This is a genomic window from Comamonas sp. (assembly GCF_036643215.1).
Lineage (GTDB): Bacteria > Pseudomonadota > Gammaproteobacteria > Burkholderiales > Burkholderiaceae_C > Comamonas.
Genome location: NZ_JAVXSJ010000003.1, coordinates 230,686 through 273,731, shown reverse-complemented (window position 1 = coordinate 273,731; position 43,046 = coordinate 230,686). Strand labels below are relative to the sequence as shown.

Below are 43,046 nucleotides of genomic sequence, written 5' to 3'. Positions count from 1 at the left end.
GCTTACAAGGCGGGTGCTCTACCAACTGAGCTAAACCGGCGAAGACTGAATTCTAACGTAGAAAAACAGACCTAAAAGAAGAAACCCGAAAAATCTTGAATTTGGCTGCAAAAACTAGAAATTCCGGATCTCACACATTCCTTTACTTCACACGCGTCAGCGTGGGGCGACCACCTGCGGGTGGAGGGGTACGAGGCGTGTCATCGCCGTCCGCCCCATCGGCATCCACCTTGACGGGAACCAGCTGCACCACACGTTCATCAGCTGCGTGCTCTTCGGCAGACTCCGTGATCTGCTCGGCATCTTGTGCCGAAGCATCTGTGACTTCTGCATCCGCATCATCTTCCAGCTCATCACCTTCGGGCTGGAAAGCCATGCCTTGGCCGGTCTCGCGTGCATAGATGGCCATCACGTTCGCTACGGGAACCATGATGTCTCTGGGCTTGCCACCAAAGCGTGCCTTGAATTCCACGTATTCGTTGCCGATCAGCATGCCGCTGGTGGCGTCATAGCTGATATTGAGCACGATTTGTCCGTCGCGCACAAACTCCATGGGTACCTGGGTCGTGCGATCCACGCGCACGGCAATGTGCGGTGTGAGTCCATTGTCGTTACACCACTCGAACAGGGCCCGCAGCAGATACGGACGGGTTGAAGTCGTTTCAGGGGCTGTCATATCGTTTCCTGACGAGTCAATTCCAAAAGATTGCGAAGACAAAAAAGCGGGCAGATGAAGGAGTTCCTTCAGCATGCCCGCTCGGCGCTCATGTGCAATTACTTGCGCATGACCTTTTCAGAAGGTGTCAGCGCTTCAATGTAAGCGGGACGCGAGAAGATGCGCTCGGCGTACTTGAGCAGAGGGGCAGCGTTCTTGGACAGCTCGATACCGTAGTAATCCAGGCGCCACAGCAGAGGTGCGATGGCCACGTCCAGCATGGAGAAGTTCTCGCCCATGATGAACTTGTTCTTCAAGAAGATAGGGGCCATCTGAGTCAGGCGGTCACGGATATGGGCGCGAGCCTTCTCCAGAGCCTTTTCATTGCCCTTGACGTTGCGCTCTTCCAGTGTGTTCACGTGAACGAACAGCTCTTTTTCAAAGTTCAGCAGGAACAGGCGCACGCGGGCACGGTCCACTGGGTCACCAGGCATCAGCTGAGGATGTGGGAAGCGCTCGTCAATGTACTCATTGATGATGTTGGACTCGTACAAAATCAGGTCGCGTTCGACCAGAATTGGCACTTGACCATAGGGGTTCATCACGGCGATTTCTTCGGGCTTGCTGAACAAGTCCACATCGCGGATCTCGAAATCCATGCCTTTTTCAAACAGCACAAAGCGGCAGCGGTGTGAGAAGGGGCAAGTCGTTCCCGAATAAAGCACCATCATGGTGGAGACTCCTAAAAATCAAAAAGAGTGGGTTGCCCACGGCACCCCACTCTGCACTAACACGGTTTGGTGCAGATGGTATCTGCACGGCAGCAAAACTTACTTCACGTCTTTCCAGAACGCGGCATTCAGGCGCCAGGCCACAAAGATGAAGAGGCCCAAGAAAATCAGAACACCCACGCCGATACGGGTACGAGTGTTCTGGGCTGGTTCTCCCATCCATTGCAGGTAATTGACCAGATCGCCAACGGCCTGATCGTACTGCACTGCGCTCATCTTGCCAGGGGACACCTGCTCCCAACCCTTAAAGACTTGGGTCTTAGTGCCATGGTCGTCATGCTCTTCAAAGATGGCGCGGCGCTCGCCTTGCAGCTCCCACAAGGCATGCGGCATGCCTACGCTTGGAAAGGCGAGATTATTCCAGCCTGTGGCCTTGGTGTCATCTTTATAGAAAGTACGCAAGAAGGTGTACAGGTAATCAGCACCTGAACCACCCGAGCCAGCACGCGAGCGCGCAATCACGGTCAGATCAGGCGGATTGGCACCAAACCACTCCTTGGCTTCCTTGGGATCAATCGCAGCCTTCATGGTTTCGCCCACTTTGGTGGTCGTAAACAGAAGGTTGTCCTTGATTTCCTGTTCGGTCAGGCCAATGTCCTTCAGGCGGTTAAAGCGCATGAAGGCGGCAGAGTGACAGCTCAGGCAATAGTTGACAAAGATCTTGGCACCATTTTGCAAAGACGCCATGTCGGTGGTGTTGACCGGAGCCTTGTCCCAGTGAATGCCGCCCTCGGAGGCGTGAGCGCCCCCCACGATACCCAGAGCCGCAACCAGGGTCAGAATCAGTTTCTTCATTCTTGTTCTCTCCCGCTTCAGTGTGGCTTGAAAGTCACGCGATCAGGCACCGGCTTGGGTTCACCCAAGCGGCTCCACCAGGGCATGAGCAGGAAGAAGCCAAAGTAGAACAGTGTTCCGACCTGAGACACCTTCTCGCCAATGGGCGATGGAGGCTGAACACCCAGGTAAGCCAGGACCACAAAGTTCACCACAAACACTGCGTACACATACTTGTGCCAGCTTGGACGGTAGCGAATCGACTTGACCGGGCTGCAATCGAGCCATGGCAAGGCAAACAAGATGATGACCGCACCACCCATGACCACGACACCCCAGAACTTGGCATCAATGGACAGCATCATCGCAATCGCGCCCAGCGCAACCACGGCAACAGCGCCCTTGGCAAAGCCTGGCAGACGCGACTTCAGCACACCGAAGCCAGCACCCAGAACCACGCAAGCGATCAAAACGTACATCATCTCGCCAGTAATGGCACGCAACATCGAGTAGAAGGGCGTGAAGTACCAGACAGGCGCAATGTGGTTAGGCGTCTTGAGCGAGTCGGCGGGGATGAAGTTGTTGTACTCCAGGAAGTAACCGCCGAACTCAGGCGCAAAGAACACCACGGCCGAGAACAGGAACAGGAACACAGTCACGCCGAAAATGTCGTGCACGGTGTAGTAGGGATGGAAAGGAATGCCATCCAGCGGGTTGCCCTTGGCATCCTTGGGCGCGTTGGGGCCCTTGATTTCAATGCCATCAGGGTTGTTGGAGCCCACATCGTGCAGCGCCAGCAAGTGCGCAACCACCAGACCCAGCAGCACCAGAGGCACAGCAATCACGTGGAAGCTGAAGAAGCGGTTCAGCGTCGCATCACCCACCACATAGTCACCGCGGATCAGCAAAGCCAGGTCAGGGCCAACGAATGGAATGGCCGAGAACAGGTTCACGATCACCTGGGCACCCCAGTACGACATCTGACCCCATGGCAGCAGGTAACCCATGAAGGCTTCAGCCATCAGCACCAGGAAGATGGCGCAGCCAAAGATCCAGACCAGCTCTCGCGGTTTGCGATAAGAACCGTACAGAAGACCGCGGAACATGTGCAGATAGACAACGACAAAGAACGCTGAAGCGCCTGTCGAATGCATATATCGAATCAGCCAGCCCCAGGGCACATCACGCATGATGTACTCAACCGAAGCGAACGCTTTATCAGCGTCTGGCTTGTAGTGCATCACCAGAAAGATCCCGGTGACGATCTGGATCACCAGCACCAGCAAAGCCAGCGAGCCGAAGATGTACCAGAAGTTGAAGTTTTTAGGAGCGTAGTACTCCGACATGTGGACGCGGTAGGCGTCGAACGCTGTCGGAAAACGGTTCTCCATCCAGTTCATAGCCTTCGCTCCAGTGGTGGAGTTCGGGTCAATTTGCTTGAATTCGTGGGCCATTGTTCTTGTCTCCCTCAGGCTGCCTTGGTGTCTTCACCAATCAGCAGCTTGGTGTCGGACAGATACATATGCGGCGGCACTTGCAGGTTGTCAGGTGCTGGCTTGTTCTTGAACACCCGGCCGGCCATGTCGAAAGTCGAGCCATGGCAGGGGCACAGGAAGCCGCCCTTCCAGTCAGCTGGCAGCGATGGCTGAGGGCCGGCTACAAACTTATCGGTCGGAGAGCAACCCAGATGGGTGCAGATGCCCACCACAACCAGAACTTCTGGCTTGATGGAGCGCGCGCCATTCATCGCATAAGGCGGAGTGAACTCCTCAGGGTGACGAGCGGAGGCCGGGTCGGCCAGCTCAGCATCCAGAGTCGGCAGCTCCTTGAGCTGCTCGGGTGTGCGCTTGATGATCCACACCGGCTTGCCTCGCCACTCAACGGTGAGCTTCTCACCGTCCTTGAGGTTAGAGATATCAACCTCTACAGCGGCGCCTGCCGCTTTGGCTTTTTCAGAAGGCTGAAAGGAGCTCACAAAAGGGACGGCTGTCGCCACACCGCCCACGGCACCAGCACATGCTGACGTGATGATCCACGTGCGCTTGCTGGAGTCGACTGGAGAGTCACTCATGGATTTCCTCGAAGTACATCGCTTGATTTGGGGTCAACTGGGAATTCTAGCGGCGGGGTCATGGTTATTCCAGCCCCAGTCCGACGTTGACAAGTGCCAAAGTCACGCAATACTGCGCTATCTCAAACTCTCAGTGACTGGAACTGCTTATGGGCATGATGCAAGAATTCCGCGAATTCGCAATCAAGGGAAACGTGATGGACTTGGCAGTCGGCGTGATCATCGGCGGCGCATTCGGCAAGATTGTTGATTCCGTGGTCGCCGACCTCATCATGCCTCTGGTGGGCCTGATCTTTGGCAAGCTGGACTTCTCCAACCTGTTCGTCGTGCTGGGCACGATTCCGGATGGAATTCCGCGCACCCTGGACGCTCTCAAGAAGGCCGGAGTCCCTGTATTTGCCTATGGCAACTTCATCACCGTGGCTGTCAACTTCATCATTCTGGCCTTCATCATCTTCATGATGATCAAGCAAATGAACCGCCTCAAGCGCGAAGCACCTGCCGCTGCAGAGGAAGCGCCCGCTACGCCTGAAGACATTCAACTGCTGCGCGAAATCCGCGACAGCCTGAATCGCAAGCAATAAACGCCAGCGCCCATGAAAAAAGCCTGCCGGAGTCCCTTCGGCAGGCTTTTTTCATATTCTTTGCGATCTGAAACCGCCTGAAAACGGCTGATCCACTAGCGGCTAAGGCTGCGCGCCATGTGCACGGCTTCGAGCAAACTGGCTTCATCGGCCACACCCTGCCCGGCAATATCAAAGGCCGTTCCGTGGTCTGGACTGGTGCGAACCAGCGGCAATCCGAGGGTGACGTTGACCCCTTTTTCCACACCCAAATATTTGACTGGGATCAACCCTTGGTCGTGGTACATCGCCAACACAACGTCGAATTCACTGGGTTTGGCAGCGGTGCTGCGGGCTCGCATGAACACGGTATCGGGGGCAAAGGGGCCAGCAACGTTCATGCCTTCAGCCTGCGCCTGCGCAATGGCCGGGGCGATGATCTCGATTTCTTCTCGGCCAAAAATACCGCCCTCGCCTGCGTGCGGGTTGAGCCCGGCCACCGCAATGCGAGGAGCGCGGCCCAGACTTTTGCTCAGCGCCTGATGCGTGATGCGCAGAGTTTGCAGAACCTGCGGCTGGGTGACCGCATTGATGGCATCGCGCAGCGACACATGAATGCTGACCAGCACGGTGCGCAGCTCATCGTTGGCCAGCATCATGCGCACGGGCATCTGCTCAAGGCCCACGCCCGCATGGGCTGCCGCCTCGGCCTGCAGCAGCTCGGTGTGGCCGGGGAAGGTCACGCCCGCCAGATGCAGCGCCTCCTTGTGCAAAGGCGCTGTCACTAGCGCTGCAATCTCCCCCCGCAAAGCCGCTTGTGCGGCCCAGACCACGCATTGCGCCGCCGCCTGCCCTGCCTCGGCTGAGATCTGACCATAAGGCTGCGGCCCAGCCAGCCCCGGCAGGTTCAGCAAAGGGATCGTGCCTTCGGGTACGGACCAGACATCGGCCGGTGCATCAATCACCGCGACGGGCTGGGCCATACCCGACTCGCCGTCGGCAGCTCTGGCCGCCAGTGCCGTGGCGCGGCGCAGCGTCTGCAACTCGCCCACCACAAAGCAGCCGCGCATGGAATGCGGTGCTGTCTTGAAGGCCTTGGCAATGATTTCCGGGCCAATGCCTGCGCAGTCACCTTGGGTGATGGCGATGGCTTTGGCAGTTGTTGATTCAGAAGCAGACATATAGATCAAAATTGCTTGCAGCCCATTATGGATAAGCGCAAGCAGCTATCAAAAATGATGAGAAACCGTGCTTATGCAGGGTTGTCAATTTCAATGAACTGGTGCTCCAGCCCGCACTCGCTGGCCACATGCGCGACCACAGCCGGTGCCCCATAGCGCTCCGTAGCGTGGTGGCCTGCGGCGATAAAGCTCACGCCCATCTCTCGGGCCAGATGCATCTGGGGCTCTGAAATTTCGCCCGTTATGTAGGCATCCGCTCCCGCTGCAATGGCGGATTCAAAAAAGCCTTGCGCCCCACCCGTGCACCAGGCCAGCTTGCGAACAGGCTTTTGCACATCACCACTCACCAGGGTGGCCTTGCGCCCCAGCACGGTCTGCACATGCTCAGTCAGCGCTGTGGCATTGGCAAAGTCCACATCAGCGAGCCAGCCAAGATTTTGATCACCAAATGCGGCTTGACCTTGCACGCCGAGCTTTACGCCCAATTGCGCGTTATTGCCCAGTTCAGGGTGCGCATCCAGCGGCAAGTGATAGGCAAACAGATTGATGTCATGCGCCATCAACAGGCGGATGCGTTCTTTGAGCCAGCCAGTGATGCGCCCGTCCATGCCCTTCCAGAACAGGCCGTGGTGCACAAAGATAGCGTCTGCCTTGGCATCAATCGCCGCCTCGATCAAGGCACGGCTGGCCGTCACACCGCTGACGATGCGGCGAATTTCGCTCTTGCCTTCAACCTGCAGGCCGTTGGGCCCGTAGTCTTTGAAGCGCTCGGGCTGCAGCAGCCCATTGAAGACGGATAGCAGGTGGTTTCGCTCAATACTCATGCTGCAATTGTGACCGACACAGTATGGCCCTGAGTGCACTCAACCAAGCACAAAAAAGGGCAGCCAAAGCTGCCCTCTTGCAAGTTTCCGTACGGCTTATGCCTTCTTGGCTTGCCAGCCCTTGCAGGCCAGCGGCCAGAAGGCCATGAGCATACCCAGCACGCCCATGGCTGCCACGTAGTGCGCAGGAGCCATCACATCACGTTGCTGCCACACAGACACCAGCATGGGAGTCAGGCCACCAAACACGGCATAGGCCATGTTGTAGGCGAAAGACAGACCGGTAAAGCGCACATCTGCAGGGAAGGCGCGCACGCCCACCACGGGCAGCAGCGAGATGGAGCCGACAAAGAAGCCCACGGTGGCATAGGTGCAGATCAGCGAGGCTTCAGTACCGGGCAGGTTCAGATAGAACAGATAGGCAGTGGCCGTCATGCCGCCCCATCCCAAAATCATAGTGAGCTTGGTGCCCAGCTTGTCGGACAGCCAGCCCCAGAACACGCAGCCAATGGTCAGCGTCACGGTGGCCACGGCATTGGCCTTGAGCGCCATTGCCGGGTCAATATGGAAGTTCTTTTGCAGATAACCGGGGGTCATCAGAACCACCACCACCACAGCAGTGGAAAGAATCCAGGTCATCAGTGCAACGACGACGCAGGCTTCGCGGTGGTCGCGCAAGATGGTTTTGAGGGGCAGCTCGCGGTCAGCCGCCTTGCGCGCCTGCAACTCCTTAAAGATAGGCGTTTCATGCAGAAACTTACGCATGTAGACCGAGACCAGACCAAACACACCACCCAGAATGAAGGGAATGCGCCAAGCCCAATCATGGATTTCGCTCTGGCTATAGGTGCTGTTGAGCCACACACCGATGATGGAGCCTAGGAAAATGCCGCCGGTGATGCCAGACGTCAGCGCGCCAATCGCAAAGCCGTAGCGCTTTTCAGGTGCGTGCTCGGCCACAAAAATCCAGGCGCCAGGCATTTCGCCGCCAATGGCCGCGCCCTGCAGCACGCGCATGAGCAGCAGCAAAATAGGAGCGGCAATGCCAATAGAGGCATAGGTGGGCAGCAGACCAATGATGAGCGTAGGCACGGCCATCAGGAAAACGGACAGCGTGAACATCTTCTTGCGGCCCAGAACGTCGCCATAGTGGGCAATCAAAATGCCGCCAATGGGACGAGCCAGATAGCCGGCCGCAAAAATGCCCAACGTCTGTAGCTGGCGCATCCATTCCGGCATTTCAGCCGGAAAGAACAGACGGCCAATCACGTTGGCAAAAAAGACGAACACCACGAAGTCATAAAACTCCAGCGTTCCGCCCAAAGCTGATAGGCCCAGGGTCTTGTAGTCCTCCCGGTTCAGGGGACGATTCGTCGCAGCAGCCGGCGCGGTAGCCGGTGCAGCGTGGTCAAGCGTAGTCATGGTGTTTCCTAGATCGAACAGCAGGACAGCACAGATAAGGCCGCAAATCACGGGTCAACGTGCAGAGGCAAACCGATTGAGGTGGATTCCTGATGCGGAGCCACACCCATCTGGCACGAGAGCCTTGTGGGCAATCACTTCAGAAAACGGCGACGTAAGCGCAGTCGAAATTCATTCTAGGGTTTACGCGCATAGCTATCGCTGACTCAATACTTTAGGCAACAGTCACCCTATGTCCCTGCTTCGTGCAGCACCTGACGCTTTGGAGTAAGCAAATCAACAAGTTCAAGCGGAATCGCTGCACTGTTACGACTTGACATGCCGCACAATGAGAACCTATTCCCTCACTCTCCAGACCCATTACATGAAACGCACCTGGTTGCTGTTTTCGCAGGTAGTCACCGCACTGGTTGCTATCTATTTTGTAGTAGCCACCCTGCAGCCCAGCTGGCTTCAGCGGGGAAGCATCCGTAGCAATGCTGGCATTGCGCTGCTGCAGGCTCCATCGCCCCCGGCAGGTGAAGTCGCGCCCGGCAGCTTCGCGCCTGCTGCACGCAAGGCATCGCCGGCCGTTGTCAGCATCAATACCAGTAAGGCGGTGCGGCACCCGCGCGCCAACGATCCATGGTTCCAGTTCTTCTTTGGCGAGCAAGGCCCACAGGAGCAATCTGGTTTGGGTAGCGGCGTCATCATTAGTCAAGATGGCTATATCCTCACCAACAACCATGTGGTGGAAGGTGCAGACGATATTGAAGTCACGCTGACCGACAGCCGCCAGGCCAAGGCCAAGGTGATTGGCACCGATCCAGAAACCGATCTGGCCATTCTCAAAATCGAGCTGGAAAAGCTGCCCGTCATCGTTCTGGGCAACTCCGACCAAGTCGCCGTGGGCGACCGCGTTCTGGCTATCGGCAACCCCTTTGGCGTGGGCCAGACAGTGACCAGCGGCATCATCAGCGCGCTGGGTCGCAGCCAGCTGGGCATCAACACGTTTGAGAACTTCATTCAGACCGATGCCGCCATCAACCCCGGCAACTCCGGCGGCGCGCTGGTGGATGCCAACGGCAATCTGCTGGGCATCAACACAGCCATCTATTCACGCTCGGGCGGCAGCATGGGCATTGGCTTTGCCATCCCTGTCTCCACCGCCAAGATGGTGCTGGACGGCATCGTCAAAGACGGCAAGGTCACCCGCGGCTGGATTGGTGTGGAGCCCAATGAACTCTCACCCGAGCTGGCTGAGACCTTTGGCGTCAAGGCCGATGCGGGCGTCATCATTACCGGCGTACTGCAAGCCGGTCCCGCCGCTCAGGCAGGTATGCGTCCCGGCGACGTGATTGTGAAAGTGGGCGAGACGGCCACCCGCAATGTCTCTGAGCTGCTGACCGCAGTCGCCTCCCTCAAGCCCGGCGAAGCCGCCAAGTTTGATGTGCGCCGTGCCGACAGCGAAGTCGTGCTGGAGATCACCCCCGGCATCCGCCCTGCGGCCAACACGCTGCAGCAGCAAGGTCGCCGCCGCTAAGCGACTGCCTCACAACGATAAAAAGCCAGCATCCTTCGCTGGCTTTTTTCATTGAATCTTCATGCATCAAATATGCCTCTAGTGCTTATGCATAAAGCGCTATTAGCTATCAAAACAAAAGCCCTTGAATTGCTTCAAGGGCTTTTTTCATGAGTATTCGAAGAGTGTTCGAAAACGATCAATTGCCGTCTGTGGGCTTATCGGCTGCAGCGCCTGCTTCACCTTCAGCCTCTGGTGCACGCGATGCCTTGCTGAACCAGCCCGCACCCAGAATGCCAATCTCATAGAGCAGACACATGGGAATCGCCAGCGCCAGCTGAGAGATCACATCGGGTGGCGTAATGATGGCGGCAATCACAAAGGACAGCACCACAAAGTAGCCGCGGAAGGCCTTGAGCTTTTCAATCTCGACCAGACCCAGTCGCACCAGCAGCATCACCACAATCGGCACCTGGAAGGCTGCAGCAAAGGCGATGTACAGCGACAGGATGGCTTCGACATACGAAGCAATATCAGGCGTAGCCGCCACGCTGGCAGGCGTGAAGTGCTGGATGAACTTGAACATATTGCCAAGCACAAAGAACTGCACAAAGCCAATGCCGACATAGGCCAGCAAGCTGCCAAACAGAATCAGCGGCAGGGCAAACTTCTTCTCGTGGCTATACAGACCGGGGGCTACAAAGGCCCAGACCTGATACATGAGCCAAGGCAGCGCCATCAGCACAGCCACCATCATCAGCACCTTGAGCGGCACAAAGAATGGCGAGAAAACGCCCACCGCAATCAGCTTTGCACCGGGGGGCATGTGTTCTTTGATGGGGATGGCGATGAAGTCGATCAGGCCATCCGGACCGGGCCAGAACATCAGCAGTGCAACACAGATCAGAACGCCATAGAGGCTGTAGAGCACGCGATCGCGCAGCTCCATCAAGTGCTGCACAAATGGCTGCTCCGTGCCTGAGAGTTCGTCTTCTTTAGAGGGTTCGGACATGGTGCAAAACCGCGCCAGAGCCTGAACAGCTCTGCACGCTTGAAACAACAACGCCCGCAGACACGGGCAAGGGGCTACATACCAGAGGCAAACCTGCGCCCAAGATGGGCAACGGCCTCATGGCCGGCAGGCTGCAGCTGAGCATGCTCAATGGAACTTCTTGGGGCGAAAACGCGCCACACGCGCCGCACCCGACTGAACTTTGCTACGCACTCCAGCGCGAGCCTTGTACCACTGGGGCACGGCACCGCGCTTGAGGCGCCAGTTCTTGCGCGGATGGCTATAGCTGGGCACCACGGCGCTATTCGTATCAAAACCGGTATAGCCGCCGTCCGAGTCATAGGAGTCAAACGACGAAGCCGAAGTCATGTGCGCATCGTCACGCAGATCCTTGGTCGCATCGCCCCAGTCCTTTTCAAGGTCCGAGGCCTGATTGCGAACGCCGGATTCCACATCGCGTGCCGCAGTCTCGACCGTTTCCTTCATCTTGCGCAGCTCATCCAGCTCCATGGAGCGGTTGACTTCTGCCTTGACGTCGGACACATAACGCTGCGCCCGCCCAAGCATGGTTCCCACCATACGTGCCACGCGCGGCAGTTTCTCGGGGCCGATGACCACCAGGGCCACGGCACCGATCAGCGCCATTTTGGACAGGCCAATATCAAACATCTAGATGTCAGTCCTGCAGCGTTCAGCTTTTTTGCTTGGCTTCCACGTCAATGGTGGCCTTGTCTGTGGCTTGCTGGTTGGCCACTTGGCCTGCGGCAGAGCTGGAATCAGCGTTCGTGCCGCCTTCCTTCATGCCGTCTTTAAAGCCCTTGACGGCGCCGCCCAGGTCGGAGCCGATGTTCTTGAGCTTCTTGGTGCCAAACACCAGAACCACGATGAGCAGCACGATCGCCCAGTGCCAGATAGAAAAAGAGCCCATGAGAATCTCCTAAGAATTGCAAACCATTTTAGACGGGGCTTTTGACAGATTCGTCACAATCACCCAAAAAGCCTGCTGCTGGCAACTCTATAGCCACCCGGATCGCATCGTCCAAGATGCGAAAGTTACGCAGTTTCTCAGCCTTTGAGCCAGGGGCGCGCACCGCCCATGACATGCAGGTGCAGGTGATGCACTTCTTGGCCGCCCTCAGCGCCGGTATTGACCACGATGCGAAAGCCTCCATCAGGATAGGGATTGCAGCCTTGCTCTAGCGCCAGCCTGGGGGCCAGCGCCATCATGCGGCCCAGCAAAGGCGAGTCTTCAGCGCTCAGGTGCGCCATCGAGGCAATGTGCTTTTTCGGGATCATCAAAAAATGCACAGGCGCTGCAGGATTGATGTCGTGGAAGGCGAACACTTCTTCGTCTTCATAAACCTTGCGCGAAGGGATTTCGCCCTTGGCGATACGGCAAAAAATGCAGCTGGAGTCGTAATCGTGGTTATGCATGATCAATCTTGTATTCAGTATCGGAACACCTGCACAGCAAGCAGCTCATACTCTCGCAGCGAGGTGTCATCCCCTTGGAGGAAGGCGCAAGGCGCCTCAGGGGGTTATCCTACATTTTCGGTGAAGCGCATCGTCTGCTTCACACCCAGATGCTCGCGGTTCTCCTGCAGCCACTGCTGGCCACGCTCACGTCCCAGATCAAACAGCTTGCGCACCATGACCATGTCTGCACGCACCTTGCTGGATGCGCCAAAGGGCTTGAGCACCTCACCACCATCAATGCGGTGCATAAGCACATGCTTGTAGCGGTCGGCATCCAACCGCTTTTGCTCCAGCAAGCGCACCACAAACCCGATGGCCCGCAGCTCGGCCAGCAGGCAGGCATTGAAGGTGATTTCGTTCATGCGATCCATGATGTCGCGGGCCGTGTCGGGCGACACATCAGACTCTTTGGGATTGATCTGCACCAGCAAGATATCGCGGCTTTTGGTCTCGTAGATCAGCGGGTACAGGGCCGGGTTGCCTGAAAAACCGCCATCCCAGTAGCGCTCGCCATTAATCTCCACCGCTTTGAACATCTGCGGCAGGCAGGCCGAGGCCATGATGGCGTCTGCCGTCACCTCCTCGCCCGAGAAAATTTTGCCCCGGCCCGTGCGCACATTGGTGGCGCAAACAAAGAGCTTGGGCACCGCCGTGGGATGCGCGGGGTTAGCCAGCGTCTCAAAATCCACCAACCCGGTCAGCAACTGGCGCAGCGGGTTGATATTGAGCGGATTGGTCTGATAGGGCGACAAAAACTGATTGAGGATGCCCAGAAACTGCTTGCTGCCAGGCAGCGGTGCTGCCCAGAACATCTTGCCCACGCTGCCCATGGTACCCACGCCTTCCCAGAGCTGCTTCAGGGCCTGGCGAGCCAGTTGGCGACCCAAGTGGCGGGCGTCATCCACCTTCTTTTCCTGCGCGGCGGCCTGTGCAAAGCCGTGGGCCAGTACCACGGCGTTCATCGCGCCGGCGCTGGTGCCGCTGATGCCCTCGAAGATCAGGTCATCGTCTTCCAGCAACGCATCCAGAATCCCCCAGGTCAACGCGCCATGCGAGCCGCCTCCCTGCAAAGCGAGGTTGATAGTGTGAGAGGTTTCTGAAGCCATTGAACAATCCTGTGAAGCGTTGATTACCGATGTCGCGAGCTTATTCAGCCTCTGTAGCATCGCATAGACGCGGGCGGCCTATCTGCATGTCAGTCTGAATCTGTTGCAGTGCAGCAAAATTCTCTGAAAAAACAAAAAAACCCCTGCCAGAAAGCAGGGGCTTGGTATTGAATCAGCGCCAATCAGGGCTGAATAGCGCGATTTTTGTTCATGGCGATCATGCCGCTGACAATGCGGTAGAGGAACCAGATGGACACCACCACCCATGCCGGGTTGAAGATAAACAGCCCCAGCAGGAAGAACGGGAAGGTGATGGCATACAGCACCGCTGCCCAGACCACGCTGCGCAGGCGCCAGGAAAAGTGGCTCTCCTGCCAGGTGCCGCGCGCATCACTGCGCTTGACCAGATCAATGATGACCGCAACGATCAGTAAAAACACACTGACCTGCGCGCCCGGCAGAACGGCGGCCACGGCCACCACCAGATGCAGAAAATAGCTGACCCAGCCCCAGGCCTTGAGGCCTTCAATCTCGGCAGAGCTGCTGCTGTGTACGTCAATGATGTCGCGATCGTCAGTCATCAGGTGTTTCCTTTCTCCTGCGCGGCGCGTTCGGTCGCCTTGCGCAAGGCTTTCTCTTCCAGACCGCTGGTGCCTTCACGGCGCTCCAGCTCGGCCACCACTTCGGCGGGCGTCAGCCCATAGTGCGACAGCGCAATCATGGTGTGAAACCACAAGTCCGCAACCTCGTAGAGGATTTTGCCCTTGTCGGCCCCTGCATCCACATCCTTGGCGGCCATGACGACTTCGGTCGCCTCCTCGCCAATTTTCTTCAAAAAGGCGTCCGGGCCTTTGTGCAGCAGGCGGGCGACATAGCTTTTCTCGGGGTCGCCACCATTGATGGCTTTGCGGCTTTCGATGACAGCGGCCAGACGGGCCAGTGCGCCTTCAACCGAGGCGGTGTTTTTTTCAGACATGGCTTTATTTGTAGATGGAAGCGGGATCTTTCAAGACCGGATCAACAGCAAGCCATTGCCCATCCTTGAAAACGCTGTAGAAGCACGAGTGGCGACCGGTATGGCAGGCAATTCCGGGGTCATGCCCCTCTTGCGTAATTTTGAGCAAAACCACGTCGTTGTCGCAGTCGATGCGGATCTCATGCACGGTCTGCACATGGCCAGACTCTTCGCCCTTGAACCACAGCTTGTTGCGTGAGCGGCTGAAGTACACAGCGCGCTTGAGCTCCGCAGTCTTCTCCAGCGCCTCGCGGTTCATCCAGGCAAACATGACGACATCGCCGCTGCCCTGCTCCTGTGCAATCACGGGCACCAGCCCTTGCGCATCCCATTTGACTTGATCGAGCCAGCTCATAGCAGACCTTTGTTTTGTATAGCTGCCAGCGCAGGCCAGCAGCCAACCTTAAACACAAAACATATCAAAAGCCGCTAGTAACCTGCGCAAGCCGCTCTCAAAATTGATTTACAGGCGCACGGGAATACCGCGTGCGCGCATGCATTCCTTGGCCTGCTGCACCGTGTATTCACCGTAGTGGAAGATACTGGCAGCCAGCACCGCATCTGCGCCGCCAATGGTCACGCCATCGGCCAGATCTTCCAGGTTGCCCACGCCGCCCGATGCAATCACGGGCACACCCACGGCATCGGCCACGGCACGGGTAAGTTTCAGATCAAAACCACTTTTAGTGCCATCGCGGTCCATGCTGGTCAGCAAAATCTCGCCCGCACCACGTTGTGCCATTTCAGCGGCCCAGCGCACCACATCCAGACCCACATTCTTGCGGCCACCGTGGCTGTACACATCCCAGCCCGGGCCCATGGGCGTGCCGCCCGGGCCCATGCGCTGCTCGTCTTCAGGCGTGCGGCGCTTGGCATCAATGGCCACCACAATGCACTGCGCCCCGTATTTGTCGTTGCAGGCGTTGATGGTCTCGGGGTTGGCAATGGCTGCGGAATTAAAGCTGGTCTTGTCCGCACCGGCATTGAGAAGGCGGCGCACATCTTCCACCGTGCGCACACCGCCGCCCACCGTCAGCGGGATAAAGACTTGCGAAGCCACGGCTTCGATGATGGGCAAGATCAGGTCGCGGCCATCGCTGGTAGCGGTGATATCCAGAAACGTCAGCTCGTCCGCGCCCTGCGCGTTGTAGCGCGCGGCGATTTCCACCGGGTCGCCCGCATCGCGCAGCTCCATAAAGTTGACGCCCTTGACCACGCGGCCGCCGGTGACGTCAAGGCAAGGAATGATGCGTTTGGCAAGCATGGACGAGTCTCGGTGTATCTAAAAACAGAGGGCAAAGATACCACGGCCTCATCATCTCTCTGAGCGATTCCCGATGCCGAACACCATTGCCCCTATCGCAAAACCAATGTAGTGTTTGGTCACCAGAATGCGAGAAATGCCGAAAAACTTACACTTCAAATCTACCCACCTAAATTTCTAGAGCCTCAACAAAAACTCAACAATTAATAGAATAAAACTATTAATAATTGATAAACACCACCTTTGGGAAGGAATGCTCTGTGAATGCTTTGTTGCGAAGCTGTCTGATCTGCTACGCCCTCATGGCCTCCATGTGGGCCCAGGCGGCCGCACCTTCGGTGGCGGTGTATTACGGCAAAGACGCCTCCATGAGTGAGCTGGCCTTGTTCGATATCGCCGTAGTCGAAGCAGAGCAAGGCTACGACCCCGTCAAGTTCCGCAACACTTGGCCCTCCAGCGAGCTTTACGCCTATGCATCGGTGGCTGAGGCAGGAAATGAGCGCGCTTATCTGACAAAAATCCCCTCGACCTGGAAGATGGCTCGCAACGGCGCCTGGAACTCGGTGGTGATTGACCAGACGCCAGAGCAGTGGCCCGCTTTTTTTGCGGAAGAAGTCATTGGCCCGCTCTGGCAAAAAGGCTTTCGCGGTTTCTTTCTGGACACGATGGACTCATACCGTCTGGCCGAGAAATTTAACGAAGCCGAACAGCAGGACGGCTTAGTACGCGTCATCAAGACGCTGAACGCGCGCTTCCCCGGCATCAAGCTGATACTGAACCGCGGCTTTGAGATCGTTCCGCGCGTCAAAGATCAGATCCAGATGGTGGCTGCAGAGTCTCTATTCCGCGGCTGGGATGCCAACCTCAAGCGCTATATCGATGTCCCGGCCAAAGACCGTGAATGGCTGCTCGCCCAGCTCCAAACTATTCGCGAACGCGACAAGCTCCCCGTCCTCGCCATCGACTACGTGCCGCCCAATGACCGCGACGCCATGCGAACCACTGCCAAGCAGATTGCCGACCTGGGCATCATTCCCTGGATTAGCGACTCGTTGCTGTTTACTTTGGGCATGGGTACCGTGGAAGCACAGGCTCGCCACATTCTGATTCTCTATAACGGCGCCGACTACCCGACCCTGAATGAGGCGTCGGCCCATCGTTTTGTGGAAATGCCGCTCAATTACTTGGGCTACATCGCTGATTACGTAGACGTTCGCAAACCACTTCCGCAGAATATTTCGAGCGATCGCTACGCCGGCATCATCACCTGGTTTGGTGGGGCCATCCCGGATCAACGAGTCAAGGACGTGCGCCAATGGCTGGCAAACCAGTCACGGCAAAAAATGCCGATTCTGGTGCTCAATACTCCAGGCTTTCCCATTGACCGCACACTGCCGTTCGATGTGCGCAGCTCTGAGTCGACCCCGGCCCTGCCGCTCAAAAAAGCCGAGCAGGCCAGCATGTACGGCTTTGAAATGCAGCCTCTTTCGCCGCCTACCGATTACGAGGGCTGGACTCTGAACCCAGAGGCTCTGCAAAAAAGCCAACAGCTGCTATCTTTTGACGATGCCAAGGGCAAGCGTTTTGTCTCTGCCGCCATCACTCCTTGGGGCGGCTTCGTCCTCATGCCATATCTGGTGGAGGAGGTGCCCGGCACGGATCAGTCGCGCTGGGTGATCAACCCCTTTGCGATGCTGAAGCAGACGCTGCGACTGGCTGATTTTCCCGTGCCGGACGTCACCACGGAAAATGGCCGGCGCCTGCTGCTCGCCCATGTCGACGGAGATGCCTTCCCCTCAAAGGCAGAGGTTCCCGGATCACCTTTTGCAGGCGAGATGCTGCGCCGTGAGATCCTTGAGCGATACCGTATCCCTCACACCATCTCGGTCATCGAAGCTGAAATATCGCCCCAAGGTCTCTACCCGCAGTGGAGCAAGCAACTGGAGAGCATCGCCAAGCAGATTTTCGCCATGCCTCATGTCGAAATCGCCAGCCACTCTTATTCGCACCCGTTCTTCTGGGACCGCTCCATCTCGCGAAAGGGAGAAGGAAAGGAAGTTGACCTGAACCTTCACATTCCCGGTTACGTGATGGATTTGCATCGCGAAATCAATGGCTCAGTCGACTACATCCAGAAAAATCTGGCCCCCCCGGGCAAGCCTGTAAAAGTCTTTCTCTGGTCGGGCGACACCGCCCCCAGTGCAGAGGCCCTGGCCATCTCGGATGCCGCAGGCCTTCTCAACCTCAATGGCGGTGACACCTCTATCACTCGCAACAATCCATCGCTGACCGAAGTCAGAAGCTGGGGGATTCGCAAGGGCGGGCATCTTCAGGTTTATGCCCCCGTCACCAACGAAAATATCTACACCAACCTCTGGCATGGCCCGTTTTACGGTTTTGAAAAGGTCACTGAAACCTTTGCGATGACTGACACTCCGCGACGTCTCAAAGCCATCAATATTTACTACCATTTCTACTCAGTCAGCAAAGTCGCAAGCATCAAGGCCTTGCATACCGCCTACAAGTGGGCACTGAGTCGGCCAGTTCATCCGGTTTTCGCATCCGAATATGTGCGCAAAGTACATGATTTTTATGAATTTGCAGTAGGCAAAGATGAGCAAGGTTGGCGCATGCGTGGCCCCGGCCAGCTGAGAACCCTGCGACTGCCCAGCACCTTGGGCACTCCTCTCATGCAGGGCAGCGTCAATATCGCCGGGTATCAAGAAGGCCCGGACGGCTACTACGCGCACATGGCTTTCAACTCCGCTCAGATGCAGACCCAGCCGAATGCAGCTCCGCCCAAGCAACCTTATCTGGTGGATGCCAATGCACGTATCAGCGAGTGGAAAGCCCAGGCTGACGGCAGCGTGATCTTTAGCCTCCAGGGGCACCTTCCCCTCGAATGGCGCATGTACCTTCCACAAGGCTGCAGCCTGACCGCCGTTCAGGGTGCCGCACTGTCCAGTGCTGCCACAGATCGATCTTTCATCCGTTCCTTCAGAAGTCCTCAAAACAGTGCCGAACTCAAAGCCCAATGTCGCGCGCTCTGATCGTCCGACGACGACCCCCTTATGGCTGATCGCACTGCTTGCGGTGCTGATCAGCGGTGCCCTGTGGCTGCTTTTCCCCAAAGAGAGCCTCGAACGTCAGCTTGCGAATACTCTTGACGATTCCGAGTTGTCGCTGAACTATTTGACGAACTTGCTGAAGAGCGACCCAGGCAACGAGCACCTGCAGGCTTTGCTGATAGCCAAGCAGCAACGCCAGATAGAAATCAAGCGAGCCGCAGAAGAAGCTAGCCGGCAGGTCCTCCCCAGCGCGGCTGAAATGGCGTGGAAACGCTGGCAAGAGCTTTATGTACGTTACCAAGAAGCCGAGAAGCTCAGCTCCAAATCCACACGGCAAATTGAGCAGTTACGTCCCGAAGTACTGCAAGCTTTGCGCGCCATTCCGCGACAAGGCTTGAGCCAGGAACAGGTGCTTTACCTCGCATCCTCCTCGCTGGTGCTGCACGACATTCCATTGGCAATGAACCTGTACGAGGAACTGGCCGCCCTGCACCCGGAAGCTGACTCCAAATCCAAGGTCTACGCCGATGCCTCGCGACAACTCCTGGGCTTCTCCGAATACGAGAGTGCCTCGCAGTTGCTGCAAAAAGCCAGCAAGACCACGCAGGACTCCAAGCAAGCACGCCAGTACCTGATTGAGGCCTTGCAAGTGCTGCAGTCCGGCAACCGGGCCAAAGACGCATTGGCATTGGCCGAGTCCAATGCCGATATTCTGGGCAATGACCCAGAAACACTGCGAAAGCTGATTGATCTGGCTCGTGCAGCAGGCCAGCCCGCAGCCGCCGAAAAGTACGTCAAGCAATTACTCAAGTTCTCGCTTTTGCAGCAATGGCAAGGTCTTGAAACCGATGTTGTCTCCATCAACACTGCCCCCACGCAAGCCTTTGACGACGGCGCATGGTCGCTTCAGCCTGTCATGTGGCAGTACGCTGGATGGTCAATGCAGAAGACGGCAGCCGGCACAGAAAAACCCAAATCGCCAGCACCATTGCTAGCGTTTGACGACAAGACTTATAAGCTGGCTTACGACGTCTTCCTGGAGAACAAAAATCTGGAGGACGCTTGGCGCATTGCACAGGCAGCCGTCAAACAAGCGCCTCAAGACACCGCATGGCGCGAACGTCTGGCCAAAGTATCTGAATGGCTAGGTCGCCCTCAAATTGCCTTGGATAACTGGTTGTTTATTGCACAGTCCACACAGCGTGAGGATGCGTGGCAGTCTGTGCTGCGTTTGTCTCCAGGCCTGTTTGACAACAACGCGCTGGCCGAGGGCATCAAGCATCAATTGACAAAGCGTCCGAATGACCACGCGCTGCTGCTATCACTGATCCAAGCATATGAGCGGCAAGGCAACCCTCAGCTTGCCATCGATTACCTGCAGCGCCATACCGAGACCCCCGAATCTCTGGCGGTTTTGGCACAACTGGCCACACGAGCAGGGCAGAACAAGCTCGCACTGTCGACCTGGAAGCGCCTGCTGCAAGACCCGGCGCAACGGACTCCAGCCAATGTCATGCCTGCCGCATCCATTGCTCTGCTCGAGGGAGAGCCTGACCTAGGCCTGCGATGGCTGGAGGATGCTCAGTCACGCGTTCCTCCGCAAATGCAAGACGAGGCCGACTACTGGCGCTTCATGGGCAGCCTCGCACAAAGACAGCGTGATGAGCGTGTAGCAACACTGGCCTATCGCAAGCTATTGGATACGTCGAGTGCCGATATCAGTGACTACGACGCGCTGATCAACATCATGCTGCGCAACAACCGGGAGGAAGCTGCCCAATTGTCTCTGCGTGCCTGGGAGAAATTTCATGACCTGCGTCACCTGACTCAAGCGTTCTATTTGCTGGAAGACAAAGATGATTGGTCACAGTTGGGTAATCAACTGAGGCAGGCCCTGGCGACTCCAGAAACCGCTGAGCGCCTGAAAAAGCAGCCGGCATTCTTTCATGTTCAGGGACTGTATTACGAGAGAACAAATCGCCCGGCGCAAGCTCGTGAAGCCTTTCTGAGCGGATTAGCCTTAGCCCCGGACTCCACGCAACTGCAGCAAGCACTGCTCTGGCTTTTGATTGACACGCAGGATGCTGCATCGCTCAAACCATTGCTCGCACGCGTGGAAGAAGTCTGGGCCAAAGATCCAGGTATGCACAGCGCACTGGCTGCTGCCAATCAAAGCCTGTCCAGACCCGCCGTCGCTTTGCAGCGCTATCTTCGCCCCCAAGCCCAAGATCACCATGATGACTTTTTGTGGATGATGAATTACGCAGATGCGTTGGAGCAGAACCAGCAAGCTGACTTGGCTTGGCGGTTGCGCCGCAAGCTGTGGATTCGCCAACTGAAACAAGCATCTCTCCCCCCCAAAAAGAGTCCAGCGCGCGAGTGGTTGACGCCACAGGGGCTGAACAAGGTTCAGCAACAAGCCCGTAACCGCTTGCTCCTGAACCAGTCTTATGGCGATGACGAGTTGGCACTCCTGCGTGAGCTGATGCGTATGGACCTAGCCTCTTCCGAGCGCAAAAAGTACTCAGCAGCAGCCGCTGAACTGGCCATCGCTTGGTTGCAGGACAAGGGAGAATACGCCGCCGAGCGCGGCTACCTCTGGCAGCAATATGCTCGCAGTCGCAGCAAGCAGGCCAATGCTCCCTTGTGGGCTCAGATTACTGCGGCTCTGGCTGAAAAAGATACCGCTCAGGTAGGTGCACTGCTGGAGCGCCACGGAGAAAATCTTCCCCGTCACGATCACGTCAATGCAGCCGTGATGGTTGGAGATCGGCGCCTCGCGCAAACCGTCGGCTTTGAGGCCATGGTGAATCAACCCGATGACGATGAGCAGCACAGCAGCCTGACCGAGCAGCTCCTGGCAGTCAGTCCCTTTGCCGAATATGGACTGACTCAACGTCACCTGACGGGCATCAATGAAACAGAGCAGTCACTGAACTGGCACCTGCCGATCAACTCGCGCTGGGCGCTGGAAGTGGATAGCGATCACATCAGGCGCACAGTCAACAACCGCGACGTCATCCAGCAACCGTCCTCTGAACATGCCATTGGGCTGAGACTACGTCGCATAACGCAGAGCTCAACCACAGATTTTCTGATGGGCGAACGTCGCAGTCTTGACACCTACCATCCTGTGCAGGTCTCGCATAGTCGATCTTTCGGCAATCGCTGGACGCTTCGGGGCTCGCTCGGGAAAGATCTGAGCATGCAAGATTCGCTGGCCATGCGCATGGGCGGTATGAAAGACCGAGCCTCGATGGGGGCCACATATCAGCTCTCCCGGCAAGATCAGCTGGAGCTGGAGTTTGCAAGCGAACGCTATTTCGTTCAGACCGGGGCACGCGTTGGGTCCGGCCAGCACACCACGCTTCAATACACCCACACCTACCGAAGCGAAGCCCCGAACATTGAGTTTGGCGCCTTTACCTCGTGGCATAGCTACAGCCGCACAGACCCTGCGTCACTGACTGGGCGTGATGCGAGCATTCTTCGCTACCTGCCCAATGAGACAACCCCCAGCATTGATTACCTGCTACCCAACAATTTCCGCTTCTCGGGGCTACAGATCTCCACCAATATGCGCTATTCGCAAGACTACACGCGCAGCCTGCGTCCCTTTGCCAGCCTCGCGTTGACAAATCACAGCCTCAACGGCTCCGGATATGACTTTCGACTGGGTGTCGCCGGCAGTGTCCTGGGCTCTGACCACCTGATGGCTGCTATCAACTTTTCCAAATCCGGTCTCAACACTACCGGCACCACCCGTGAACTGCAGCTCATCTACCGACTTCACTATTGAGACTTAAGGAGCCAACTATGAACTTCCTCCCCACCTTCGCATCACGCATCCGCATGCTCGCTGGTGTCAGCCTCCTGAGCCTCCTGGCTGCCTGCTCCACCATCGACCGGGGCAGCTCTCCCAGCCTCGTTAAAGATGCGTCCTGGGCCGTTCTACCGTTTGACAATCACACAGAAACGCCTATGGCCGGCAGTCGGGCCGAAAGCATTGCCACAGCCTTGCTTCATGCGCGCGGTGTGGGTTCAGTCAAGCGCTATACCGGTGATGCTCAACAGGAGTCATTGTTTGATGGCCAGAACGGAAAACGCCGCGAAGATGCGTTGAGCTGGGCACGTAGCGAGGGGGTTCGCTACGCATTGCTAGGTGCAGTGGATGAATGGCGCTACAAGGTTGGAGTGGATGGCGAACCTGCCGTCGGCGTGGCGTTGGAAATTGTTGACGTCAGCGAAGGAAAAACCGTGTGGAGCGGTGCAGGTGGAAAAAGCGGTTGGAGCCGCGAAGCTTTATCCGCCGTCGGCCAAAAATTGATCAGGGATCTGCTGGGCACCGGCATCGCCAACGCACGTTAAGAATCGGTTCAATCAGGACAGCAGACTATGCATTCTCAAGAAATACCTGCAGCCGCCAAGGCAGCCAACTCAGTACAAAGAATCCGAACCTCCGATGAGTTCAAAGGATCTCCACTTGGCAAGCTCACGGTAGTCAGCGAGAAGCCTTGGGTCATCGTTGCGGAAACTGTCCTGATTCCCGCATTCACCCTGCTCCTGGGTTACCTCGTAAATCGTCCGGATCCTTTGTGGATTAATGCGGATTTTCCGTGGGCCTGGTTTGCGCCCATGATGATTGCTTTGCGCTACGGCCCTATTGCAGGCCTTTTCTCGGCAGGCGTTCTCCTGCTGGGGTGGGCTGGCTTTAATCAGCAAGATTTCAGCCACTTTCCGCAGCAGTATTTTTTCGGCGGCCTGATCATGGTCATGATCGTCGGCGAGGTATCCAGTGTCTGGCGCACCCATCTGCGCAGAGCGCGGACGGCCCGCCATTATCAGGACCAACGCATGGAGCAACTCGTTCGCCAGCACTATCTGCTGCGACTGTCGCATGACCAGCTGGAGCAACAATTGATTGGTCAGCCTGTCTCCATGCGCGACGCACTGCACCAGCTGCGCGGCCTCAAAGGCACGACCAGTGATGCGCAGACGCTGCTGAACCTGCTCTCCCAGTTTTGCCAAATCAATGTGGCGAGCATTGTGCCGTTTCGCAGCGGCCACCTGAGCGATCAGTCCATCGCTCAAATTGGCGGTGCCCGCGCCATCAATCTGGATGATGCGCTGGTTCAGCAAGCGCTCTCCACGCGATCGCTGTGCCACATCTCTCGCAGCTTGAAAGATGGTCAGAACACCAGCTATGTCGTTGCAGCCCCCATGCTGGACCTCTCGGATGAGATGTACGGCATGCTGGTCGTGGAAGAGATGCCCTTCTTTGCCCTGCAAGAAGAGACTTTGCAAACCGTCAACCTTTTGCTGGGCTACTACACCGACAGCATTGCGGCCAACAACCTGGCCCAACCCTTGTTGGAGGCGCACCCAGAATGCCCGCCCCAGTTCGCCTTCGAGCTGCAGCGCATGGAGCATGTACTCAAGTCGAGCCAGCTTTCCAGCATCATCCTAGCGCTGCAGTTCTCGCCTAATGCCATCGCGGCGGACATGCCTCAGTTCATCATGCGCATGGAACGCATGCTGGATCAATCCTGGCTCTTTGAAGGCCGTGAAAAATCCGTACTGGCCATCCTTATGCCGCTTGGATCCTTCGCATCCAGCGAAGGCTTTCTGAACCGCCTCTCAACTCGACTCGAGCAGCGAGGATTTCACTCTATCGAGGAGGCCGGGATTGTTCCCTACACTCTCCCGATTGAGAAAAATGAGGCCATGAGTGTTCTTGATGAGATTGTCAGAATCGCCCATGCTTAGCATCCAGTTTTTCATCTCAGCCGCTCTGATTGAGATCCTTGCATGGATCTGCCTGCACCTGCTCAATGAACATGCAGACAGTGCACTGATAACCTACTTCATCGTGCACGCAGTGGCTAGCATTCTGTTTGCATTCAGCCTGCGCCCCCTGATCCTCGCATCACACCAACTACGCGAGCACCGACTGGCCTTGTTGGGTCTTGTTGCCTTGGTGTCATTCACGATCCCCATTGCAGGAGCGGCAGGCTGCCTTGTTGCAACTCTTGCCCTGTATCGCTACCGCAATCACGATTCATTCACTAAGTTCCCTTCGGTGACTTTGCCTGAATTTGATCAGTACCAGTCCAGCAGCAACAGCCGCAGACCTTCGGGCCTGAAAACGTTTTTGACCAATCAAAGTGTTCCAACACCATCGCGCATGCGTGCCATGGTGGCATTGAGCAATGTCTCTGGCCGACTCGCATCGCCCATGCTGCGAACCGCGCTCAGCGACTCCAACGATGACTTGCGCCTGCTCGCATACAGCATGCTCGACAACAAAGAGCAGAAAATCAGCCAGGCCATTCACGATGCGCAGCAATCTCTGGAGCGCTCACATCAAAACGAAGGCACCTCTCCACTCGGCCCTCAAGGCATTCAGGCGTCCTGGGCTCTTTCAGATCTTTACTGGGAAATGATTTACCAAGGCATTGCTCAAAGCGATGTCCGTGAGCACGCAATCGCCCAATCTCTGCATTACTGCCTTGCCGTTCTGCAGGAGCAGCCCGACAACGCATTGCTCACCTTGCGCAAAGGCAGGTTGATGCAATTGCGTAAAGACTACAAGCAGGCACAAGACGCCTACGAAGCAGCACTGGAGCAAGGGCTGCCTGCAGCTCGCGTCATCCCCTATCTGGCTGAGATTTATTTTCTGCAGCGCGACTTCTCAAAAACTCAGCGACTCATGCAAATGCTTGACTACACTCAAGCCCCGCCAAACCTGCGCCCCAGCATGAAGTATTGGAGTGCTGCATGAACGCCCCCATCCCCAAAGCCCAGCAAGCCGATATTGCGCTGCTGCTGGAAGGCACGTACCCATATGTCAGCGGCGGCGTCTCCAGCTGGGTGCAGCAAATTTTGCAGGCCTACCCGCAATACAAGTTCGCGATCGTTTTCCTCGGTAGCAAGCGTGAAGACTATGCAGAGTTTCGCTACAAGCTACCTGCCAATGTCGTTCATTTCCAGGAACACTTTCTCTACGATGATCTGAGCAGCCCGGAAGAGCCGATGCCTGTCAAAGGCAATCCGCAAGATTTCGAAAAAATCAAAAAATTTCTGAGGTCTCTTGAGACCTATGACGAATCGCCGGAAGCCAGGCAAACCATCCTGGCTGAAATTCTGGAGATCACGCAGGCCATCCGTCCCAATGGCGGCATACCGCTGGACGATTTTCTGCACAGCGAAGAAGCCTGGAACCTGATCCGAGACAGTTACCAGCGCTACTCCACTGATCCGTCCTTTGTCGACTTTTTCTGGACAGTGCGCATCATGTTCAAGCCCCTGTGGCTGCTTTCGGAAATTGCCGAAAACCTGATTCCCGTGCGTATTCTGCATACCGTATCCACCGGCTACGCTGGCTTTCTGGGGGGGCTGCTGCATCACCAGCGCCAGTTGCCCCTAATTCTTTCCGAGCACGGCATCTACACCAAAGAGCGACAGATCGACTTGCTGAAAAGCTCCTGGATTCGGGACAACCGCAACCTCTTTCAGCGCGACCCCATGGAGGTCTCATTCTTCCGCCAGATGTGGATTCAGTTCTTTGAATGGATGGGGCGCTTTTGCTACAACGCCGCCAACCCCATCATTGCGCTCTACGAAGCCAACCGCCTGCGCCAGATCAGTGATGGCGCAGACGCCGAGCGCACACGCAACGTACCCAATGGCATACGCCTTGAACGCTTTGTGCCCTTGCGCAGCATGAGAACCGCGACGACTCCACCGGTGCTGTGCCTGATTGGCCGTGTCGTTCCCATCAAGGACATCAAGACCTTTATCCGCTCCATGCGCCGCATCGTGAACAAGCTGCCTCAGGCTCAGGCCTGGATTGCAGGCCCTACCGATGAAGATCCAGGCTATGTGCAGGAATGCAAAAACCTGGTCGCCAGCCTCAGCTTGCAAAATCACGTCAAGTTCCTGGGCATGCAACGCGTCGAGGACCTGATGCCTCTCGTGGGTCTTGTCGTCTTGTCTTCAGTCAGTGAAGCACTCCCCCTCGTCATCCTTGAAGCTCAGGCCTCTGGTGTCCCGGTGGTCAGCACCGATGTGGGCTCCTGCAGTCAGTTGATCAACGGTCTCGACGAAGCCGACCAGGCTCTGGGCAGTTGTGGCCGCATTGTTGGCATTGCCAACCCTGAGGCTCTTGCCGATGCGTCGCTGGAGTTGCTGACGGACTCTCATAAATGGCAGGAAGCCAGCGCTGCAGGCATTGCCCGTGTGGAGCGCTACTACACCGACGACTTGCTCTTTGAGCGTTACCGCCAGATTTACGACAGCGCGCTCGACTCATCTCGGGAGGCCCACTAATGGCTGGCATTGGATTTGAACTGCGCCACATGCTGCGCAAAAACACGCTGACCAGCGTGCTGCAGGCCTATGCATACGCAGGCGTGATTGGCTCAGGCCCCTGGGTTTTTTCCATCATCGGCATCTTGCTGGTGGGGGTCTTTAGCGTTGGCGTAATTGCCCCCCCGCTGCTTGTCACGCAGTTTCAAACCTCAGTCACCTATCTGGTGGCTTTCAGTCTGATTCTCACAGGCCCTGCTCAGCTGGCATTTACACGTTTTATCTCAGACCGCCTCTTCCTCAAGCAAGACAGCGCCGTTCTGCCCAACCTGCACGGGCTGCTGCTGGTGATTGTGGCGCTTGCGGCTATGTTCGGCTGCATTACGCTGTTCACCTTGCTGCCTGAACAAAGCTTTCTGTACCGCATCCTGATGCTGGCGGGCTTCACATTGATGTGCATGGTCTGGACCATGGCCGTGCTGCTGTCGGGCCTCAAGCAATATCAGGCCATCACGGCGCTGTTTGGCTTTTGCTATGCGCTGATCGTGGCGCTGGCCCTGCCACTGCGTCACTGGGGGCTTGAGGGCCTGCTGATCAGCTTTATCTGCGGCCATGCGCTGCTGGTTACAGGCATGTGGTCGATCATTCTGAGAAGTTTCCCTCTGCCCGAGCGCTGGATCTCCTTCGATTTCAGCAAACGCTCGATGATCTTTCCTTCGCTGCTTGCCATTGGTCTGCTCTACAACATGGCGATCTGGATGGACAAGATCATGTTCTGGTATTTCTTACCGACATCCCAGCCCATCATTGGCGGCCTGCGCGCCTCGTTGATTTACGACATTCCAGTCTTCCTCTCCTACCTCTCCATCATCCCTGGAATGGCCGTATTTCTGGTGCGCATTGAGACGGATTTTGTGGAGTACTACGATAAGTTTTTCAACGCCGTACGCGAAGGCGGCTCTCTTGAATTCATCGAGTCCATGCGCAATGAAATGGTTTACTCCATTCAGACGGGGCTGAGTGAAATTGCCAAGATTCAGACCATTGCCGTTCTGGTGACTTTTGTCGCTGGGCCAGCCTTGCTTGAGCTGCTTGGAATTTCTCAGCTTTACCTGCCGCTATTGCATGTTCAGGTGGTCGGTACTGGACTGCAGGTTGGCGTCATGGCTGTGCTTAATATCTTCTTCTACCTCAATGAGCGCCGCATCATTTTGATGCTCTGCACCTTGATGCTGGTACTCAATGTCGCGTTCACCGCCGTTTCTCTGGCGCTTGGCGCGGCCTTCTACGGCTATGGCTTCACGCTTGCCATGCTGGTGACGCTGTGTGTCGGTCTGGTGTGCCTCACACGCTCTATGGACCGACTGGAATACAGAACCTTCATGCTGCAATAAAGGTGGCATAACAAAGCCCTTGGCCCGGTGCATATTGCACAGACCAAGGGCTTTTTTAAATTGCAAAGAGGTATCAGTAGCTCTTCAGCGTTTGTGCAGCCTGCCAGTGCTGGCCAGGTGCCACGACCACGGCAGCATCAATGGCCGCAGCTTCTACGCACAGCATGTGCTGCCAGCTGTCCGCTTCCATGTCTTTGAGCGTGGCGCAGAGCGCGGGGCCGGGGTTCCAGACCACGGTTTCGTGCCAAGGCTCGTCTTGCGCAATCTGCAGCCATGGCTGGCCTGCGGCCTGTAGCTGCAAAGCATCAGCCGCACGGGGATAGACGCGATCGGTCTCAGCGCCAAAGCGCACTGCGCCTTGCTGAGTGATGTGGGTACCGGGCGCTACCGCTGCGGCATCCCAGTAGCTCAGGCCTTCTAGGCCGTGCAAACTGGCTTGCTCAACCTGCGGCACACGCAGGTAGCTGTGCAGAGCTGCGGTAAAAGGCAAATCTTGCTGGCCACGGTTATGCACCGCCAGCTGCACGCTCAGCGAACCGGGCTTGAGCTGCACCGTCAGCAGTGCTTCAAAGGCATGCGGCCAGACGGCTCGTGACTCTTCGCTGTCCTTCAATCGCAAGGTGAGCTGAACGCCGTCTTCACCCCAGGGCAAGGCGGTATCGGCCGACCATTGGGAGACCCGCGCAAAGCCATGCTTGACCAAGGGGCCGCGCTGGTTGAACTGGGGAAAGCAGACGGGAATGCCGCCGCGAATGGCGGTCTGACCGTCATGCGCCGCCTTGGGACTGAGGAACAAGCGCTCCTCACCACGGCTCACCCATGACAGCACCTGTGCACCTTGCAAGCTGACCAAGGCAGAATCGCCTTGAGTCAGCTTTAAAGCGATAGCAGGCAGCCCTTGCCAGTCAACGGCTTGGGCCTGAAAGGTCACATCAGTCACCCGACAGCTCGTCGGCACGCTCTTGGCCTGCAGCGAAGTCCAAGTCGCCGGTGTAAATGGCGCGACCGCAGATCACGCCTTCGACGCCTTCGCTCTCTACCGCGCACAAGGCTTCGATGTCGGCCATGCCCGCCAGACCGCCCGAGGCGATGACGGGAATCTTCAGCGACTGGGCCAGCTTGACGGTGGCGTCCACGTTGATGCCGGTCAGCATGCCGTCGCGACCGATGTCGGTGTAGATGATGGATTCCACACCCCAGCCTTCAAAGCGCTTGGCGGTTTCAATCACATCCTGACCCGTGAGCTTGCTCCAGCCGTCGATAGCGACCTTGCCATCCTTGGCGTCCAGACCCACGATGATGTGGCCGGGGAATGCGCTGCAGGCGTCTTGCAGAAAGCCGGGGTTCTTCACGGCAGCCGTGCCGATGATGAGGTATTCAATACCCAGATCGATGTAGCGCTCAATCGTGTCCAGATCACGAATGCCGCCGCCCAGTTGCACGGGGATCTCCCCGTTCACCGCCTTGAGAATGCTCTTGATGGCACCCAGATTTTTGGGCTGGCCCGCAAAAGCGCCATTCAAGTCCACCAGGTGCAAACGACGTGCACCGGCTTCAAGCCACTTGGTGGCCATGGCAGCGGGGTCTTCACCGAAGGTAGTGGACTGGTCCATATCACCCTGAATGAGGCGAACGCAGTGGCCGTCCTTGAGGTCGATAGCGGGGATGAGCAACATGATGGTGGTCTGCTAGCAAAGATGGCCGTCTGAGTTGGCCAGTGCATAAAGAAAAAACTTCAGGGCTTCCAGCCCAGGAAGTTGCGGAACAACGCCAGCCCCTGGTCCGAGCTTTTCTCGGGATGGAACTGGGTTGCGAAAATATTATCGCGTGCAACGGCACATGCAAAGAGGCCGCCGTAATCTGTCTCGGCGGCGCAATGCTCGCCTTGTTGCACCTGCGCATAAAAGCTGTGCACAAAGTAGTAGAAGCTGCTATCAGGAATGCCCGCCCACAGCGCATGGGGCTTGCCGCCCTGCAGCTTTTGCGACACCTGGTTCCAGCCCATCTGCGGCACTTTGAAGCGACTGCCATCAGCCTGCGTACGGCCTGCCAGATCGAACTTACGCACATTGCCGGGGATCAGGCCCAGCCCCGGCACATCGCCCTCGTCGCTGTGGTCCAGCAGCATCTGCATGCCCACGCACACGCCAAACAGCGGCTTGTTGGCTGCCGCATCCAGCACGGCGGGTTGCAGGCCAGACTCGCGCAGCTCACGCATGCAGTCGGGCATGGCGCCCTGACCGGGCAAGACCACGCGGTTGGCGGCGTAGACCACATCGGGGTCGGCTGTGACGACCACATCCCAGCCGGTATCGGCAGCGGCCGTGCGCACCGCCTGCGAGACCGAGCGCAGATTGCCCATGCCGTAATCGACGACTGCCACGGTGTTGTTCTTCAAATTCATAGCATTTACCGCTTGTGAATAGTAGCGTTCAACATGGTTTGATATTCAAATCCACATTGAACAGGCGCTAGCCGCTCTTGTTTACAGAGCACCCTTGGTCGATGGAATCACGCCTGCCATGCGCTCATCATGCTCCAGCGCAAAGCGCACGGCGCGGGCGAAAGCCTTGAAGATGGTCTCGCACTGGTGATGGGCGTTGAAGCCCTTCAAATTATCGATGTGCAGCGTAACGCCCGCGTGGTTCACAAAGCCCTGGAAGAACTCATACACCAGCTGTGTATCGAGCTGGCCAATGCTGCCGGAGGTGAACTTCACATCCATGTGCAGGCTGGGGCGACCCGAGAAATCGATGACGACGCGCGAGAGCGCCTCGTCCAGCGGCACATAGGCGTGGCCGTAGCGGCGAATGCCTTTTTTGTCGCCAATGGCCTTGGCAAAGGCCTGGCCCAGCGTGATGCCGATGTCTTCCACCGTGTGGTGGCCGTCGATGTGCAGGTCGCCCGCGCATTCGATATCCATGTCGATCAGGCCGTGGCGGGCAATCTGATCCAGCATGTGATCGAGAAAACCGATGCCCGAGTTCAGGCTGGCCTTGCCCGTGCCGTCGAGGTTGATGCGCACCGCCACGCGAGTTTCCGCCGTGTTGCGGGTGACTTCTGCCGTGCGGGGCAGCGGCGCTGCGGTGGAGGGAACGATATTGCTCACAGGGATTCCTTCAATGCCGCCAACATCTGGGCGTTTTCTTCGCGGGTGCCTACGGTCAGGCGCAGGCAGTTATTCAGCAGAGGGTGCATGGCCGATACGTTTTTGACCAGCACGCCGCGTTGTTTCATCTCGGTTTGCGCTTTACCGGCATCGGCCACGCGCAGCAGCACCATATTGGCTTCAGAAGGCCAGACTTTCTCTACGCCCTTCATAACGACCAGCGCATCGATCAGAGGCTGGCGTTCAGCGCGAATGGCGGCGGCTTGCTCGGCGTACAGCGATTCATGCTCCAGCGCAAAAATGGCCGTTTCGCAGTTCAGCACGCTGATGTTGTAGGGCGGGCGCACCTTGTCCAGCTCGTTGACGATGGCAGATGGGCCAATCAGATAACCGAGGCGCGCACCGGCCAGACCAAACTTGCTGAGCGTGCGCATCAGCAGCACATGGGCATTGCGTACAGGGTCGGCCTTCATGCGGGTGACCCAGCTGCGGCTGGCGAAGGGCTGGTAGGCCTCATCCATGATGACCAAGCCGCCAATCTGCGCGACGGCATCAATCACGGCCTGCACCTTGTCCTCGGCCCACAGCGTGGCTGTGGGGTTGTTGGGGTAGGCGATGTAGGTGATGGCGGGCTGGTGCTCGGCAATGGCGGCCTGCATGGCGGGCACATCAAGGTCGAAGTCTTCGGTCAGCTGCACGCCGACAAAATCCAGACCCTGCAGCTTGGCAGACAGCGGGTACATCACAAAGCCGGGCATGGGTGCCAGCATCTTGGCGCGTGCATCGCTGCAAGGCTGTGCCGTGGCCAGCGCCAGCAGCGTGATGATTTCGTCCGAGCCATTGCCCAGCAGCACCGAGGTCCCCGCAGGCGCGCCAGCGTAATCGGCCAGCATTTTTTTCAGCACCTCCTGACGCTCTCCAGGGTAGCGATTGATTTCGAGTGCGCCCAGATGCTCGCCCAGCTTCTTCTGCAGCTCCAGCGGCAGACGGTAGGGGTTCTCCATCGTGTCCATCTTCAGCAGGCCTTGCGCGGGCTGAATGTGGTAGCCCTGCATGGCGCGCACATCGGCGCGAATGCGTTGCAGGGCCTTGGATTGGATGTCTTGAGCAGTCATGGTTTCACTCTTTCACACAGGGCTTGCGTTGGCCAATGCAGTCATGCAGTTCTGGCGCTCAAGCCTCAAGATTCGGATTAGCCGCTTGCTGCAGCGGGTGCAGCACCGTCACGCCGCCAAACTCTGCGCCGTGGGGCAGGTACAGGCTCAGCATCTGGTTGCAGCCGCTGTGCTGGGCGCAGGCCACAGCCAGACAATCGCCAAAGTCCAGCGCATGGCGGGCTTGCACGGCCCAGGCGGTTTCCAGCGTGGCAGCGTCGGTTTTCCAGGGCGTCCAGGTCTGATAGCGGCGAATGGCGGCGCGGGCATCGCCCTGCGGCATAGGCACGGCAGCGGTTGTAGCCTGGTCATAAAACTCAACCAGCGCCTGATTGCTGGTGCGGCCGCTGCGGCTGCGCCACAGCAAATCCAGCCATTCCAGCGTGGCGGCGTACAGATCGCCCCCCGCAGCATCTTCCGCAGCAATCAGCACTGAGGTATCAACAAACACGGGGTTCATGGAGCCACCCCGGCTTCAATATTATTTGGGCCTGTAGTGCGCTTGCTGCTTGCGCTACGCGCTATGAGTTTTGCAGGCTCGCTAGCGCTCTGGTTCCAGCTGCGCTCGTCTGTGCGCCATGCCAGATAGGCACGCTCATAGGCGTCCTCGCGCTGCATCATCTCGGCCATGAAGTCACCCAGCATGCGCGAGACACTGCTGCCGCGCCGCGCCGCTTCAATACGGGCCCAGTCAAGCACGCTGTCTTCGACGGTGATGGTGACGTTCTTCATGGCTTAATAGTACACGAAATTCGTGCAACACGAAATTCGTGTTGACTCGACTGAGCGTAAAAAAGCCCGATGCTGGCATCGGGCAGGTCTCAAACTGAGTCGGAATTAGCGTCGGTACTGTGGTGGCGGCGCGTACTGACGAGCATCGGCCGGGAAGGCGCTGGGGTCACGCGGATCGCGCAGCTCCACTTCTGGCGCACGGCGACGGGGCAGATCGGGGTCGCGTTGATCAAGGCGCACTTCAAACAACGCCGAGCCAATCACGCCCACATTGCGGGCATCTCCAGCTGGTGTGTTGTTGGCATAAGCACGGCCCTTGACCGAGAAGCGAAAGGCGGCCACTTCTCGGTCGCTCTTGCGAAAGCCATCAATCACCAGTCGCTCACCGGGGCGCAGCAAATAGCCAGCGCTCTGAATACTGCCGGGCTGACCGCTCAGCACATCCAGCCCATCCACGGTGGCGACGACTTCGTAATAGCGCTTGCTGCGGTTGGTGTAGACCAGTTCATAACGCTCCCCGTTGCGCCCAGCCACATGAAAATCCTTGGCACCACGGGTGGAGAAAATGCGCAGCGCAGCGCCATTGCCGCCGAGCACTTGCAACTCCACATCGCCATCGGCCAGCAGTGCATTAGTCTGCTGCTCGGCATATTTTCCCAGCGCGCGGCGAATGCTGTCTTCGTCCGAATAGCGCATCTGCCCCGCGTCCCGCGGGCGATCTGGCGTCAGCCGCGATGCCTGCACCACCTTGGTGACCGACTCACGCCCCTCGCCCCATTGCGTGCCCAAGGTGGACTGGGCCTTGGCCGGGCGTGGAGCCGCCATGGCTGCGGGCGCAGGCGGAGCCGAAATTTCAGCGACGGACGCCTCTTTTGCGTCGAACGTTGGAGCCGTACTGCAGGCAGCCAGTCCCGCAGCGATCAAAAAACCCAGCAGTAAACGCCACATTGCCATGTTGAAACCCATGAACTTGCTCCTTGAGCATTGGATGAATGAGCGCAAGTGTCTCTGCAAAGCCGTCAAAGTACGAGCAATAAAACATCTTGAAAGCAATTCGTACATTCCAAGCGCTCAAAAGCGGGAGATACAAAAAAACCGCGCTCAGTGGCGCGGCTTGTTTCGGGTGCAGAAGCGGCTTTACTTCAGACGCATCTCAGCAGCACGGGCATGGCCCTGCAGGCCTTCGCCATAGGCCAAGATAGCAGCCGTCTTGCCCAGCACCTGGGCACCGGCTTCGCTCACTTCAATGATGGAGCTGCGCTTTTGGAAGTCGTAAACACCCAAAGGCGACGAGAAGCGCGCTGTGCCGCTGGTAGGCAACACGTGGTTGGGACCTGCGCAGTAGTCGCCCAGCGACTCAGACGTGTACGCGCCCAAGAAGATCGCACCGGCGTGCTTGAGGGAAGGCTCCCAGCGGTGCGGGTCGCTGCTCGACACCTCCAGATGCTCAGGCGCAATGCGGTTGCTGATGGCGCAGGCTTCTTCCATGTCACGCGTCAAAATCAGCGCGCCACGGTCGTTCAGGCTCTTGGCGATGATGGCCTTGCGGGGCATCTCGGGCAGCAGGCGGTCGATTTCACGCTGCACGGCGTCGATATAGGCGGCATCGGGGCACAGCAAGATGGACTGAGCCAGCTCATCGTGCTCGGCCTGACTGAACAGGTCCATGGCCACCCATTCAGGCGGCGTGGTGCCGTCGGCCAGCACCAAAATTTCAGAGGGGCCAGCGATCATGTCGATGCCGACGACGCCAAACACGCGCTTTTTGGCGCTGGCGACGTAGGCGTTGCCAGGGCCGGTGATTTTGTCCACCTTGGGAACGGTGGCTGTGCCATAGGCCAGAGCGGCCACAGCCTGCGCACCGCCAATGGTGAAGGCACGCGTCACGCCAGCCACGTATGCGGCAGCCAGCACCAGCGGGTTACGCTCGCCTTGGCTGCTGGCTTCTTCACCGCTGCCGCCAGTGGCCACACTGCCCTTTGCGGGGGTTGGCACGACCATGATGATCTCGGCAACGCCAGCCACGTGGGCGGGCACGGCGTTCATGATGAGGCTGCTGGGATAAGCGGCCTTGCCGCCAGGCACATAGATGCCCACACGGTCCAGCGGCGTGACCTTCTGACCCAGCAAGGTTCCGTCTTCGTCGCGGTAGCTCCAGCTTTCACCATTGGCCTTCTTCTGCGCCTCATGATAGGTGCGAACGCGATCCGCAGCGGATTGCAGCGCGTTCTGCTGCTCGACAGGCAGACTGTCAAAGGCTGCTTTGAAGTCGGCCTGTGTCAGCTCCAAATCGGCCATGCTTTCGGCTTGCAAACCATCAAAGCGGGCCGTGTACTCCAGCACGGCGGCATCGCCGCGCTTTTGCACATCGGCCAGGATGTCGGCCACGCGCTGCTCGATCGCTGCGTCCGTGTCAGCCGACCAATGCAGACGCTGCGCAAAATCATGCTCGAATGTGGCATCAGCGGTTGATAGACGGGCGGGAGCAGCTACGAATTCCATAGTATTTACCAGTGGGGAAGATCAGTTGTTTTTGGCGGCGACGGCTTGCGCAAACGCATCAATGATGTGGCGCAGCGGAGCTTGCTTGAGCTTGAGCGAGGCCTGGTTGACGACCAGACGTGAGCTGATGTCAATGATGGACTCAACCTCGACCAAGTCATTGGCCTTGAGGGTGTTGCCGGTGGAAACCAAGTCAACAATGGCGTCGGCCATGCCGGTCAGCGGTGCCAGTTCCATGGAGCCGTAGAGCTTGACCATGTCCACGTGCACACCCTTTTGCGCGAAGAAGTTGCGCGCAATCTCGGTGTATTTGGTGGCAATGCGCAGGCGCGCACCTTGCTTGACGGCATGCTGGTAGTCAAAACCATTGCGCACGGCCACGCTGACGCGGCACTTGGCGATCTGCAGGTCCAGCGGCTGGTACAGGCCCTGGCCGCCATGCTCGATCAGCGAGTCCAGACCAGACACACCCAGATCTGCACCGCCGTACTGCACGTACACGGGCACATCAGACGCACGCACCAGTACCACGCGCACATCAGAACGGTTGGTGTCAAAAATCAGCTTGCGCGACTTTTCCACATCTTCCGTCACCTCGATACCAGCGGCAGCCAGCAAGGGCACGGTTTCTTCAAAGATACGCCCCTTGGAGAGAGCAATAGTGATCGTCATTCTGAAACTCTCTCGATATCAGCGCCCAGTGCACGCAGCTTCTCTTCCATGCGGTCGTAGCCACGGTCCAGGTGATAAATGCGGTCCACCAGCGTTTCACCATCAGCCACCAGACCAGCAATGACCAGACTGGCAGAGGCACGCAGGTCAGTAGCCATCACGATGGCGCCAGACAGGCGCTTGCCACCTTCAATATTGGCCACGCGGCCGTCGGTGGTGATGCGAGCGCCCAGACGCACCATCTCATTGACGTGCATGAAACGGTTTTCAAAGATGGTTTCGGTCACCACGCTGGTGCCTTCAGCCACCAGATTCAGGGCCATGAACTGAGCCTGCATATCGGTGGGGAAACCCGGGTACTCCGTGGTGCGGAAGCTCTGAGCCTTCAGCTTGCCATCAGAGCTCACCTTCAGGCCGCCTTCCACAGACTCCACCTTGACGCCTGCTTCTTGCAGCTTGTCGATGACCGCACCCAGATGGTCGGCACGTGCATGGCGCAGCAGCGCCTCGCCGCCCGTGGCCGCCACGGCGCACAGAAAGGTACCTGCTTCAATACGGTCGGCCACCACGTCGTGCTCGCAGCCGTGCAGCTTGTCCACGCCCTGGATAGTGATGCGGCTGGTGCCCTGACCCGTGATCTGGGCGCCCATCTTGATCAGCATCTCGGCCAGATCACTGATTTCGGGTTCCATGGCAGCGTTTTCCAGCACGGTCTCGCCATCCGCCAGCGCGGCGGCCATCAGGAAGTTCTCGGTACCGGTCACCGTCACCATGTCGGTGGTGATGTGCGCGCCCTTCAGCTTTGTCCAGCCTTCAGGCAGGCTGGCGTGCATGTAGCCGTTTTCCACGGTGATGATGGCACCCATGGCCTGCAAGCCCTTGATGTGCTGATCCACCGGGCGCGAGCCAATCGCGCAGCCACCGGGCAGCGACACCTTGGCCTTGCCAAAGCGGGCCAGCAGCGGGCCCAGGGCCAGCACCGAGGCGCGCATGGTCTTGACCAGCTCGTAAGGCGCTTCGGGCGTCAGGCTGTCGGGGGCGACAAAGCTGATGCCGCCGCGCTCGCCATGGGTCTCGGTCGTCACACCCATGTTGCCCAGCAGCTTGCGCATGGTGGCCACGTCATGCAGACGGGGCACGTTGTGCAGGTGCACGGGCTCGTTGGTGAGCAGTGCTGCGCACATCTCAGGCAGAGCGGCGTTTTTAGCGCCAGAAATCAGCACTTCGCCCTGGAGGGGACGACCACCGTGGATCTTGAGTTTGTCCATGGCTACAAGCCTTGATATGTTTATGTGAGAAAAATGCCTCTAGCGCATATTGGTAAAGCGCTAGCAGCTATCAATTTTGCACTTCGCCTGACCTCAGGCCTGCGCAGCAGCCCATTCAGCGGGCGTAAATGTCTTCATCGATAGCGCATGGACTTCATCCGTCGCAATGCGGTTGCCCAGCGTGCCATAGACCATGCGCTGACGGCCCAGCAGGCGCTGACCTTCAAAGCTGGCCGAAACGATGGTGGCAAACCAGTGCCGGCCATCGCCTTCCAGCGCAATATGCTCGCAGGGCAGGCCGGCGGTGATCAGGTCTTTGAGTTGGTCTGCAGTCATGAGTTAGCCTTTAAGCGCAGGGCTGGCGAGACCGGTCATTGTCTCGCAAGCAGCCATGCGTGAATTCAGAAATCAGTTACGAATCTTGTAGCCAATGCGCAGCAGATGCACGGCCAGCGCGCTCACGGCCAGCCAGGCGCCGCCCACAATGGCAAAGCTCAGCCAGGGCGAGACATCGCTCTGCCCGAAGAAGCCGTAGCGAAAACCGTCAATCATGTAGAAGAACGGGTTGACATGACTGACCGCCTGCCAGAAACCGGGCAGCGAATGCACGGAATAGAACACACCCGACAGAAAGGTCAGCGGCATGATCAGAAAGTTCTGAAACGCAGCCATCTGGTCGAATTTTTCGGCCCAGAGTCCGGCGATGACACCCAGCGTGCCCATCAGCGCGCAGCCCAGGAAGCCGAAGACCAGAATCCACAGCGGCGCGGCAAAGTCCGGCACGGCAAAGAACAGCGTGACCACAAACACGCCAAAGCCCACCAGCAGGCCGCGCAGAATGGCCGCGCCCACATAGGCACTGAACCAGGCCCAGTGCGACAGCGGCGTGAGCAGCACAAACACCAGCGAGCCCATAATCTTGCTCTGCACCAAGCTGGAGGAGCTGTTGGCAAACGCGTTTTGCAACATGCTCATCATCACCAGCCCGGGAATCAGAAACGCGGTGTAGGGAATGCGGTCGTAAACCATGACGCGGCCATCAAGCACATGGCCGAAGACCAGCAGATACAGCACGGCCGTGAGCACGGGGGCGGCTACGGTCTGAAAACTCACCTTCCAGAAGCGCAGCACTTCCTTCTTGAGCAGGGTTTGCCAGCCGTTCATGCCACACCTCCGGCAGTCGCCGCTGTCGTAGAACCTTCATTCATGATGTGGATGAACACATCTTCCAGATCCGCACGGCGAATTTCCACATCTTCAGGTGTCACGCCGCCTTGGCGCAAAGCGGCCAGCAGTTGCTCCACATCGCCCGCATGGGCCGCAGGAATCTGCACGATTCGGCCCGTAACCCGGGCGCGATCGGCTACAGCCTTGGGCAAAGCGCTATCAGTCTTGAATTGAAGAACGTTGCTGGAAGCCGACTTGAGCAGCTCGCTCATGGGCGAGAGCTTGATGATCTCGCCGCGCTTGAGCATGGCCACGCGGCTGCACAGCGCCTCAGCCTCTTCCAGGTAGTGAGTCGTCAACAAGACCGTGTGGCCTTGCTTGTTGAGCTTGGCGATGAAGTGCCACAGCGTCTGGCGCAGCTCCACATCCACACCGGCCGTGGGTTCATCCAGCACGATGATGGGTGGTTTGTGCACCAGCGCCTGAGCGACCAGCACACGGCGCTTCATGCCGCCAGAAAGCTGACGCATATTGCTATGTGCCTTGTCTGTCAGGCCAAGGCTGTCGAGCAGCTCATCAATCCAGTCGTCATTGTTTTTGACGCCGAAATAACCAGACTGAAACTGCAGCGCCTCGCGCACATTGAAGAAGGGGTCGAACACCAGCTCCTGAGGCACGATGCCCAGCTTGCGACGCGCAGCCGAGAAATTGGCCTGCACATCACTGCCCTGCACCAGCACACGCCCGCTAGAGGCACGAGCCAGTCCAGCCAGAATGCTGATCATCGTGGTCTTGCCCGCGCCATTGGGGCCGAGCAGACCGAAGAATTCGCCTTCCTCGATATCCAGGCTCACGGAATTGAGTGCCTGAAAATCCCCTTTAGGGGTTCGGTAGGTCTTGGAGACTGATTGGAATGAGACTGCGGGCATGTAGCCCATGATTCTAGAGCCTGCCTGCCGCTTGTGCCGCAGCGGGGCTTAGCGATCCACAGGGATTCGCCAGCTAAAGCCCAGCCTAACCTTGCTTGGCGGCAACATCTGCGCCAGGCATGAGGGGCGGCAGCAGCAAAGTATCGACCCCATACAGGGTGGCCATGGACTGCAGCCCCTTGGGCAGGCCGCTGACGATCAGCTGCTTGCCCACTTCCTGCGCAGCGCGGCGGCAGGCCAGCAACACGGCCAGAGCCGCAGAGTCAAACACCTTGACGGCGCTGGCATCCACCACCACCTGAGAGTCTGCATGGCCTGTGACCAGAGGTCGCAGACGCTGCAGGCAATCACGCCCCTGACGGTAAGTCAGTTCCTTGGGCAATTGCAGAGAGTTGGTAGCAGACTTGGCCATAAGGACTAAAGCATTGCGCTTATTTAGTGACGTTCGCAGGCATGGAGCTGCGCGACGCCAGAGTCTTGATCAGGCCATCGATGCCGTGGGCATTGATTTCCTGTGCAAACTGGTTGCGGTAGGTTTCCACCAGCCACACACCCAGCACATTGAAGTTATAGAGCTTCCAGCCTTCGGGGTGCTTTTCCAGACGAAAATCCAGCTGCACAGGCTCGCCACGACCATTGACCTGCGTGCGCACCAGTACATCGGTGTCACCAGCGGCCATGCGCAGAGGCTTGACGGTGATGGTCTGGTCACCGACTTGAGACAGAGCACCCGAGTAGGTGCGAATCAGCAGTGCCTTGAATTCATCCTGCAGCTTCTGACGCTGATCAGGCGTGGCTTGACGCCAAGCGGGACCCACAGCAGCCGAAGTCATGCGGCGGAAGTCCACATAGGGCATGACCTTTTCATTGACCAACGCATTGATCTTGCTGGAATCACCATTGCGCAGCGAAGGATCTTTCTTGATGGTCTCCAGCACATCGGCCGAGACGCGCTTGACCAGCAGATCAGGCGTTTCATCTGCAGCCTGAGCTGGCAGACCCAGATTCAGAGCCAGCATGGCACCAGCGGCCATGCCCCATACGCGACGAGTAATTTTCATTGATTCTTCTCCTGGGCCTGCAAGTGTCACCGCACTTGCCCACAGCCCGTGGACATTCTTTGTAAGCAGCTGCAGAGCAGCCTTATTGACCTTCCGGTGGCAGCTTGCCCGCGTTGTCGTCATCATAATTTTCAAGACGACCATCCCCGCCAGACACCGCGCCGCCAATGCGTGAGCGCAGATACACATCGCGTATAAGGCTGTACTTGTCGAGAGCGACAGAGTCCAGCACATCACCGGCCTGGAGCAGTTCGGCACGTCGATTCACGACACGCAGAGCATATAAGCTGTTGCGCCAGCGCACATCGTCCATGGTATTGGCCGGGTAGCCAAAGGCATCGACCACCATACCACTGGCATCACGCACGGTGGATGGCCCCCAGAACGGCAGCATCAGGTATGGGCCAGTAGGCACACCCCAGCGGCCCAGCGTCTGACCAAAGTCCTGTTTCTTGCGCTGAATGCCGGCTTCGCTGGCAACATCGAACAGGCCACCAATGCCAAACACCGTGTTGACGCTGAAGCGCACCATGGAGTTGTAAGCGCCCTCGCCCTGCCCCTGCAGCACGTTGTTGACGAACGACCAGACATCGCCCAGGTTGTCGAAGAAGTTGGTCACGCCATCTCTGGCAACGCGCGGCGTCACGGTCTGGTAGGCCGTGGCGACGGGCTTGAAAACGGCGCTGTCCAGGCCTTCGTTGAAGGAATAGATGCTGCGGTTCATGGACTCCAGCGGGTCGGCTGGATTGGCGGGACCTGTGGCCGTGGTGGTGGCACAGCCGGTCAGCAAAGCCGCTACAGAAACGCTAGCTATCAGCGCAGTTCGCTTGAGGAGTTGCGCTTTGTTTGACACCAATTTCGTTTGTGGGCTTGTTATCGTCATCATTCTTTCGCTCCCCCATTGGTTGCAGAGCCACCGGAGTCACCACCTTGCTCGGCCTTGCCATAAAGGAACTGGCCAATGAGGTTCTCCAGCACCACGGCGGACTGGGTTGCTGTCACGCGATCACCTGCCTTGAGGTTCTCTTCGCTGGCACCCGCCTCAATACCAATGTACTGATCTCCCAGAAGGCCGCTTGTCAGAATTTTCAGCGAGCTGTCTTTGGGGAAGGCATAGCGGTTTTCCATGTTCATGGCCACATCGGCCTGAAAGGTCTGGTCGTTGAAGGTGATGGATTCCACGCGGCCCACGACCACACCGGCACTTTTGACTGCGGCCTTGGCCTTGAGGCCACCGATATTGTCAAAACGCGCGGTCACCGGATAGGTTTTCTCAAAATTCAGGCTGAGCAGATTTGCCGACTGCAAGCCCAGGAAGACCAGAGCCAGAGCGCCAATCAGCACAAACAGGCCAACCCAGATATCACTTTTCTTTTGCTGCATGATTTTTTTACCTTTGATCTGGCTGTGCAGCCTCAAATACTGAACATGGTTGCGGTGAGCAGGAAGTCCAGGCCCAGCACGGCAAGCGAAGCGACGACCACCGTTCTTGTGGTCGCTCGCGAAACCCCTTCGGGCGTGGGACTGGCGGCATAGCCCTCCAGCAGCGCCACAAAGGTCACTGCCACACCGAAGACAAAGCTCTTGAGCACGCCGTTACCCAGGTCGGTCCACCAGTCAACGCCCTGCTGCATCTGGCCCCAGAAAGCACCGCTGTCAACACCAATCATCACCACACCCACCAGCCAGCCCCCCAGTACGCCGACCGCGCTGAACACTGCTGCCAGCAAAGGCATGGTGATCAGGCCAGCCCAGAAGCGGGGAGCCAGAATGCGTTTGACAGGGTCAACCGCCATCATTTCCATAGCAGACAGCTGTTCACCCGCCTTCATCAGACCGATTTCAGCCGTCAAAGCCGTGCCGGCACGACCGGCGAACAGCAAGGCTGTAACGACGGGGCCAAGCTCGCGCAGCAGACTCAGTGCAACCATCATGCCCAGCGCCTCGGCCGAGCCGTAGCGCTGCAGGATGTAATAGCCCTGCAGACCCAGTACAAAGCCAACGAACAGGCCAGAAACACCAATGATG

At 57.8% G+C, this 43,046-nt stretch carries 45 protein-coding genes (1 of these 45 running past the window's edge); 9 read left to right on the top strand and 36 right to left on the bottom strand.

Annotation, left to right across the window (positions count from 1 at the left end; genetic code table 11):
- Positions 1–142: 142 nt before the first annotated feature.
- From RSF91_RS04335 to petA, 5 genes are all read right to left on the bottom strand, one after another.
- Positions 143–676, bottom strand: a complete 534-nt coding sequence (locus RSF91_RS04335; protein ID WP_332567253.1) for a ClpXP protease specificity-enhancing factor — start codon at positions 674–676, stop codon at positions 143–145.
- A 98-nt stretch (positions 677–774) separates the two neighbouring features.
- Positions 775–1,386 (bottom strand): glutathione S-transferase N-terminal domain-containing protein, encoded by a 612-nt coding sequence (locus tag RSF91_RS04330; protein WP_099738629.1) that lies wholly within the window; start codon positions 1,384–1,386, stop codon positions 775–777.
- 99 nt (positions 1,387–1,485) lie between these two features.
- Positions 1,486–2,241 (bottom strand): cytochrome c1, encoded by a 756-nt coding sequence (locus RSF91_RS04325; RefSeq protein ID WP_198461201.1) that lies wholly within the window; start codon positions 2,239–2,241, stop codon positions 1,486–1,488.
- Positions 2,242–2,258: 17 nt separating this feature from the next.
- Entirely contained in the window at positions 2,259–3,674 is a 1,416-nt protein-coding gene (locus RSF91_RS04320) for a cytochrome b (protein WP_099738633.1), read from the bottom strand.
- A 14-nt stretch (positions 3,675–3,688) separates the two neighbouring features.
- The gene (gene petA, locus RSF91_RS04315) at positions 3,689–4,291 is read right to left on the bottom strand and encodes a ubiquinol-cytochrome c reductase iron-sulfur subunit (RefSeq protein WP_332567252.1); all 603 of its coding nucleotides are present in this window, start codon (positions 4,289–4,291) and stop codon (positions 3,689–3,691) included.
- A gap of 149 nt (positions 4,292–4,440) precedes the next feature.
- Between petA and mscL the strand changes: the two genes are divergently transcribed.
- On the top strand, positions 4,441–4,875 hold the full coding sequence (mscL, locus tag RSF91_RS04310) for a large conductance mechanosensitive channel protein MscL (protein ID WP_332567251.1): 435 nt from the start codon (positions 4,441–4,443) through the stop codon (positions 4,873–4,875).
- A 95-nt stretch (positions 4,876–4,970) separates the two neighbouring features.
- Here the strand turns inward: mscL and pdxA are convergent, their stop codons facing one another.
- From pdxA to RSF91_RS04295, 3 genes are all read right to left on the bottom strand, one after another.
- Positions 4,971–6,035, bottom strand: coding sequence for a 4-hydroxythreonine-4-phosphate dehydrogenase PdxA (gene pdxA, locus RSF91_RS04305; RefSeq protein WP_332567250.1), 1,065 nt, complete (start codon positions 6,033–6,035; stop codon positions 4,971–4,973).
- 71 nt (positions 6,036–6,106) lie between these two features.
- Entirely contained in the window at positions 6,107–6,859 is a 753-nt protein-coding gene (locus tag RSF91_RS04300; RefSeq protein ID WP_332567249.1) for a Nif3-like dinuclear metal center hexameric protein, read from the bottom strand.
- A gap of 96 nt (positions 6,860–6,955) precedes the next feature.
- The gene (locus RSF91_RS04295; protein ID WP_332567248.1) at positions 6,956–8,281 is read right to left on the bottom strand and encodes an MFS transporter; all 1,326 of its coding nucleotides are present in this window, start codon (positions 8,279–8,281) and stop codon (positions 6,956–6,958) included.
- A 364-nt stretch (positions 8,282–8,645) separates the two neighbouring features.
- On the opposite strand from RSF91_RS04295, the gene RSF91_RS04290 reads away from it, so the two are divergent.
- Positions 8,646–9,803: a trypsin-like peptidase domain-containing protein gene (locus RSF91_RS04290; protein ID WP_332567247.1), complete on the top strand. Its 1,158-nt coding sequence runs from the start codon at positions 8,646–8,648 to the stop codon at positions 9,801–9,803.
- A 178-nt stretch (positions 9,804–9,981) separates the two neighbouring features.
- Here the strand turns inward: RSF91_RS04290 and tatC are convergent, their stop codons facing one another.
- From tatC to hisF, 9 genes are all read right to left on the bottom strand, one after another.
- Positions 9,982–10,794: a twin-arginine translocase subunit TatC gene (gene tatC, locus RSF91_RS04285; protein ID WP_332567246.1), complete on the bottom strand. Its 813-nt coding sequence runs from the start codon at positions 10,792–10,794 to the stop codon at positions 9,982–9,984.
- Between the two features lie 147 nt (positions 10,795–10,941).
- Positions 10,942–11,463 carry a Sec-independent protein translocase protein TatB gene (tatB, locus tag RSF91_RS04280; RefSeq protein WP_332567245.1) on the bottom strand — a complete coding sequence of 174 codons (522 nt, stop codon included), beginning with the start codon at positions 11,461–11,463 and terminating at the stop codon, positions 10,942–10,944.
- Between the two features lie 22 nt (positions 11,464–11,485).
- Positions 11,486–11,722: a Sec-independent protein translocase subunit TatA gene (gene tatA / locus RSF91_RS04275; protein WP_332567244.1), complete on the bottom strand. Its 237-nt coding sequence runs from the start codon at positions 11,720–11,722 to the stop codon at positions 11,486–11,488.
- A gap of 137 nt (positions 11,723–11,859) precedes the next feature.
- Positions 11,860–12,228, bottom strand: coding sequence for a histidine triad nucleotide-binding protein (locus RSF91_RS04270; RefSeq protein ID WP_198461228.1), 369 nt, complete (start codon positions 12,226–12,228; stop codon positions 11,860–11,862).
- Between the two features lie 104 nt (positions 12,229–12,332).
- Entirely contained in the window at positions 12,333–13,376 is a 1,044-nt protein-coding gene (locus RSF91_RS04265) for a patatin-like phospholipase family protein (protein WP_332567243.1), read from the bottom strand.
- Positions 13,377–13,558: 182 nt separating this feature from the next.
- The gene (locus tag RSF91_RS04260; protein ID WP_332567242.1) at positions 13,559–13,957 is read right to left on the bottom strand and encodes a DUF4870 family protein; all 399 of its coding nucleotides are present in this window, start codon (positions 13,955–13,957) and stop codon (positions 13,559–13,561) included.
- Positions 13,957–14,352 (bottom strand): phosphoribosyl-ATP diphosphatase, encoded by a 396-nt coding sequence (locus tag RSF91_RS04255; RefSeq protein WP_332567241.1) that lies wholly within the window; start codon positions 14,350–14,352, stop codon positions 13,957–13,959. The genes RSF91_RS04260 and RSF91_RS04255 overlap by 1 nt, the downstream gene beginning before the upstream one ends.
- A gap of 4 nt (positions 14,353–14,356) precedes the next feature.
- Positions 14,357–14,785 carry a phosphoribosyl-AMP cyclohydrolase gene (gene hisI, locus RSF91_RS04250; protein WP_268904707.1) on the bottom strand — a complete coding sequence of 143 codons (429 nt, stop codon included), beginning with the start codon at positions 14,783–14,785 and terminating at the stop codon, positions 14,357–14,359.
- 69 nt (positions 14,786–14,854) lie between these two features.
- On the bottom strand, positions 14,855–15,655 hold the full coding sequence (gene hisF, locus RSF91_RS04245) for an imidazole glycerol phosphate synthase subunit HisF (protein ID WP_332567240.1): 801 nt from the start codon (positions 15,653–15,655) through the stop codon (positions 14,855–14,857).
- Between the two features lie 260 nt (positions 15,656–15,915).
- Here hisF and RSF91_RS04240 point away from each other — a divergent pair, with 260 nt between their 5' ends.
- From RSF91_RS04240 to pelG, 7 genes are read left to right on the top strand one after another with little or no spacing between them, the layout of a single operon-like run.
- Positions 15,916–18,705, top strand: a complete 2,790-nt coding sequence (locus RSF91_RS04240) for a bifunctional glycoside hydrolase 114/ polysaccharide deacetylase family protein (protein WP_332567239.1) — start codon at positions 15,916–15,918, stop codon at positions 18,703–18,705.
- On the top strand, positions 18,671–22,522 hold the full coding sequence (locus RSF91_RS04235; RefSeq protein ID WP_332567238.1) for a tetratricopeptide repeat protein: 3,852 nt from the start codon (positions 18,671–18,673) through the stop codon (positions 22,520–22,522). The genes RSF91_RS04240 and RSF91_RS04235 overlap by 35 nt, the downstream gene beginning before the upstream one ends.
- Positions 22,523–22,539: 17 nt before the next feature.
- Positions 22,540–23,091 carry a penicillin-binding protein activator LpoB gene (locus RSF91_RS04230; RefSeq protein ID WP_332567237.1) on the top strand — a complete coding sequence of 184 codons (552 nt, stop codon included), beginning with the start codon at positions 22,540–22,542 and terminating at the stop codon, positions 23,089–23,091.
- 27 nt (positions 23,092–23,118) lie between these two features.
- Entirely contained in the window at positions 23,119–24,489 is a 1,371-nt protein-coding gene (locus RSF91_RS04225; RefSeq protein ID WP_332567236.1) for a PelD GGDEF domain-containing protein, read from the top strand.
- Positions 24,482–25,504 (top strand): tetratricopeptide repeat protein, encoded by a 1,023-nt coding sequence (locus RSF91_RS04220; RefSeq protein WP_332567235.1) that lies wholly within the window; start codon positions 24,482–24,484, stop codon positions 25,502–25,504. Before RSF91_RS04225 ends, RSF91_RS04220 begins: the two co-directional genes overlap by 8 nt.
- A complete protein-coding gene (gene pelF, locus RSF91_RS04215) occupies positions 25,501–27,051 on the top strand; it encodes a GT4 family glycosyltransferase PelF (RefSeq protein ID WP_332567234.1) in 1,551 nt (516 codons plus the stop codon). Before RSF91_RS04220 ends, pelF begins: the two co-directional genes overlap by 4 nt.
- Entirely contained in the window at positions 27,051–28,424 is a 1,374-nt protein-coding gene (gene pelG, locus RSF91_RS04210) for an exopolysaccharide Pel transporter PelG (RefSeq protein ID WP_332567233.1), read from the top strand. Before pelF ends, pelG begins: the two co-directional genes overlap by 1 nt.
- A 73-nt stretch (positions 28,425–28,497) precedes the next feature.
- Here the strand turns inward: pelG and RSF91_RS04205 are convergent, their stop codons facing one another.
- The 19 genes from RSF91_RS04205 to mlaE form a co-directional block, all read right to left on the bottom strand.
- Entirely contained in the window at positions 28,498–29,364 is an 867-nt protein-coding gene (locus tag RSF91_RS04205; RefSeq protein ID WP_332567232.1) for a D-hexose-6-phosphate mutarotase, read from the bottom strand.
- Positions 29,357–30,100 carry a 1-(5-phosphoribosyl)-5-[(5-phosphoribosylamino)methylideneamino]imidazole-4-carboxamide isomerase gene (gene hisA / locus RSF91_RS04200; RefSeq protein WP_332567231.1) on the bottom strand — a complete coding sequence of 248 codons (744 nt, stop codon included), beginning with the start codon at positions 30,098–30,100 and terminating at the stop codon, positions 29,357–29,359. Before hisA ends, RSF91_RS04205 begins: the two co-directional genes overlap by 8 nt.
- Positions 30,101–30,159: 59 nt before the next feature.
- Entirely contained in the window at positions 30,160–30,828 is a 669-nt protein-coding gene (gene hisH / locus RSF91_RS04195) for an imidazole glycerol phosphate synthase subunit HisH (protein ID WP_332567230.1), read from the bottom strand.
- 81 nt (positions 30,829–30,909) lie between these two features.
- Positions 30,910–31,533, bottom strand: a complete 624-nt coding sequence (gene hisB / locus RSF91_RS04190) for an imidazoleglycerol-phosphate dehydratase HisB (RefSeq protein ID WP_442878798.1) — start codon at positions 31,531–31,533, stop codon at positions 30,910–30,912.
- On the bottom strand, positions 31,530–32,648 hold the full coding sequence (gene hisC, locus RSF91_RS04185) for a histidinol-phosphate transaminase (protein WP_332567229.1): 1,119 nt from the start codon (positions 32,646–32,648) through the stop codon (positions 31,530–31,532). The genes hisB and hisC overlap by 4 nt, the downstream gene beginning before the upstream one ends.
- Positions 32,649–32,706: 58 nt before the next feature.
- Positions 32,707–33,147 carry a PIN domain-containing protein gene (locus RSF91_RS04180; RefSeq protein ID WP_099738688.1) on the bottom strand — a complete coding sequence of 147 codons (441 nt, stop codon included), beginning with the start codon at positions 33,145–33,147 and terminating at the stop codon, positions 32,707–32,709.
- Positions 33,144–33,419: a hypothetical protein gene (locus RSF91_RS04175; protein WP_332567228.1), complete on the bottom strand. Its 276-nt coding sequence runs from the start codon at positions 33,417–33,419 to the stop codon at positions 33,144–33,146. The genes RSF91_RS04180 and RSF91_RS04175 overlap by 4 nt, the downstream gene beginning before the upstream one ends.
- 105 nt (positions 33,420–33,524) lie before the next feature.
- On the bottom strand, positions 33,525–34,385 hold the full coding sequence (locus RSF91_RS04170; protein WP_332567227.1) for a hypothetical protein: 861 nt from the start codon (positions 34,383–34,385) through the stop codon (positions 33,525–33,527).
- 171 nt (positions 34,386–34,556) lie between these two features.
- Positions 34,557–35,921 carry a histidinol dehydrogenase gene (gene hisD, locus RSF91_RS04165; protein ID WP_332567226.1) on the bottom strand — a complete coding sequence of 455 codons (1,365 nt, stop codon included), beginning with the start codon at positions 35,919–35,921 and terminating at the stop codon, positions 34,557–34,559.
- 21 nt (positions 35,922–35,942) lie between these two features.
- Entirely contained in the window at positions 35,943–36,593 is a 651-nt protein-coding gene (hisG, locus tag RSF91_RS04160) for an ATP phosphoribosyltransferase (protein WP_332567225.1), read from the bottom strand.
- Positions 36,590–37,861, bottom strand: coding sequence for a UDP-N-acetylglucosamine 1-carboxyvinyltransferase (gene murA / locus RSF91_RS04155; RefSeq protein WP_332567224.1), 1,272 nt, complete (start codon positions 37,859–37,861; stop codon positions 36,590–36,592). The genes hisG and murA overlap by 4 nt, the downstream gene beginning before the upstream one ends.
- 93 nt (positions 37,862–37,954) lie before the next feature.
- The gene (locus tag RSF91_RS04150; protein ID WP_332567223.1) at positions 37,955–38,197 is read right to left on the bottom strand and encodes a BolA family protein; all 243 of its coding nucleotides are present in this window, start codon (positions 38,195–38,197) and stop codon (positions 37,955–37,957) included.
- Positions 38,198–38,269: 72 nt separating this feature from the next.
- Entirely contained in the window at positions 38,270–39,025 is a 756-nt protein-coding gene (locus RSF91_RS04145) for an ABC transporter permease (protein ID WP_099738703.1), read from the bottom strand.
- Complete coding sequence (locus RSF91_RS04140; RefSeq protein WP_332567222.1) at positions 39,022–39,957, bottom strand: ABC transporter ATP-binding protein; 936 nt, start codon at positions 39,955–39,957, stop codon at positions 39,022–39,024. The genes RSF91_RS04145 and RSF91_RS04140 overlap by 4 nt, the downstream gene beginning before the upstream one ends.
- An 85-nt stretch (positions 39,958–40,042) precedes the next feature.
- Positions 40,043–40,369, bottom strand: coding sequence for an STAS domain-containing protein (locus RSF91_RS04135; protein ID WP_332567221.1), 327 nt, complete (start codon positions 40,367–40,369; stop codon positions 40,043–40,045).
- 19 nt (positions 40,370–40,388) lie between these two features.
- A complete protein-coding gene (locus RSF91_RS04130; RefSeq protein ID WP_332567220.1) occupies positions 40,389–41,018 on the bottom strand; it encodes an MlaC/ttg2D family ABC transporter substrate-binding protein in 630 nt (209 codons plus the stop codon).
- An 82-nt stretch (positions 41,019–41,100) separates the two neighbouring features.
- Complete coding sequence (locus RSF91_RS04125; RefSeq protein WP_332567219.1) at positions 41,101–41,904, bottom strand: MlaA family lipoprotein; 804 nt, start codon at positions 41,902–41,904, stop codon at positions 41,101–41,103.
- Positions 41,901–42,401 (bottom strand): outer membrane lipid asymmetry maintenance protein MlaD, encoded by a 501-nt coding sequence (mlaD, locus tag RSF91_RS04120; RefSeq protein WP_099738710.1) that lies wholly within the window; start codon positions 42,399–42,401, stop codon positions 41,901–41,903. The genes RSF91_RS04125 and mlaD overlap by 4 nt, the downstream gene beginning before the upstream one ends.
- Before the next feature lie 32 nt (positions 42,402–42,433).
- Positions 42,434–43,046, bottom strand: the 3' portion of a protein-coding gene (gene mlaE / locus RSF91_RS04115) for a lipid asymmetry maintenance ABC transporter permease subunit MlaE (RefSeq protein ID WP_099738712.1). The gene runs 164 nt beyond the window's last position; 613 of the gene's 777 nt are visible here — the last part of the coding sequence; its start codon lies off the right edge, out of view; the stop codon is at positions 42,434–42,436.

What these genes read in the sequence shown, in the direction of transcription:
- RSF91_RS04335 (WP_332567253.1), bottom strand. Translation starts at nt 676, where the DNA reads ATGACAGCCCCTGAAACGACTTCAACCCGTCCGTATCTGCTGCGGGCC.
- RSF91_RS04330 (WP_099738629.1), bottom strand. Translation starts at nt 1,386, where the DNA reads ATGATGGTGCTTTATTCGGGAACGACTTGCCCCTTCTCACACCGCTGC.
- RSF91_RS04325 (WP_198461201.1), bottom strand. Translation starts at nt 2,241, where the DNA reads ATGAAGAAACTGATTCTGACCCTGGTTGCGGCTCTGGGTATCGTGGGG.
- RSF91_RS04320 (WP_099738633.1), bottom strand. Translation starts at nt 3,674, where the DNA reads ATGGCCCACGAATTCAAGCAAATTGACCCGAACTCCACCACTGGAGCG.
- petA (WP_332567252.1), bottom strand. Translation starts at nt 4,291, where the DNA reads ATGAGTGACTCTCCAGTCGACTCCAGCAAGCGCACGTGGATCATCACG.
- mscL (WP_332567251.1), top strand. Translation starts at nt 4,441, where the DNA reads ATGGGCATGATGCAAGAATTCCGCGAATTCGCAATCAAGGGAAACGTG.
- pdxA (WP_332567250.1), bottom strand. Translation starts at nt 6,035, where the DNA reads ATGTCTGCTTCTGAATCAACAACTGCCAAAGCCATCGCCATCACCCAA.
- RSF91_RS04300 (WP_332567249.1), bottom strand. Translation starts at nt 6,859, where the DNA reads ATGAGTATTGAGCGAAACCACCTGCTATCCGTCTTCAATGGGCTGCTG.
- RSF91_RS04295 (WP_332567248.1), bottom strand. Translation starts at nt 8,281, where the DNA reads ATGACTACGCTTGACCACGCTGCACCGGCTACCGCGCCGGCTGCTGCG.
- RSF91_RS04290 (WP_332567247.1), top strand. Translation starts at nt 8,646, where the DNA reads ATGAAACGCACCTGGTTGCTGTTTTCGCAGGTAGTCACCGCACTGGTT.
- tatC (WP_332567246.1), bottom strand. Translation starts at nt 10,794, where the DNA reads ATGTCCGAACCCTCTAAAGAAGACGAACTCTCAGGCACGGAGCAGCCA.
- tatB (WP_332567245.1), bottom strand. Translation starts at nt 11,463, where the DNA reads ATGTTTGATATTGGCCTGTCCAAAATGGCGCTGATCGGTGCCGTGGCC.
- tatA (WP_332567244.1), bottom strand. Translation starts at nt 11,722, where the DNA reads ATGGGCTCTTTTTCTATCTGGCACTGGGCGATCGTGCTGCTCATCGTG.
- RSF91_RS04270 (WP_198461228.1), bottom strand. Translation starts at nt 12,228, where the DNA reads ATGCATAACCACGATTACGACTCCAGCTGCATTTTTTGCCGTATCGCC.
- RSF91_RS04265 (WP_332567243.1), bottom strand. Translation starts at nt 13,376, where the DNA reads ATGGCTTCAGAAACCTCTCACACTATCAACCTCGCTTTGCAGGGAGGC.
- RSF91_RS04260 (WP_332567242.1), bottom strand. Translation starts at nt 13,957, where the DNA reads ATGACTGACGATCGCGACATCATTGACGTACACAGCAGCAGCTCTGCC.
- RSF91_RS04255 (WP_332567241.1), bottom strand. Translation starts at nt 14,352, where the DNA reads ATGTCTGAAAAAAACACCGCCTCGGTTGAAGGCGCACTGGCCCGTCTG.
- hisF (WP_332567240.1), bottom strand. Translation starts at nt 15,655, where the DNA reads ATGCTTGCCAAACGCATCATTCCTTGCCTTGACGTCACCGGCGGCCGC.
- RSF91_RS04230 (WP_332567237.1), top strand. Translation starts at nt 22,540, where the DNA reads ATGAACTTCCTCCCCACCTTCGCATCACGCATCCGCATGCTCGCTGGT.
- RSF91_RS04225 (WP_332567236.1), top strand. Translation starts at nt 23,119, where the DNA reads ATGCATTCTCAAGAAATACCTGCAGCCGCCAAGGCAGCCAACTCAGTA.
- RSF91_RS04220 (WP_332567235.1), top strand. Translation starts at nt 24,482, where the DNA reads ATGCTTAGCATCCAGTTTTTCATCTCAGCCGCTCTGATTGAGATCCTT.
- pelF (WP_332567234.1), top strand. Translation starts at nt 25,501, where the DNA reads ATGAACGCCCCCATCCCCAAAGCCCAGCAAGCCGATATTGCGCTGCTG.
- pelG (WP_332567233.1), top strand. Translation starts at nt 27,051, where the DNA reads ATGGCTGGCATTGGATTTGAACTGCGCCACATGCTGCGCAAAAACACG.
- hisA (WP_332567231.1), bottom strand. Translation starts at nt 30,100, where the DNA reads ATGTTGCTCATCCCCGCTATCGACCTCAAGGACGGCCACTGCGTTCGC.
- hisH (WP_332567230.1), bottom strand. Translation starts at nt 30,828, where the DNA reads ATGAATTTGAAGAACAACACCGTGGCAGTCGTCGATTACGGCATGGGC.
- hisC (WP_332567229.1), bottom strand. Translation starts at nt 32,648, where the DNA reads ATGACTGCTCAAGACATCCAATCCAAGGCCCTGCAACGCATTCGCGCC.
- RSF91_RS04180 (WP_099738688.1), bottom strand. Translation starts at nt 33,147, where the DNA reads ATGAACCCCGTGTTTGTTGATACCTCAGTGCTGATTGCTGCGGAAGAT.
- RSF91_RS04175 (WP_332567228.1), bottom strand. Translation starts at nt 33,419, where the DNA reads ATGAAGAACGTCACCATCACCGTCGAAGACAGCGTGCTTGACTGGGCC.
- RSF91_RS04170 (WP_332567227.1), bottom strand. Translation starts at nt 34,385, where the DNA reads ATGGGTTTCAACATGGCAATGTGGCGTTTACTGCTGGGTTTTTTGATC.
- hisD (WP_332567226.1), bottom strand. Translation starts at nt 35,921, where the DNA reads ATGGAATTCGTAGCTGCTCCCGCCCGTCTATCAACCGCTGATGCCACA.
- hisG (WP_332567225.1), bottom strand. Translation starts at nt 36,593, where the DNA reads ATGACGATCACTATTGCTCTCTCCAAGGGGCGTATCTTTGAAGAAACC.
- murA (WP_332567224.1), bottom strand. Translation starts at nt 37,861, where the DNA reads ATGGACAAACTCAAGATCCACGGTGGTCGTCCCCTCCAGGGCGAAGTG.
- RSF91_RS04150 (WP_332567223.1), bottom strand. Translation starts at nt 38,197, where the DNA reads ATGACTGCAGACCAACTCAAAGACCTGATCACCGCCGGCCTGCCCTGC.
- RSF91_RS04145 (WP_099738703.1), bottom strand. Translation starts at nt 39,025, where the DNA reads ATGAACGGCTGGCAAACCCTGCTCAAGAAGGAAGTGCTGCGCTTCTGG.
- RSF91_RS04140 (WP_332567222.1), bottom strand. Translation starts at nt 39,957, where the DNA reads ATGCCCGCAGTCTCATTCCAATCAGTCTCCAAGACCTACCGAACCCCT.
- RSF91_RS04135 (WP_332567221.1), bottom strand. Translation starts at nt 40,369, where the DNA reads ATGGCCAAGTCTGCTACCAACTCTCTGCAATTGCCCAAGGAACTGACT.
- RSF91_RS04130 (WP_332567220.1), bottom strand. Translation starts at nt 41,018, where the DNA reads ATGAAAATTACTCGTCGCGTATGGGGCATGGCCGCTGGTGCCATGCTG.
- RSF91_RS04125 (WP_332567219.1), bottom strand. Translation starts at nt 41,904, where the DNA reads ATGATGACGATAACAAGCCCACAAACGAAATTGGTGTCAAACAAAGCG.
- mlaD (WP_099738710.1), bottom strand. Translation starts at nt 42,401, where the DNA reads ATGCAGCAAAAGAAAAGTGATATCTGGGTTGGCCTGTTTGTGCTGATT.